This is a genomic window from Hwangdonia sp., assembly GCF_048381975.1.
In the GTDB taxonomy this organism is placed as follows: domain Bacteria; phylum Bacteroidota; class Bacteroidia; order Flavobacteriales; family Flavobacteriaceae; genus Hwangdonia; species Hwangdonia seohaensis.
This window is the reverse complement of sequence record NZ_JBLWYT010000004.1, coordinates 57,672-115,342: the sequence shown is the minus strand read 5'-3', so window position 1 is coordinate 115,342 and position 57,671 is coordinate 57,672. Positions and strand designations below refer to the sequence as shown.

At 36.3% G+C, this 57,671-nt stretch carries 46 protein-coding genes (2 of these 46 cut by a window edge); 32 read left to right on the top strand and 14 right to left on the bottom strand.

Annotation, left to right across the window (positions count from 1 at the left end; all coding sequences use genetic code 11):
• A protein-coding gene (locus ACN5J7_RS08640; protein ID WP_418603603.1) for a PAS domain-containing sensor histidine kinase crosses the window boundary here: on the bottom strand, positions 1-1,149 show its 5' portion. 354 nt of this gene lie to the left of the window's left edge; the window shows 1,149 of its 1,503 coding nt (coding positions 1-1,149); it begins with the start codon at positions 1,147-1,149; its stop codon lies off the left edge, out of view.
• A 716-nt stretch (positions 1,150-1,865) separates the two neighbouring features.
• On the opposite strand from ACN5J7_RS08640, the gene ACN5J7_RS08635 reads away from it, so the two are divergent.
• Positions 1,866-4,415, top strand: a complete 2,550-nt coding sequence (locus tag ACN5J7_RS08635) for a DUF4955 domain-containing protein (RefSeq protein WP_418603602.1) — start codon at positions 1,866-1,868, stop codon at positions 4,413-4,415.
• 139 nt (positions 4,416-4,554) lie between these two features.
• Here ACN5J7_RS08635 and ACN5J7_RS08630 read toward each other — a convergent pair whose 3' ends face one another.
• From ACN5J7_RS08630 to kduI, 3 genes are read right to left on the bottom strand one after another with little or no spacing between them, the layout of a single operon-like run.
• A complete protein-coding gene (locus tag ACN5J7_RS08630) occupies positions 4,555-5,733 on the bottom strand; it encodes a DUF4861 family protein (protein WP_418603601.1) in 1,179 nt (392 codons plus the stop codon).
• Between the two features lie 13 nt (positions 5,734-5,746).
• The gene (locus ACN5J7_RS08625; RefSeq protein ID WP_418603600.1) at positions 5,747-6,535 is read right to left on the bottom strand and encodes a gluconate 5-dehydrogenase; all 789 of its coding nucleotides are present in this window, start codon (positions 6,533-6,535) and stop codon (positions 5,747-5,749) included.
• Positions 6,536-6,555: 20 nt separating this feature from the next.
• Positions 6,556-7,398 carry a 5-dehydro-4-deoxy-D-glucuronate isomerase gene (gene kduI, locus ACN5J7_RS08620; RefSeq protein WP_418603599.1) on the bottom strand — a complete coding sequence of 281 codons (843 nt, stop codon included), beginning with the start codon at positions 7,396-7,398 and terminating at the stop codon, positions 6,556-6,558.
• Between the two features lie 115 nt (positions 7,399-7,513).
• Between kduI and ACN5J7_RS08615 the strand changes: the two genes are divergently transcribed.
• From ACN5J7_RS08615 to ACN5J7_RS08470, 30 genes are all read left to right on the top strand, one after another.
• A complete protein-coding gene (locus ACN5J7_RS08615) occupies positions 7,514-8,533 on the top strand; it encodes a LacI family DNA-binding transcriptional regulator (RefSeq protein WP_418603598.1) in 1,020 nt (339 codons plus the stop codon).
• 86 nt (positions 8,534-8,619) lie between these two features.
• Positions 8,620-12,645 (top strand): hybrid sensor histidine kinase/response regulator transcription factor, encoded by a 4,026-nt coding sequence (locus ACN5J7_RS08610; protein WP_418603597.1) that lies wholly within the window; start codon positions 8,620-8,622, stop codon positions 12,643-12,645.
• Positions 12,646-12,843: 198 nt separating this feature from the next.
• Entirely contained in the window at positions 12,844-16,023 is a 3,180-nt protein-coding gene (locus tag ACN5J7_RS08605; protein ID WP_418603596.1) for a SusC/RagA family TonB-linked outer membrane protein, read from the top strand.
• Between the two features lie 11 nt (positions 16,024-16,034).
• Positions 16,035-17,693 carry a RagB/SusD family nutrient uptake outer membrane protein gene (locus ACN5J7_RS08600; RefSeq protein ID WP_418603595.1) on the top strand — a complete coding sequence of 553 codons (1,659 nt, stop codon included), beginning with the start codon at positions 16,035-16,037 and terminating at the stop codon, positions 17,691-17,693.
• 66 nt (positions 17,694-17,759) lie between these two features.
• On the top strand, positions 17,760-18,680 hold the full coding sequence (locus tag ACN5J7_RS08595) for a DUF5017 domain-containing protein (RefSeq protein ID WP_418603594.1): 921 nt from the start codon (positions 17,760-17,762) through the stop codon (positions 18,678-18,680).
• Between the two features lie 209 nt (positions 18,681-18,889).
• Positions 18,890-20,362, top strand: coding sequence for a T9SS type A sorting domain-containing protein (locus tag ACN5J7_RS08590; RefSeq protein ID WP_418603593.1), 1,473 nt, complete (start codon positions 18,890-18,892; stop codon positions 20,360-20,362).
• Between the two features lie 252 nt (positions 20,363-20,614).
• Positions 20,615-21,835 (top strand): glucuronyl hydrolase, encoded by a 1,221-nt coding sequence (locus ACN5J7_RS08585; protein ID WP_418603592.1) that lies wholly within the window; start codon positions 20,615-20,617, stop codon positions 21,833-21,835.
• A 10-nt stretch (positions 21,836-21,845) separates the two neighbouring features.
• A complete protein-coding gene (locus tag ACN5J7_RS08580; protein WP_418603591.1) occupies positions 21,846-23,342 on the top strand; it encodes a sulfatase in 1,497 nt (498 codons plus the stop codon).
• Positions 23,343-23,352: 10 nt separating this feature from the next.
• The gene (locus ACN5J7_RS08575) at positions 23,353-24,165 is read left to right on the top strand and encodes a hypothetical protein (protein ID WP_418603590.1); all 813 of its coding nucleotides are present in this window, start codon (positions 23,353-23,355) and stop codon (positions 24,163-24,165) included.
• A gap of 57 nt (positions 24,166-24,222) precedes the next feature.
• Entirely contained in the window at positions 24,223-27,294 is a 3,072-nt protein-coding gene (locus ACN5J7_RS08570) for a chondroitinase family polysaccharide lyase (protein ID WP_418603589.1), read from the top strand.
• 81 nt (positions 27,295-27,375) lie between these two features.
• Complete coding sequence (locus ACN5J7_RS08565; RefSeq protein WP_418603588.1) at positions 27,376-28,944, top strand: DUF4955 domain-containing protein; 1,569 nt, start codon at positions 27,376-27,378, stop codon at positions 28,942-28,944.
• A complete protein-coding gene (locus tag ACN5J7_RS08560; protein ID WP_418603587.1) occupies positions 28,902-30,365 on the top strand; it encodes a sulfatase in 1,464 nt (487 codons plus the stop codon). Before ACN5J7_RS08565 ends, ACN5J7_RS08560 begins: the two co-directional genes overlap by 43 nt.
• A gap of 9 nt (positions 30,366-30,374) precedes the next feature.
• Positions 30,375-31,973 carry a sulfatase family protein gene (locus ACN5J7_RS08555; protein WP_418603586.1) on the top strand — a complete coding sequence of 533 codons (1,599 nt, stop codon included), beginning with the start codon at positions 30,375-30,377 and terminating at the stop codon, positions 31,971-31,973.
• Positions 31,974-32,024: 51 nt separating this feature from the next.
• A complete protein-coding gene (locus ACN5J7_RS08550; protein ID WP_418603585.1) occupies positions 32,025-32,696 on the top strand; it encodes a DUF6250 domain-containing protein in 672 nt (223 codons plus the stop codon).
• 372 nt (positions 32,697-33,068) lie between these two features.
• Positions 33,069-34,115 (top strand): PfkB family carbohydrate kinase, encoded by a 1,047-nt coding sequence (locus tag ACN5J7_RS08545; RefSeq protein WP_418603584.1) that lies wholly within the window; start codon positions 33,069-33,071, stop codon positions 34,113-34,115.
• Between the two features lie 11 nt (positions 34,116-34,126).
• Positions 34,127-34,795 (top strand): bifunctional 4-hydroxy-2-oxoglutarate aldolase/2-dehydro-3-deoxy-phosphogluconate aldolase, encoded by a 669-nt coding sequence (locus ACN5J7_RS08540; protein WP_418603583.1) that lies wholly within the window; start codon positions 34,127-34,129, stop codon positions 34,793-34,795.
• 17 nt (positions 34,796-34,812) lie between these two features.
• Positions 34,813-35,793: a TRAP transporter substrate-binding protein gene (locus ACN5J7_RS08535; RefSeq protein WP_418603582.1), complete on the top strand. Its 981-nt coding sequence runs from the start codon at positions 34,813-34,815 to the stop codon at positions 35,791-35,793.
• A 2-nt stretch (positions 35,794-35,795) separates the two neighbouring features.
• On the top strand, positions 35,796-36,260 hold the full coding sequence (locus ACN5J7_RS08530; protein ID WP_418603581.1) for a TRAP transporter small permease: 465 nt from the start codon (positions 35,796-35,798) through the stop codon (positions 36,258-36,260).
• A complete protein-coding gene (locus tag ACN5J7_RS08525) occupies positions 36,260-37,558 on the top strand; it encodes a TRAP transporter large permease (RefSeq protein WP_418603580.1) in 1,299 nt (432 codons plus the stop codon). Before ACN5J7_RS08530 ends, ACN5J7_RS08525 begins: the two co-directional genes overlap by 1 nt.
• A 368-nt stretch (positions 37,559-37,926) precedes the next feature.
• Positions 37,927-38,313 carry a hypothetical protein gene (locus ACN5J7_RS08520; RefSeq protein ID WP_418603579.1) on the top strand — a complete coding sequence of 129 codons (387 nt, stop codon included), beginning with the start codon at positions 37,927-37,929 and terminating at the stop codon, positions 38,311-38,313.
• Between the two features lie 720 nt (positions 38,314-39,033).
• On the top strand, positions 39,034-39,870 hold the full coding sequence (locus tag ACN5J7_RS08515) for a DUF932 domain-containing protein (RefSeq protein WP_418603578.1): 837 nt from the start codon (positions 39,034-39,036) through the stop codon (positions 39,868-39,870).
• 260 nt (positions 39,871-40,130) lie between these two features.
• A complete protein-coding gene (locus ACN5J7_RS08510; RefSeq protein WP_418603577.1) occupies positions 40,131-41,927 on the top strand; it encodes a ParB/RepB/Spo0J family partition protein in 1,797 nt (598 codons plus the stop codon).
• Between the two features lie 718 nt (positions 41,928-42,645).
• A complete protein-coding gene (locus ACN5J7_RS08505; RefSeq protein ID WP_418603576.1) occupies positions 42,646-43,002 on the top strand; it encodes a single-stranded DNA-binding protein in 357 nt (118 codons plus the stop codon).
• A gap of 77 nt (positions 43,003-43,079) precedes the next feature.
• Complete coding sequence (locus ACN5J7_RS08500) at positions 43,080-43,460, top strand: DUF6876 family protein (protein WP_418603575.1); 381 nt, start codon at positions 43,080-43,082, stop codon at positions 43,458-43,460.
• 10 nt (positions 43,461-43,470) lie between these two features.
• On the top strand, positions 43,471-43,668 hold the full coding sequence (locus ACN5J7_RS08495) for a hypothetical protein (RefSeq protein ID WP_418603574.1): 198 nt from the start codon (positions 43,471-43,473) through the stop codon (positions 43,666-43,668).
• Between the two features lie 391 nt (positions 43,669-44,059).
• Complete coding sequence (locus ACN5J7_RS08490; RefSeq protein ID WP_418603573.1) at positions 44,060-44,452, top strand: BfmA/BtgA family mobilization protein; 393 nt, start codon at positions 44,060-44,062, stop codon at positions 44,450-44,452.
• Between the two features lie 4 nt (positions 44,453-44,456).
• Positions 44,457-45,485, top strand: a complete 1,029-nt coding sequence (gene mobB / locus ACN5J7_RS08485; protein ID WP_418603572.1) for a MobB family relaxase — start codon at positions 44,457-44,459, stop codon at positions 45,483-45,485.
• Positions 45,486-45,531: 46 nt separating this feature from the next.
• Positions 45,532-47,079 (top strand): type IV secretory system conjugative DNA transfer family protein, encoded by a 1,548-nt coding sequence (locus ACN5J7_RS08480; protein WP_418603783.1) that lies wholly within the window; start codon positions 45,532-45,534, stop codon positions 47,077-47,079.
• Positions 47,080-47,212: 133 nt separating this feature from the next.
• Positions 47,213-47,938, top strand: coding sequence for a DUF6088 family protein (locus ACN5J7_RS08475; RefSeq protein ID WP_418603571.1), 726 nt, complete (start codon positions 47,213-47,215; stop codon positions 47,936-47,938).
• Positions 47,938-48,918, top strand: a complete 981-nt coding sequence (locus ACN5J7_RS08470) for a nucleotidyl transferase AbiEii/AbiGii toxin family protein (RefSeq protein ID WP_418603570.1) — start codon at positions 47,938-47,940, stop codon at positions 48,916-48,918. The genes ACN5J7_RS08475 and ACN5J7_RS08470 overlap by 1 nt, the downstream gene beginning before the upstream one ends.
• A gap of 461 nt (positions 48,919-49,379) precedes the next feature.
• Here the strand turns inward: ACN5J7_RS08470 and ACN5J7_RS08465 are convergent, their stop codons facing one another.
• From ACN5J7_RS08465 to ACN5J7_RS08425, 9 genes are read right to left on the bottom strand one after another with little or no spacing between them, the layout of a single operon-like run.
• A complete protein-coding gene (locus ACN5J7_RS08465) occupies positions 49,380-49,742 on the bottom strand; it encodes a hypothetical protein (protein WP_418603569.1) in 363 nt (120 codons plus the stop codon).
• Between the two features lie 5 nt (positions 49,743-49,747).
• Entirely contained in the window at positions 49,748-50,581 is an 834-nt protein-coding gene (locus tag ACN5J7_RS08460) for a DUF4138 domain-containing protein (RefSeq protein ID WP_418603568.1), read from the bottom strand.
• Between the two features lie 12 nt (positions 50,582-50,593).
• The gene (gene traM, locus ACN5J7_RS08455) at positions 50,594-51,526 is read right to left on the bottom strand and encodes a conjugative transposon protein TraM (protein ID WP_418603567.1); all 933 of its coding nucleotides are present in this window, start codon (positions 51,524-51,526) and stop codon (positions 50,594-50,596) included.
• Positions 51,527-51,552: 26 nt separating this feature from the next.
• Positions 51,553-52,167 (bottom strand): conjugal transfer protein TraK, encoded by a 615-nt coding sequence (locus ACN5J7_RS08450; RefSeq protein WP_418603566.1) that lies wholly within the window; start codon positions 52,165-52,167, stop codon positions 51,553-51,555.
• 15 nt (positions 52,168-52,182) lie between these two features.
• The gene (locus tag ACN5J7_RS08445) at positions 52,183-53,025 is read right to left on the bottom strand and encodes a hypothetical protein (protein ID WP_418603565.1); all 843 of its coding nucleotides are present in this window, start codon (positions 53,023-53,025) and stop codon (positions 52,183-52,185) included.
• Positions 53,026-53,027: 2 nt separating this feature from the next.
• Positions 53,028-53,609 carry a conjugal transfer protein gene (locus tag ACN5J7_RS08440; RefSeq protein ID WP_418603564.1) on the bottom strand — a complete coding sequence of 194 codons (582 nt, stop codon included), beginning with the start codon at positions 53,607-53,609 and terminating at the stop codon, positions 53,028-53,030.
• Positions 53,610-53,620: 11 nt separating this feature from the next.
• Positions 53,621-56,032, bottom strand: a complete 2,412-nt coding sequence (locus ACN5J7_RS08435; RefSeq protein WP_418603563.1) for a TraG family conjugative transposon ATPase — start codon at positions 56,030-56,032, stop codon at positions 53,621-53,623.
• Complete coding sequence (locus ACN5J7_RS08430; RefSeq protein WP_418603562.1) at positions 56,025-56,303, bottom strand: hypothetical protein; 279 nt, start codon at positions 56,301-56,303, stop codon at positions 56,025-56,027. Before ACN5J7_RS08430 ends, ACN5J7_RS08435 begins: the two co-directional genes overlap by 8 nt.
• Positions 56,304-56,337: 34 nt before the next feature.
• Positions 56,338-56,625: a hypothetical protein gene (locus ACN5J7_RS08425; RefSeq protein ID WP_418603561.1), complete on the bottom strand. Its 288-nt coding sequence runs from the start codon at positions 56,623-56,625 to the stop codon at positions 56,338-56,340.
• A gap of 198 nt (positions 56,626-56,823) precedes the next feature.
• Between ACN5J7_RS08425 and ACN5J7_RS08420 the strand changes: the two genes are divergently transcribed.
• Positions 56,824-57,477, top strand: coding sequence for an N-acetylmuramoyl-L-alanine amidase family protein (locus tag ACN5J7_RS08420; RefSeq protein ID WP_418603560.1), 654 nt, complete (start codon positions 56,824-56,826; stop codon positions 57,475-57,477).
• A gap of 91 nt (positions 57,478-57,568) precedes the next feature.
• Here the strand turns inward: ACN5J7_RS08420 and ACN5J7_RS08415 are convergent, their stop codons facing one another.
• A protein-coding gene (locus ACN5J7_RS08415) for a hypothetical protein (protein WP_418603559.1) crosses the window boundary here: on the bottom strand, positions 57,569-57,671 show its end. 1,016 nt of this gene lie beyond the right edge of the window; only the last 103 of its 1,119 coding nucleotides appear in the window; its start codon lies off the right edge, out of view; its stop codon occupies positions 57,569-57,571.

The following is a 57,671-nucleotide window of genomic DNA, read 5'->3' as shown; positions in this document are numbered from 1 at the left end:
GTCTTTGTCTATATTCGTTTTTATGGTAGCCTGGTTCTTGCTTATCAAAGCGCCGACGCTCGTTATGGCTTTTTTAACCGTGGCGTTTAGATTTATAAGTTCGAGGTCTTTTGCCCCTACCTTGTCTACAACGGTGACCTTATTTAAATTTTCAATGGTTTCCCCTAAGTTTTCAATGGTATCCTTCATTAGAGAGAACTCTTTGATTGGAGAAACCCAGGGGGCATCCATTTCAATGATCTTGGCAAGCATTTCTAAATTGCTGTAGTGCGATCTCAGGTTATGTGATACGATATGGGCAAAATTTAACAGTCTGTTATTTTGATCTTCTGAAGATTTTAAAAGTTGTTTTAATTTTTCAGCCGCTTTTTTTTGTTTTGTAATATCATCGATCTGTGCAACGAAGTGCAATGGTTCGCCCAAACTGTTTCTCACAAGTGATAGGGACAGGCGCGCCCAAATTGTACGGCCTTTTTTATTTAAGTAACGTGTCTCGCTTTGGTGGTTTTCAATAGTGCCATCGATGATCTTTAACATGGCTTGGAAAAGCGAATCCCTGTCATCGGGATGCGTGATCTCCTGATGTGTCATCGTTTTTATTTCTCCAGGGACATAGCCGAGAATTTTGTTTAAACTGCAATTTATGTTGATCCAAGAACCATCTAGATCAGATAGGCCCATGCCCACTAAGGCAAATTCAAAGGTTTTTCTAAACTGTTGTTCACTGGAAGATACTTTTTTTGCTGTTTTTGTTTTTTCATCGATATCTTGAAATGCTCCATAAATTTTATGGACAGCCCCATTTTTAACAATGGGCATACCAATGGCCCTTACCCATTTTTCAGCACCCTTGGCAGTGACTATTTGTAGCTCTAGATCAAACTTTTCCGCATGTTTGATGCAATTATCAAAAACAGCTTTTATCTTGTACCTGCTAAAGCCTTCTTTATAGAAGGAAATAGCGGTTTCTACAGTAGGCTGAAAATCGGCAGGGACATCATGGATTTTTTTTGTGACATCGCTCCATGTGGTTTGCATGGTGTTTAAATCGACCTCCCAAGTTCCAATGGTTGCAGCGTGTTGGATAAAATCCAAAATGGACATCTCGTCTTGTGGGGGCACTAAGGAGATTGCCTTGTTGTTTAACATAGTTCGTAGGTTAAGTAAGTTCTAATATATGTTGTATATTCTTAATTTTTGAGTACTAATGCTCGCTAAACTACATTTAAATTCGGTGAAAAACAAAATATCGTAATTTTTTAATTGTTTGACGGCTAAAATAAATGGGTTTATCGGACGAATGACCAAACCGATTTAATAATGGGTTTTTTTTATGTTTTGATTTTTTATTGTTGAAATAGAACAACTCTCAAAAAGATGAGTTGTTTCCAGTTCAACAATGCATCATGTTTTTTTAATCAATTTCAAAAGAGCAAAAATGATTAAGCCAAAAAAGCAACAATAAAAAATTTGTGAATTTTGGTATCCATATATTTCGCATTTGACGTTTGAAGTCTGGGTTTTAAATAAAGTATAGTAAAAACAACGCTCAATTGATAATGCAAAATTAAATTTGTTGCAAGTCCAACATGCATTTGGGAATATTTCTGGTGATAGGATTCCAATACAAATGCTTCAAAAGTTATATTGGCATTCTTAAGTAACAACTACGATTTTATATCAGTCGAATTTTATGCAAAATGAAACGGATGCTGCATGAGAAAAAGTTATTGATTTTTAAGGTTCAAATAAAAAGTATATTTAGACCATTATTCAACAAAACTTAAAAAATTCCCCTTTTTTGGTCTGTAAGCCCCCATAGCCAATTTAAGTTCATTTGTAAATTTGAATTTAAAATAATTGTTATGTTTAATATTCTACGACTTCCTTTGCTTTGCTTATTTCTATCTCAAATTCAGCTAGAGGCCCAAAATCCAAGTCTATTGTACCAAAATTGGGTTGATGCTCAAATTAATAATACGGAGCCTTTATTACCAACCTTTAGCTATGCTGGGTACCACAATGGGGAAGTTGGATTGCCCGCATCCTTTACACAACCTGTTTTTGATGTTACTGATTATGGAGCTGTGGCCAATGATGGCATTTCCGATAAATCTGCTATCATGGCAACTATTGCTACGGCAGAGGCAAGCTCCAATGGGGGTATTGTATTTTTCCCTCCGGGAAAATTTATTGTTAACGATGGGAGTGTTGACGATTTAAGTGAAGTTATAAGAATTTCCAAAAGTAATATTGTTATTAAGGGAAGTGGCTCGGGTGTTGGTGGAACTGAATTGTACCAAGTAGACAACACCACTCATCCTGATATGGCCACTAAAGATTGGGTTTGCCCTTATTTGTTTCAGTTTTGGAATGGTGAAGATTCTGTAAATAATTTTATTACAAATGTAACTGGAAATGCTAATAGAGAAACATTCTCTATAGAAGTTGCCGATGCGTCATCAATTTCTGTAGGACAATGGGTGGAGTTGTATCTTAAAGATACGAGCCCTACTTTATTAGCCGAAGAGCTTTCGCCTTATACCACATCAGATCTTTATGAGCCATCAAAGTTAAAAATAGTAAACGATGGCGTGCAGGTAAGAGAGGTGCACAAAGTAGTAAGCAAAAACGGCAATATTATTACCTTTAAAGAACCTATACACAGAACAGTCGATGCGACTTACGATTGGAAAATCAATAATTTTAAGGCCATTGAGGAAGTGGGTATTCAAGATTTAAAATATACCGGAGGGTTTGTTTGGAATCATATACACCACCGAGCCCCACAAGAATTGTTCCCCGGCGAACCCGTAAGTGGCCCAAATGCATATTTAAGCTCTTCGGGCTGGAGCGGTATTCAATTTAACCATGTGGTAAATGGGTGGATTTCCAATGTTGAGTTTTCAGATATGTCGCAAGTAGCACAGTTTAAGTTTTCTGCAAACTGTACAGCTTTAAACAATCGATACACAGGAAACCCTGGCCATAATTTTATTGTAACAAACTCTGCAACGGGTTGTTTTATAGGTAAAAATATAGATTATACGTCAGGAATATGGCATGGTGCGGGAGTTAATGCATTATCAATTGGCAATGTACTATGGCGTAATGAAAGCCCACAAAATGGTAACTCGGGTATGGAAATACATGCCAGTCAACCAAGAACAACATTGTTCGATGTTTGCAAAGGCGGCTTCTTTTTTAACCAAGGCGGATCTACTGGAGCGTTACCCAATCATTTACGGCATATGGTATTATGGAACTTTGAAGGAGTGTCGTACCAAGCTTCGGATGTTAAGTCTTGGCGTCCTAATTCTGAAACCAAATATGCAAAATTTTTAATGCCGATTATTTCTGGGTTGCAAGGTTTTACCATGTCCACCAACCCCAATCAATATCAAGAAAATGAATCACAGGGAACACCGGTTGATGAAGAATCGTTATACGAACATCAATTGGAATACCGATTGGGAAGCTTACCAAGTTGGATTGACGAAGAAGCACCTAGTCCGTTTTATCCTATTTTTCATTACGAGGATTTTGGAGCCTTAAACCGAGGCTATTCGGTACAAGTTATAGAAAACCCCGACTCACAAGATGAAGCACAAATAGGAAAGCGAGTAAGCGATATTCCTGATGCAGCAGATTCCAATAATGAGTTTACAGACATACGACCTGCAAACAGAATTCCAGCAAATCAAGAAAGAGATCAACGGGCGCTTTCAATTGTTGGGACTTCTTCTAACACTAATTATGAATTGGAAGCTTGGGTAGTGATGCAAACTGTAGATGTTTCAACCAATAACCCATATATAAGTGTTAATGATACTTACAAGTATGTAAATTTTTGGACAGAGCAAAGATATGCCAATGGAGGTATTTCAGCTTTGGAGGCCTATGTTTCCACAGATTACACCAATAATGTTACTACAGCTAATTGGACTAATGTAACATCTAGCCTAAATCAAATTGCAACATCTAGCCAAAATCCGCAAACCTACATAGAGTCTTTGTTAGATATTTCGGGCTACAATAGTACGACGTTTACCTTGGCGTTTAAATATACCAGCAGCGGTTCTGCCTTTTCTCCAACAAATAGAAATGGTACGTTTTATATTTCGGATGTTAAATACTTTGTGTCAAATACAACTTTATCAAATGAATCTTTTGAAGTAGAAACCAAAATTAAGGTATTTCCAAATCCAGTTTCTAATACGCTTCATATTCGCGTTGCTAATAATGCTTTTAAAATTGAGTCTGTATCTTTATACAATGTAATGGGAAAAGTAGTTTTAAGCTGTAAAAACACCGATGCTGTTGATGTATCTCATATAGCAAAAGGTATATATTTTTTAAAACTGAGGGGGGCTAACAATGGCAATGTAATTACAAAAAAAATAGTAATACAATAGGTTAAAAATAATAGCTCTTCAAGTTGTGATTGACTACATAAAGTGACATATAATTTTAAAGGATAAATGACAAACAAAAAAAGGACCGATTTTTAAATCGCTCCTTTTTTAAATTTTTTTCAATGTAAATTTAAAAGGATTATTTGACCAAAGTAACTTCTAAAGGATTATTTATTTTATTTGAGAAATCGTTCAAATAGTTTTCCCAATCGGCTTTAGAGCTAAACTGTCCACTTTTTTGCCATGCAAAACCAGCATAATAGACCACTTTGTTGTCGATTACTTTTAAATGTGCGTATGCATTGCTGAGGTCTTTTGCTTCAACATTGTAAGTTTCAAAATCTACAAAATATTCCTTTGGAGCTACAATGGCGGTTCCTATTTCAGAATCGGCGTGAGGCTGCCAATAACTTACCCAGCCATTGGTTTTGTTGCCAGAAACTTTACCGTCTTTTTCGTGTAAAGTTAAGCCTGCAGAAATGTTGCTGCCTCCCTCGATTGAGGTATCGAATTTTGAGAAGTTCTGCCCTAAATCCAAGCTAATTACTTTTGATTCTTTAATGGTATTTCCCGCTGCATCCCAATTTTCGTATTCTAAATAAAAACTGGTGCGCAATGGACCCGTGGTTATGGTGCGCCATTTAGTATAGTTTTTTGAGTAGTAATATGTGCTATCCACCTTTACGGCAATACCGCCAACCCCACGGCTTACCCCAACATGGAAATTGTCCAAACCTTCTCCGGTATCTTCGTGATAAGTACCATCGGTTTCGGTTTCTTTTTTGTACCAACTATTGATAATGGGGTGTTCCACGCGTTTTAACCAAGCATCAACACCGCTGGACAGTGTACCACCGGGAACGTTATCTTCAACCATTTTTTGTGCCGTTGGTCCGTAAACACGAAAGGCGACTTTGTTGTTTTCCCAAGTGTAGTCGTCGGTACGTTCGGGTACAAAACGCGAGTAGCACAACTCGGGAGCTTTTGGTTTTTCTTCTTCGGATACGTTTACGATCTTATAGGTATTTGTCGTATTCCCCTTAATTTTTGGCTGAAATAATATCACATCCATAACGCCGTCACCATCGTTATCAACGGTTTGTGTTATCTCTAAGCTGTTGGTTTCGGTGTTGAGAATACCCGTTTTGCTAAGGTCTTCAGCCTTTAAAAAGGATTTGGACAATTCCACGGTTTCAAAAGTCCTTTCAAGGTTTAGCGTGTTTTTAACGCTAATGACTATGGCTTTCTCCTTGTTTTTACAAGAAGAAAGCAATGCCAAAGTTGAAAAAAACAAAATTGATTTAAAAAGTCGTTTCATCTGATTGTTTTTATTATTCGTTTGCTGGTTTGCCAATAGTGGCTAAAATACCGCCATCAACATAAACCACATGGCCATTAACAAAATCACTAGCCTTAGAGGCCAAAAATATAGCCGCACCTTGCAAATCTTCAGGATTGCCCCATCGGGCTGCTGGCGTTCTTTTTATAATAAACTCATTAAATGGATGGCCGTCTACCCGGATAGGAGCCGTTTGGCTCGTTGCAAAATAGCCTGGGCCAATACCGTTGGTTTGAATGTTGAACTTCGCCCATTCGGTAGCCATACTTTGGGTGAGCATTTTTAAGCCACCTTTAGCTGAAGCATAGGCACTAACGGTATCTCTGCCCAATTCACTCATCATGGAGCAAATGTTTATGATTTTTCCGCCACCACGCTCAATCATACCCTTGGCCACGTATTTTGAAACTATGAAGGGGCCTACAAGGTCCACTTTAATTACTTGTTCAAAATCTTCTGTCTCCATCTCAACAATAGGTGTTCTTTTTATAATGCCTGCATTGTTTACTAAAATATCAATAGGGCCAACTTCTGTTTCAATTTGTTTTATGGTTGATTCTACCGCTTTATCATCAGTTACATCAAAAACATAACCATGAGCGTTTAAACCACATGATTTATATTCTGCAACTGCGTCTTCTAAAGAGTCTTTTCTATGATTGTTAACAACAATTGTGGCTCCAGCATGGCCTAAACCCTTTGCCATCGCCATCCCTAGTCCGTGTACAGCGCCAGTGACCAAGGCTACTTTACCCGTTAAATCAAATAATTTGGTTGACATTTTTTTGTGCTTTTTAGAGGTTATCTTAATTCGTTTATTTTACAATGATCCATATCGCCATAATCCAAGTTTTCGCCTGCCATTCCCCAAATAAAGGTATAGCTGCTCGTGCCAGAGCCTGAGTGGATAGACCACGGTGGTGAAATGACAGCTTGGTTATTACCCATCCATATATGTCTGGTTTCCTGTGGTTGCCCCATGAAATGACAAACCGCTTGATCTTCCGGTACTTCAAAATAAAAATAAACCTCCATGCGCCTATCATGTACGTGTGCTGGCATAGTGTTCCATGAGCTTCCAGCCTTTAGAGTGGTCATACCCATCTGTAACTGGCAGACATCTACAACACTGTTAACAATGTATTTTCTTAGGGTTCTAGCATTTGCGGTTTCCGGCGAACCTAACTCGATGACCTCGACATCATTTGTTCCTATTTTTTTATTGGGAAAAGCCTTGTGTGCCGGTGTTGAGTTTAAATAAAATAAGGCTGGTTCACTTGCAGATTTACTGCTAAAAATCACATCTTTGTTGCCTTGACCAACATATAAGGCTTCTTTGTGTTCTAAGGTGTATTCGGTGCCATCAACCCTTACCGTTCCAGCCTGACCAACATTTATAATGCCTAGTTCTCTACGTTGTAAAAAATATTCAGATTTTAAGGGGTCAATAGTTTCCAATTGTAATGGGTTATCTGTTGGTACAGCACTTCCTGCAATAAACCTGTCGTAGTGGGTGTACACCAAGTTTATCTTATCTTGTTCCATTAGGTTTTCAATTAAAAACTCGTTTCTTAACCTTGAAGTGTCGTAAGATTTAACATCCTGGGGAGATGCTGCATATCTTGTTGAATGATGTGTTTTCATATTATAAATTATGATTAATAAATGACAAATATAGCTAATTTAATTCAAAATACAATCGATTGTATTTTATTTATTTGTTATATTTGTTCAAGTTAAATGGACGGATAGTTTATAAATGGAAATAAATAAAGTTACCATACATGATATTGCTAGAGCACTAAATATAGATAGTTCTACGGTTTCACGGGCTTTGAACAATAGTTCGAGAGTTACCGAAAAAACTAAAATCAAGATCATTGAGAAGGCTGAAGAGCTTGGGTACCAACGAAATGCATTGGCATCAAATTTGAGAAAAAGGGTTACTAATACTATTGGTGTTGTCGTCCCCAGAATTTCGCGTCACTTCTTTGCTTCTGTCATACAGGGGGTAGAAGAAACGGCTTATTTATCAGGGTACAATGTTTTAATCTGTCAATCTTTGGAACAATTGGAACGGGAAACTCAAATTGCTGAAACCTTGGTGGCTAATAGGGTGGATGGTGTGCTGATTTCTATATCTATGGAAACAACAAATTACAATCACATACACCGTTTAAATAATAGTGGTATCCCTTTGGTTTTTTTTGATAGGCATTGTAATATTCCGAATACTAATAATGTTCTTATTGACGATTTTAAAGGAGGGTTTGATGCGACGCAGCATTTAATTCAAAAAGGTTGTAAACATATCGTTCATTTTTCCGGACCGCAAGCCTTGGAAATATATAAAAATAGATTTAAAGGGTATAAGGCGGCTTTAAAATCGAATAAACTGCCTTTTAAAGAAGATTATGTTATAAGTTCAAGATTAATGGAGCTTGATGGGGTTAAAAATGCAAAAAAACTTTTAAATGAAAGGATGGATTTTGATGGTATCTTTTCAGCAAATGATGTTGCCGCTATCGGAGCCATGAAATATTTAAAAGAAAAAGGTGTAAACATACCAAAGGATGTGGCCATGGTAGGGTTTAGTAATGAACCTATATCTAATGTGATTAATCCTGCATTAACAACTATAGATCAACCGGGATTGGAAATGGGAAAGGTTGCAACAGAATTATTGCTAAAACATATAAAAAGTCAAAATAAACTTATTGAGCCGCAAACCATAATAATGGACTCCAAATTAATAGAACGTCAATCATCAAAAAAATGAATCTTAAAAGATATATAGCATTACTAATTTTTTGTCTGTGTTTTTGTTCCACTTATAGTCAGGAGCAAGAACGTGATTCTAAAGCTTTGAAATTCCGAAATTTTTCATTGCAGGAAGGGCTGTCTCAAAGCTCTGTACTAAGTATAATACAAGATAAAAAAGGCTTTTTATGGTTCGGAACCCGTGATGGGTTAAATACATATGATGGCAATGAATTTAAAGTGTTTAGGCATCATTCTCAAGATATTGGGAGTGTAAGTAATAGTTTTATTAAAGTATTGCATGAAGATGCTGCAGGCAACTTATGGGTTGGTACCATTGATGGTTTGAACAAGTACAATAAAGAGGCGAATACGTTTGAGCGCTACATAATTGAAACGGGGGAAATAGGGATTGATAATTTTGAAATCTGGAGTATCGCCGAAGATAAAGATGCCTTTTTGTGGATAGGAACTAATTTAGGTTTGAAAAAATTCGATACAAAAAAAGGCGTTTTTGTTAAGTTAAATAATTCGAATTTGGATATAGAGCTGTTTAATACGCCCGTCAGAGCCTTATTGGTGTCTAGCGAGCAAGAGTTATGGGTGAAAACTACGGAACATATTGGGGTTTATAATTTAATAACAAAGGATGTAAAGTATTATGAATATCCAAAAAAATCAGCAGTTGAACTCAATAAAAATAACGTTTCGGTGTTTTATCAAGATCGAGAAAAAAACATTTGGCTAGGTTTTAAAGACGGATTGTCGGTTTTAAATAAAACGACTGATTTATTTGAGTTCTTTAGTTTAACACTTCAAAAAGAGCGTGCCGTTGCCGATCATGTAAGGAGCTTATGTGAAGACTATTTAGGAAATATTTGGATTGGTACTTACAATGGACTGTATATTTTAGATGCTAATAAAAAAACAATATCACATGTGGTTCATGATGAGAAAAACCCAAATAGCCTAAGCCAAAATTCGATTTATAAAGTATATCAAGATATTAAAGGTGATATTTGGATAGGTACATATGCTGGAGGTATTAGTTACTATGATAGGAGTTTCGATGTGTTTCAGCATTTTTCATCGGGCGCCGATCAAACCAAACTTAATTACAAAGTTGTAAGTGCATTTGTTGAAGATGAAAATAACAACTTATGGATTGGTACCGAAGGAGGCGGTATTAATGTGTATAACAAAAAAACAGGAGAGTTTACCTATCACCAAAACAATCCCCAGATTCCCAGTAGCTTAAGTGCCAATAATGTTAAAGCCATGATCCAAGATCATGCGGGTAATTTCTGGATAGGTACCCACGATGAGGGGCTTAATTTTTTAAACCCAAATAAGTATCCATTTAAGTTTAAACATTTTAAAAATGAGCCACATAATACAGGCAGTTTAAGCAATAATAGAATCATTGCTTTATATGAAGATGAGCAAAACCATATATGGATTGGAACCTCTGGTGGTGGTTTGAATGTTTTAAACCCTAAGACCAATACCGTAACTAGAATAAAAGACGCTTTAGGTTTAGCAGGGAAATTAATTTATAAAATAACAAAATCTACTAATAAAAATGAGCTTATTATAGGAGGTAGCAACGGACTTGCTACAATTAATATAAGCTCCAAAAAAATGTCAAAAGTAGATTACTTGGGAGTAGACAACTCCCAGATTTCAGATGCCGTACTTTCCATATATAACGATACCGATAACAACCTCTGGATCGGTACCGAAGGAGACGGACTCTATCAGTATAATAAAAACACTAAGGAAACATTGAAGTTTGACACTACTAAAGGGTTGCCCAACGATGTTATATACGGTATCGTTGCTGACGATGCTAATCATATTTGGCTAAGCACAAATTATGGGTTAAGTAGAATTCATGTGAAAACCCACCAAATTAAAAACTTTAATGCGTCAGATGGATTGCAAAGTAACGAGTTTAACTATGGGGCCTATTTAAAAAATAAAAAAGGAGAACTGTTATTTGGTGGTGCGAACGGCTTTAACATTTTCGATCCCGATGCCATTACCGAGAACACTTTTGTGCCTCCTGTAACAATTACAGAGTTTAAGGTTAATAATAAACCGTATTTAAATATTTCTGATTCCATACAACATATTACCCTGAAGCACAATCAAAATGTTTTCAACTTTGATTTTGTAGCACTAAGTTTTTCCCAACCAAACAAAAATCAATATGCATATAAATTAGAGGGTTTTGATATCGAATGGAATTATATAGGCAATAAAAAATCTGCAACCTATACCAATTTGGATAGCGGTGATTACATATTTAAAGTAAAAGCTTCTAATAATGATGGGTTGTGGAATGAAAAAGGCGCAGCTATGTCTCTGACCATATTACCGGCGCCTTGGTTAACTTGGTGGGCCTATTTATTCTATGCACTGGTTTTAACAGCTGTGATTTTGGTGGTTAGAAAATACAGTTTAATCAGAATTAGAGAGCGTAATGAATTAAAACAAGAACGCCTTGAAAAAGAAAGGATTGAAGAAGTGAACAAGCTGAAATTAGAGTTGTTTACTAATATATCCCATGATTTTAGAACACCACTTACGCTCATTTTGGGGCCCTTAGAGCGTCTTTTAAAAAGAGATAACTTAGACGCATTTGTCAGGGATCAGCATGAAATAATGTACAGAAATGCCAGTACATTAATGGAGTTAATTACTCAGCTTTTAGATTTTAGAAAAAGTGAATCGGGAAAACTTCTACTCAAGGCGTCAAAAAGCAATATTGTGCCGTTTGTAAACGAAATTAAATTGGCATTTAATGAATTGGCTAGAGCTAAAGACATTGATTTCTCGCTAACATCGACAGAACAAGATATTGAGGTGTGGTTCGACCGAACTAAACTCAAGAAAATTATTTTTAATTTACTATCCAATGCCTTTAAATTTACTTCTAAGGGCGGTAAAATTACAATAGAAATTTCCATTTTCGAAAAATCTAAAAACATAAAATCCAAGAACTGGGTAAAGGTTAAAGTTACAGATAATGGTAGTGGTATATCTAAGGCAAACAAGAAATTTGTTTTTGATAGGTTTTATCAACTGGGAGAACGTTCAGGAACCGGTATAGGATTGTCGTTAACAAAAAATCTTGTTGAATTGCATAAAGGTAGTATTAAAGTTAAGAGTAGCGAAAATAACGGCACGGCTTTTACCGTAAAACTGCCCTTAGGTCACGCCCATTTGAATAAAGGACAGATGACGGAAATTATGAATGAAAACCTAGAAAACAAAACCTTCAATATTGAGAAAGCGGCATATGTGGACAAAAGTATAGTAGAACAACAAAAGCAAAAACCCATTGAAACTATGCCCTTGAATAAATCGCTTTCCACTATTTTAATTGTAGAAGATAACGTAGAGGTTCGCACGTTTATTCAATCTATTTTCTTAAATAATTATAATGTTTTAGACGCGGAAAATGGTGTAAAAGCTATAGAGATAGCGAAAGCCCATGATATAGATTTGATAATTAGCGATGTTATGATGCCCATTATGAACGGGATGGATCTATGTCATGAAATTAAGACCAATATAAAGACAAGCCATATTCCAGTTATATTGCTTACAGCAAAAACCTCTCAAGAAAACCAGAAATCAGGATTTCAACTAGGTGCCGATGCTTATATAACAAAGCCATTTGATGCACATATTTTGGAGATTCGGGTCGATAACTTATTAAAATCAAGAAAAAAGTTAATAGATAAGTTTAAAAAAGATATCATTTTGCAGCCTAAAGAACTTACCGTGACCTCTGCTGATGAAAAGTTTTTAAAAAAAGCCATTGGAATAGTTGAAACCAATATATCGAATCCTGAGTTTTCCATAACGAGTTTTATTGATGATATGGGGTCTAGTCGTTCTGTATTGTACAGAAAACTCAAAGCATTAACTGACCAATCCATTTCAGAATTTATAAAAACCATAAAACTTAAGCGTGCCGCACAATTAATAAGTAAGTCGGATATGAATATCTCTGAAATTGCTTACGATTTAGGATTTAACGATTTAAAACACTTTAGAAAATCGTTTAAAAAATTGTTCAATGTATTGCCTTCTCAATATCGGGAGAGTCATTCAGATTAATTTATGATTTCATTTTGGATTTTTATATGAATCCTATAGTTCTGTAGCTAAATACTAGGAAAAATGGCGCTTTTTATGCAAAATTGAACAGCTACCCGCTTCTAAAAGAGCTTGGTTTCCCCCTTAAATAATGGAATTTGATTCTAAATTTACTTCTGAAAAACTTAACCATATAATCACATCTAAAAAAACTAATTAATGAAAAATCATCTCAAGCTATTTTTAACAAAACCAAAAAGGAGTAGCCTGCTGCTTCTTATGATTTTATGTGGAGTGTTGTGTAGTTTCTCTACTTATGCACAGGTAAAAACCATTTCGGGAGCCATTACAGACGAAATCGGTTTGCCGCTTCCTGGAGTAAACGTATTGGAAACAGGAACATTAAATGGCGTAACAACAGACTTTGATGGGAAATATTCTATTCAAGTCAATACTGGGGGTTCGCTAACCTTTAGCTATGTTGGATATAAAACACAAGTGGTCGCTATCACTGAAAAAACCAAAATAGATTTATCGTTAAAACCAGATTTACAGCAATTGGATGATATTGTTGTTATTGGTTACGGTTCTGTTCAGAAAAAAGACCTCACAGGTTCTGTGGCTACCGTAAAAATGGATAAACTAACAGAAGCTCCTGTTGCCAATTTTGATGAGGCCTTGGCAGGACGTGTTGCTGGTGTTCAAGTAAGTGCAGGTGGCGGCGAACCCGGATCTGGAATGGATATTGTTATTAGGGGCGGTAATACCGTCAATGGCGATAATTCCCCGCTTTATGTCATGGATGGGTTTATTATAGAAAATTTCAATCCTGGTTTGGTAGACCCTTCCGATATTGAAACCATGACTGTTTTAAAAGATGCCTCAGCAACTGCCATTTATGGTGTTCGTGGAGCCAATGGGGTTATTATTATTACAACAAAGCGTGCTAAATCGGGAAAAACGAAAATTAGCTATGAAACAAGATTGGATATAAAAAATGTATCAAAAACCTTAGACGTTTTAGAGCCTTATGAATTTTTGAAGCTCTCTTCAGAAATTAATGAATCTAGTACATCAACGCGATTCTTTTCCGTTTTCGATGAAGATCTTGGGCAAAGTGTGAAGGTTGGGGATCTTGAAGATTACAGAAATGAGAAAGGTAGAAATTGGCAAGATGAAGCTTTTAGAACAGCCTATTCTAAAACCCATAAACTTAATATATCTAGTGGGGATGAAAAAACCAGAATAAACGCTTCTATTAACGCTGTCGAGGATCAAGGGTCTTTATTAAAATCTGAATATAGTAGGTTAAATGGGAGAATGACGGTAAATCATAAAATTAATGATAAATTGGACGTAACTGCTGATGTACTGTATACTAATTACGTGCAAGAAGGGCTTGATACCAAAGGAAATTCATCGTATTCGTTCCTAAGGAGCTTGGTAACTTATAATAATGTCGCCAATAAATTTATAGACTACCCAGAAGGTGTTGATCCATTATCACAGGTTAATGATGATTACGATGGTTTTAACGTTGTAGTTTGGCATCCTATAGTATCGTTAAATAATGAGTACCGAAAACGCGAAAACGATCAATTTATAGGTAATTTAAGACTAAAATATAAATTGTCGCCGGCCTTTAGATTTGAGACTAGGGCAAGTTTTAGCCGTCAGTTTAGAAATACAGGCATCTTCAATAACAGTAAAACCGTTTACGGCCGATTATTAAGTAAAATCGACGGTATAAATGGTTCTTTAGATGAACAAAAATGGAAAAATTTCTCTTCGGTGAATACTTTGAATTTTAAAAAGAAATTTAACGATCATTCTATAGACGGACTAGTTGGGGTAACTTTAAATATTAGAAAAACCTCCAGAACACGTTTCAGATCTATTGACATTCCTCAGTATCTTGAAAATTTGGGTATCAATTCTTTAGATGGTGGGACATTAGATAGTTCTGATGATGTTAGTGGAACGGCAGAGTCTAGAATTTTTTCTGTATTAGGAAGAATCAACTATGGCTATAAAGGAAAGTATTTGTTTACGGCTTCATTAAGACGTGATGGTTCTTCAAATTTTCCTAAGCAAAATAGAATTGGGTATTTCCCCTCCGCAGCTGTATCATGGAACGCCGATAAGGAAGATTTTATTAAAAATTTAAACATATTCTCGCAATTAAAATTTAAAGCGGGGTATGGTAAAACTGGGAATGATAGAATTCCTGGTACCGCCAGATTTGAATTTTTAACCGATAGTGATGCATCATACTTTTTTGGCGGGCAAACCGTTCAAGGACAACGCCCAACTAGTTTTGGAGCCAACCCAAATTTGTTTTGGGAAACCACAGAGCAATATAACGCTGGTTTGGATATGGGATTCTTTGATGATAGACTGTCGTTATTGGTAGAGGTTTATCAAAAAGATACTAACGACCTTCTTATTAATGCCGATACAGCGTTGTCTCAAGGATTTGAATCCGTTTGGACCAACACGGGACAAGTTAGAAATAAAGGGTTAGAGTTTAGTTTAAATACTGTAAATGTTTCTACCAAAAACTTTAAATGGACCTCAGATTTTAATATTTCTTTCAATCAAAACACCATTGTGTCATTACCTAAAGGAAAACCAATTTTTGGCCAACCCAATTATTACAGATTGTTAAGCACTAATCAATTTCTTGTAGAAGAAGGACAACCTTTGGGTAATATGTTTGGTTACATTTCAGATGGGGTATATCAAATCACAGATTTTGAAAATTACGATTCTGATGCCTCTACACACACATTGCTTCCAGGGCAAGCGAGTTACAGAAGTCACCAACCTGGTGATGAAAAGTATAAAGATTTAAATGGCGATGGACAAATTACCGGGGCTGATAAAACCATTATAGGTAACGCTTTACCTAAACATTTTGGTGGATTCGGTAATACTTTTTCATATAAAAACTTTCAGCTAAGTGCTTTTTTACAATGGTCTTATGGAAACGATATATTAAATGCCAATCGACTCGTGTTAGAAAGCATGGACCGACCTAATCAAAATCAATTGGCTACAACACTTAACAGATGGACGCCAGAAAACCAAAATACCAATATGCATAGAGCTGACGGCCAAGGATTCCAAGATATTTCATCTCGCATCGTTGAGGATGGGTCGTACCTCAGACTAAAAACGGTAAATTTTTCTTATAATTTTTCAAAAGACGTGTTAGAGAAATTAAAACTAAACGGTTTAGAATTGTACCTATCGGGACAAAACCTTATTACTTGGACAGACTATTCTGGTTTCGATCCAGAGGTGTCTGTAGCAAATTCTCTAATAACGCCTGGTATTGATTATTCAGCTTATCCAAAGCACAGAACATTTAGTTTAGGTTTAAATGTTTCATTCTAAAAAAAAAAATCATGAAAATAAAATTTATAATAATTACAATTCTATCAACCTTATTGTTTCAGGGTTGTGATGAGCAATTAGAAATCGCACAAGAAGATAATATTACTTCTGAAACGCTATATGGTACACCAGCTGGCGCTTTAGCAGGTTTGGCAGGAGCCTACAGTCGAGTGGTTGCTGTCTATAGGGAGGCGGTAATTAACGCTCAGTACCCAACTAATTGGACAGACGAAGGATTTTATAATAGAAAAGGAGCCCGAGATATTAGAAAAAATAATTTTACTGCTTCAGAGCCCATGTTAAAAGATATTTGGGGCACCTATTATGAAGGGATTTCTGCAGCGAACACACTTATAGTAGGTCTTGAAAAATCACCATTGGAATCACAAGTAAAACAAGAGTTTACGGCTGAGGCTCATTTTTTAAGAGCGTTTCTTTATTTTGATCTGCAAAAAGCATTTGGGGGTACTCAAGGTGTTCCAATGCCTTTGGAAGAAACCAATAAACAACTGTTGCCACGAACACCAGGTATTGATGTGTTCAAACAGATTGTAGCAGATTTAGAATTTGCAGAGCAGTATTTACCTAATGCATCTGAAGCAGTAGCAGGGCGCGCAAGTAAGAGTGCAGCTAGAGGATTATTGGCTAGAGCCTACTTGTATATGGCAAGTGCGCCATTTAATGAGGCAGGTGCCTATGAGAAAGCCAGAGATTGGAGCAAGAAGGTGATTGATGATTCTTATCATCAATTAAACCCTAGTTATGCTGATGTATTTAATGAATTGGCCAGAGGGAATTATGAAACCAAAGAAACCCTATTTCAAGTTGGGTTTTCGTTCGCCGATTTAGACTCTAACCAATCTTCTAAGTTAGGTTCTGCTTTTGGTATTAAGTTTGACGACGAATCTTGTCCAAATGGGTCCGGTGATTTAAAAGGTAAAGGATTTGGGTTAACCTATGCTACCATTTCCTTGGTTTTAAAGTACAGGAATGATCCGGATGATGAAAGAGGTTTATGGAATACTTTGCCATATTTTGGTAAAAGAAATGATAACTGTGAATTGGGGCTGATCAACAGTCAATTTCAGTACCCTGCATCAAAATACCGTAGATATTTAGAGCCTAATACAACCAATACGAGCTATGGGTCGCATCATTGGCCTGTATTGCGTTTGTCGGAGATGTATTTGATATACGCTGAGGCTGTAAATAAAATATCACCGGGCTCTAATGAGGCTTTAAATGCTGTCAACCATGTAAGGGGTAGAGCAAATGCTACGCCTATAACTGTAATTTCTGATGGTGCTATTCAAGAAGAACGTCTGTTGGAGTTATGCTTTGAAGGTCATAGAAAATACGATTTAGTAAGGTGGGGCTTATTAGATCAAAAGGTTAATGAAACTAAAACCACCATGGAAACTTTAGCTGCAGATCCAAATTTTATGAATGAAGACTGGACCACATTTGGCACCTTTGAATTAGATGCCAATGATATTCCAGTATTTGGTGATATGCCCGTTAACAGTAGTCCAAGAAGAAATACAATGAATGCTTCATTCGACTTTTATGATGGTTACAATGATTTTGACCCCGGTAAACACTATATACTGCCGATTCCAGAGCAGGAATTGGGTGTAAATACTAACCTCAAACAAACCACAGGTTGGTAATTAACCAAAAAAATATAATAATTAAAAGAAAAAATTAAAATGAAAAAATCAGTTTATGTATTAACCATGTTATTCTTCGTAATCTTCGGGATTCAAAGTTGTGAAGACCTAGAGACCGTGGATGTTCCAAATTTTGAAGTTGTTTTCAACGATAACGCTAAAGTAGGAGAACCTGTAGAATTTAAGGTGAATAATGCACCTAACTTCTTATATTTCTATGCTGGTGATTTTGAACATCAGTATAAATATCGCGACAGAACCAATGCAGAAGGTACCGTAACCATGTCTTTTTTGAACTCTCAAAAATGGGGTTTAGGTGATAATAGTGAAGGACTTTTAACTGTATGGTATTCTAGGGACTACGATGGAAGTGGTACTCCAGAAGCTGTGAATACAGCAACATGGACAGAAATATCAGATAGATTTAACATCTCCACCTTATATGATTTTACCCTGCAGGAATCTGGGGTTGTTGACATTACAGATTTAGCAGATGGAAATCCAATTTACTTCGGTTTTAAATACTTTTGTGATAACACAGCTACAAGACCGTCAGAGTGGTATTTGGACGATCTAAATATTCAAATGGATGTAGCCGATGCACCTGCGCCACTTACGGTAGCCACAGAAAAGGTTCCTGGATTCAAGCCTGTTGATGTACAAGGGGTAGTGTCAGGTTGGAACGCTAACAAGTGGTATTGGGATAGCGGTAAAGGAAGCGATGGTTTGTGGCGCATGCGAGGCCAGGTTAAAGTTGGTGGACAATGGATAACCAATGAGGATTGGTTAATTACCAACGCTATTAATTTAACAAAGGTAAATCCAGATAAAGGAGAGGCGTTAAAAACATATTCAGAAAAACTCGAAACCTTTGAGTACACTTACTCAAAAGCCGGTACCTATACCGTAACATTTATTGGGAATAACGAAACCATACGTGGACAAGAAGAGAAAATTCAAGAATATACAATTACAGTAACGGATTAAATAATCCGTTTGTTTTAGTGTCCCCAATGTTCTGTATTATAATTATACAGACTTTGGGGCTTTTTTTTTCTTATCAATTTGTGTGTTGGTTAATTAACCCCCTCTATATGAACGCACATCCCCTTTTTAAAACAGAGCATTCTGTTTAATTTTATGATATTCAAATTTTTATTAAACAATATCCATAACTTTTAAAACATTTAATTATTATGAAGAAAATTACTTTTAAAATAGCCTTGTTTCTAACCTTTATGTTGGCTGTGGTGTCAATCAACGCCCAGACTATTTTCTATGAAGATTTTAGATACGAGAATGAAGGAAGGGGCTTTACAGTTCAGAAAGTTGCCTTAGGTGGACAAGCAGCCAATCAAGTTGGTAAAAGAGTAAGCGATGTAGTAGATGCCTTGGATTCTAGCCCGGTATTCGATGAAAGTTCGAGGCCCACAAATAGAATTCCGGCAGGAACAGCAAGAGATCAAAGGACTATTGCGTTTACCAACACCAGTGGGTCTCCGGCAGATACCAATTACGAAATAGAAGCATGGGCGTTAATGACCAATCAGGATTTGTCTTCAGCGAATGCTCCTAAAGTATCATTTTGGTCACAACAAAGATATGTTTTTGGTGGTGGCGCAACCCTAACGGTTTGGGTTTCTGAAAACTATACGCATGGTAATGCACCAAATACCGCGACATGGACAAATGAAACCGGAAACATTATTGGTAGTATCGCTACTTCTGATGTATCTCCTCAGACCTATGTCAAAGGTGAGGTTGATTTGTCTGCTTATACAGGATCATCCGTAACTATAGCTTTTAAAATGGTAACAGATAATTCGGCATTTAGTTCAGGGGTTAGTCAACACGGAACTTTTTATATTTCAGATGTAAAATTCGAAGCTACACCACAAGATGTCGCAGATGGTGCTTTTTCTGCATTAAATACAAGTTTTTCTGGGCAAACAGATGTTTTTAACACACCAAGTGCCGCAATAGCAGATGGCAATTTTACAAACACAACTAAATGGGCAGATGTTCTAACATCAAATACTTCGGTTCCAAGATTAGCGGAAGCTTTAATTCCTATAGGAGAAGGTTATAAATTTGAGGTTTCTAGCGCCTATAACCCTGTTGCAATTTCTGAAGTAAGGTATGTTTTGGCTAATGGAACTTCTAATAAAGGCGCTCCAGATGAATCTGAGTGGGTCGTACAAGGTAGTAATGACGATAGCAATTGGGATAATTTAAGTACTCCACTAGGAATGTTCAGTGGCAATAGTGGTGCAGGTGCCGAGTACCCAATCACTTTAACAACTTCGCAGGCCTATAGATATTACCGTTTTGTATTGTCCAAAGCTTGGACACCTAATTCAGCTTTTACAGCCTTGCAACAATTGGATTTTACAGTTGATAGCTCTGTTGTATTATCAATTAAGGATGAAGTGTTAAATCGAGCGTTTTCAATCTATCCAAACCCAGCAAAAGAAACATTAAACATTAGCCGATTGGATGCTAACATTAATATTAGAAACACAACACTTTTGGATATGACAGGTAAAGTGATTTACAATACAGGTTTTTCTGAATCTATAGATGTAAGCAAATTTTCTCCAGGATTATATCTTTTAAAGTTAGAAACTCAAGAAGGTGGAGTATTAACTAAAAAAATTATCTTAAAATAATTAAAGACTAATAATAGATTAAAAATAAAGGCCTCAACTGCTTCGAAATATAGTGGTTGGGGCTTTTATTATGGCTTATATGTGTTAAAATGAACAGGTATAACCGCTTTAATGAACAATTATACCCTCAGCTTTTTTTATTAAAATACTAATCTTTGTTTCGGTGCTGCATTTAAATTTAGTTAAATAAAAAATGTTAGATCAGCCTTGTAATAATATAATTTAAAATTGAATAAAACCATGCGATTTAAAATGCTTTTCCTAACATGCTTCGTTTGTTTCGTGGCTTGTAAAAACTCAAATAAAACAGATGAAGCTTTTGCAGTTTCTAAACCTGAAATCCAAATAGATTTACAAAAACAAATTAATGACTGTGAAAAGCAGTTAGAAATTGCTGTGCCTAAGTTAACGGACTTGACAAAGCACCCACGCCTTATAGAAACTGACGAAACAGAATGGAAACAAGTAGGAAATCATAAATTAATTTGGACCTCTGGTTTTTACCCAGGCGTGTTGTGGTATACCTATGATGTTACAGGGAATAAGCGTTGGAAAGACGAAGCGATAAAACGCACCGAGGTTTTTGAGGATTTTAAAAACATTACAGAACACCACGACATCGGTTTCATGATGTTTCCGGCTTATGGCCTAGGCTATGAAATTGGCGGTAAAAAAGAATATAAAGATATATTGCTTACCTCGGCGGCTTCGCTTGCCTCAAGGTTCAACCCTAATGTGGGTACCATAAAATCGTGGTCCAACAAAATGCACCCAAGGTGGCAACAACATATTACAATTATAGATAATATGCTGAATTTAGAGTTATTGTTTTGGGCGGCCAAACACGGTGGCGACAAAAAGTTCTACGACATTGCCGTAAAGCATGCCGAAACCACCATGAAAAACCATTTCAGGGACGATTTAACCTCGTGGCACGTTTTAGAATACGATTCTGTTACAGGTAAAGTGCTAAACAGACATACCAAGCAAGGTTATGCAGATAATAGTCGTTGGTCCCGTGGTCAAGCTTGGGGTGTGTATGGTTACACAATGGTTTATAAGGAAACAAAAGATAAAAAGTTTTTAGATTTTGCACAAAAGATAACAGATGCGTATTTAGATTTATTGCCAGAAGATATGGTGCCAGCTTGGGATTTTGATGTGCAAGACGATCCCAAAGAAGAAAAAGATGCCTCAGCAGCGGCTATCGTAGCATCAGCATTATTGGATTTAAGCACTTTGGTTGAAGATGAAGCAGACCAAATGCGCTATTATAATGCTGCCATTAAAATGTTAAAATCTTTAGGTTCAGAAAATTATTCAGGAGTCGGTAAAGCAGATTCATTTTTGCTGCATTCTACTGGGGCAAAATCATTAGGGCACGAAATTGATGTGGCTCTTATTTATGCCGATTATTATTATATTGAAGCATTATCTAGATTAAAAAAATTAAAGACAAACAATAAATTATAGTATCCTAGAAATGAATTATTTAAAGGTTTTTTTATTCTTTTGTATCGCCGCATTTATGGTTGCTTGTAAGTCAAAGTCGAATCCAGAAGCGGCTAAACCTGAGAGGCCAAATATTTTGTTTATTTTTCCTGATCAGTTTAGAAATGCAGCTGTTGGCATCAACAATCAGGACCCTGTTCATACGCCTCATTTAGACCAGTTGGGAAAAGAAGGTATGGTTATATCCAATGCCATTAGTAATTATCCATTATGTAGCCCATATCGTGGGATGTTGATGACAGGTAAATTACCCTATAATAATTCGGTGTTGAGCAATAGTAATTCACGACGTTATAAATACAACAACTCATGGCAAAAGGATGACGTAAGTATTTCAGACGTTTTAGTGAAAAACGGTTACGATGCTGGTTATGTGGGTAAGCTTCATTTACGCTCCCCAAAACCAATTCCGGGAAAGGATACCGTAATTTGGGACGCTTATCAACCTAAAGAACTAAGGCACGGATTTAATTTTTGGTATGCTTACGGAACCTTTGATCAGCATAATACGCCGCACTATTGGATAAATGATGCCAAGGAGGATGAACTGACTTATGTTAATGAATGGTCCCCAAAGCATGAGGCTGATGTTATTATTAATTACATTAAAAACCCATCATTACAAACTAGAGATGCAAACAAACCTTTTGCTTTATTTTGGTCTGTTAATCCTCCACATCCTCCTTATCAATATGTTCCTGAAAAGTATTTGAAGCATTATAAAGACAAATCTTTAGATCAATTACTAGTAAGAGGAAATGTAGATTTGAATACAGATGCTGAGGATTTGGCATTTCATTCAGGAGCAACAAGGAAGCGCACCCATTTGGCTAAAGAGCATGTTCGTAACCATTTTGCCATGGTTACTGGTGTGGATGAGCAAATAGGTCGGGTTTTAAAAACCCTAAAAGACGAAGGGTTAGAAGATAATACCATTGTTATCATTACCTCAGATCATGGTGAAATGATGGGGAGCCACGGTTTAATGTCTAAAAACGTTTGGTTTGAAGAAGCCATAAATGTACCTTTCATTATAAAGTGGCCAAAGAAAATTAGAAGTAACCAAAAAAGTGATTTGATTGTAAGTGCAACCGATATTATGCCAACCATTTTAAACCTGGTTGAAGCTACTGATGGTATGCCTATGGATTTAGATGGCCAGGATTTATCCTCAATTATTTTAAATAACGAAGGGGATAAGCCGACTTCGGCATTGTATTATTTTATTTTAGAAGGACAGCCAGAATCGGGGCACCGTGGTATACGTACTCACAAATATACTTATGTAATAACAATCGACGAGAAAAACATAGAACGTAAGTTTTTGTATGATAACACAAACGATCCATATCAACTTAACAACTTAATAGGTAGTGATGAAGATACAGAAAAGAGGCTTCACGAAGAACTGCTTAAAAACTTAAATGAAAAGCAGGATCCTTGGTTGAAAAAGTATCAAAAGTTATAATGGGTGTTTTATGTCCAAATTAAGCATGTTCAATCATTCAAGTCTCTTAAAACAAGGTTTCAAACTACTTAAATTTGGTTTTAGTTTCAGTCTTATCATGTTTGTTTTAAGTTGTGAAAAACAAGGTAAATCAACGGCTTTTAAAAGTGACTTTGTTAACAAAAGTACTGCAACACTAATAGGTTCAGAATATGCTGTAAACTCGAAGCATGATTGGCACATAACTGATAATAGAATTGAATGCTTGGTCAGTACCGAAGACAGAAAGATGTATTTGCTTACACGTCAACTTTCAGATCAAAAGGGGGATTTAGAAATGCAGGTAAGTTTAGGTTTTTTTAATAATAAAATAACAAGTTCCAATCTCAATTGGGCAGGATTTAATATCGGATTTCAAGGTGCCTTAAAGCAGCTTGATGGTAAGGCCAATGACAATAAGGGTATAAATTTAGGTGTTTGTACAAATGGCTCGTTGTTTATTGGTAATCCTAGCCCTAATAAAAAAAATGACCTAGTTGTTGACCAACTCCCAAAAGGTTTAAACTTAGTTTTAACAATCAGACCAAATGGAGAGACCTATACCTTGTTGGCTGCAATTTATAATAAGGAAACTGGCGCATTACTGTCTAAAGTATCAAAAAAGCAGGTTATGCCTAATGAATTGACCGGAAGACTGGCTCTTGTTAGTAACTTTGAAAATCTGGGTAACCCCAAATTATACAGGAAGAAAAGCGTATGGTTTAGTGACTGGAACATGAGAGGGTCTAAAATAATTGTAAACTCTGATGAGTTAGAACATAAAAATGAGATTAAAAGAAATTAAAGTAGGTGTTAGGACTTTTATTTTTATGAGTTACACCGTTTAACAAATGCATAGATTATGACTTTCAACCCCTTTAAAGCACAAAACAATATATTAATAGGTATTTTATTATTGATGATAAGTAACTTAGTCGTGGCTCAAAGCAGTGAGTTACCGGCTGTGGAGTCTTTTGAAGAGGCTTCGGTTTTAACCAAATTCAATAAAACAAATAGTTCATTAGCACTTAGTGATTCACATTATCGATATGGCCGGAATTCGTTAAAATGGGAATGGCAAGGTGAAGCTTCCTTTGGAACTTCAAATTTCAGAGAACTTTCCCATGCAGAAAGTCCTCTGCGATACGGAGCACATTTTCCGGCGAGTCCCACACTGCACATGTCCATTTATAATGAAACTGCCCAGAATGAAACCATTACTATTTCATATGAAACCCAGGGCGAAACTCAGGTGTATTTTAGCGTTCCATTAAATTTTACAGGTTGGCGACGAATTTGGGTGCCTTTTTATGAAATGAATGGAAATCCGCCCAAAAAAGGAAGTGATGTAGATTACGATTACTTTAAGATTTCAACAACGGCGGCAAGTGGTACCTTATTTTTTGATGATATTATCTTCTCTCAATACCAAGATGATAGACACCAATACCCCGACTTAATTGTACCTTTTATAAAGGCAAATGATAATCCGGGTAAAGATCATTGGTTACCATTGATTTCGAACTTTAAGCAAATTCAAAGCTTGGAGCCAAGACCTGTTTCTATGGCCATTCGAATGGATTTAAAAAAGTTCGAGCAAATGATTGATGCAGATATGGTTATTGATAAGAAATATAAGGTTTACATCAGCGCATTAACAGAAATGTTTGATAAGCTACAAATAACAGATAACGGTACTACGGTTTTGGGACCTCCTTTAAATTTTAATGATGGACAGGAGTACTTTAATAAAAAGAAACAGGGTTCACGGACATTTAATGATATAAAGGATCTTGGAACGGTAATGAAAAAATTAGCAAACTTCCACGATAGGGCCAATGACTCAGAGCGTCAGGAAATTGAGCGTATGTTTTTACTTGGTACAAAATATTACTTAGATCAAGGTTGGCAAGCAGGTTCTAATGGCGGTACAAGACATCATATAGGTTATAACGTTAGGGAAATTACAGAGGGCTTTTTTAAAATGAGACACTTTTTGTATGAAAACAATCTATTAAAACAAGTGGCTTCTAGTTTACATTGGTTGTATAATTTAGGCATGGTTTTGGACAATGAAGAAAATTTTCATGTTAATATAGACTACTTAAATACTCAGGCCTATTACCACCTCATGCTCATTTTTATGTTTGAAGAACAGGAAATGCAAGCTGAAATGCTAAGAGCCTATTCCAACTATTTATCTATAACCTTAGCACAACAAGACGAAGAATGGGGTTTTAAAATTGACGGAACAGCATGGCATCACAACGGGCATTATCCGGCTTATGGCTATGGTGCTTTTCAAAATGTACCCAAAATTATTTACACGTTATCAAAAACACGTTTTCGAGTAGGTACCGAAGGACACAAAAATTTTAAAAATGCATTTTTGGCAACGCGTAAGTATAGTCAAAAATACGATTGGGGCTTTGGGAATGCAGGGCGTCATCCACTTGAAGCCAACAATATAAAGAAGTTTAGACAACAGTATTTGCACATGGCATTGGCTGGAAATCCAGAAGGAACTGCCGAAATCGATAAAGAGGTCGCCGCTGCATATTTAAGGCTTTGGGGCGATGAAGATTTGCTGAATACCTCACTTTTTACCAGTTTACATGACATAAAAAAAGAAAATTTAACAGGCTATTACACCTTTCCTTATGCAGCAACCGCAGTGCAAAGGCAAAACAATTGGGCGGCCATTATTAAAGGTTACAGCAAATATGTTTGGGCGTCGGAAATTTATATAGATGAAAACCGCTACGGCCGCTATCCGGCCAATGGCACCGTACAATTGTTAAGCGAAAAGGGCGAAAAAGGCAGTGGGTTCAGACAAGAAGGTTGGGATTGGAATCGTTACCCCGGGGCGACCATCATCTATTTGCCATTAAAAGAACTGGAAGCCAAAATGCCACTGATCATGTTCCGGTCCAACGAAACATTTGCCGGTGCCACAAAATTGGGCGACAATGGTGTTTTTGGCATGATACTTAACGAAGGAAAAGGTTCTAACGCCGACGGCCCTGAAACAAAAGTGGGTTACCCCGGTAAATTGTATGCTAAAAAATCAGTCTTTTCTTTCGGAAAAAAATTGATTTGTATCGGTACCAATATTTCAAGTATCGATGATAAAAACCCGACGCAAACCAATATTTTTCAATCTTTTTTAGAAGATAAAAAAGCACCTATTTATAGCTCTTCTGAAAAAATAACGAAATTTCCTTACACGGCAACGATTGCTTCCGAAGCTACTTCGAAAAACTGGATAACCGATCCTTACGGAAATGGTTATTATATGTTATCTGGAAACCCCATTCAGTTTAAAAAAGAAAACCAACAATCCTATCATAATAAATACTCTATAAATACAGGCAAAAACAATAAAAAGGCGAAAGGTGCCAAAGAGACCGAAGGCGATTATGCCTCGGCGTGGATTAATCATGGGATGGCGCCAAAAGATGCAAGCTACCAATATGTTATTTATCCGTTTTTAAGTGAACCCGAATTGAAAAACTTTGGTAAAACTGTTTCAAAAGATAATTCATATAAGATACTTAGAGCCGATGAAAAAGCACATATTGTTTTAGATAAAACCACAAAAACAACAGGTTACGTTATATTTGAAGCCGATACAAACTTAGAAAACGGTGCTTTGAAAACCATGTCTAAACCAGCTTTGGTCATGGCGCGTGAAGATAATGCCAACCGAATAACGTTAAGTGTTGTAGAACCTGATTTGAACTTTAAACAGATTAAGCAAAATAAGTTTGAAAACTACAGTAGGACAGTAAGTCTTACCTTAACGTTAAACGGAAAATGGGATACTGCTATTACTGGCACGGTAAAAGCCGTGGACCATACTGGCGACGTAACCACTATTACTTTAGAGTGTGTACACGGTTTACCAAACGAGTTTAGCTTGTTAAAATTATAGAAAGTACCTTAAAAACCCATAAAAATAATTGTTTTGAAACGTTTGCTTTTAATTGTTTTAGTCCTTTTATATCTGTATTGTATGAGCGCCTGTGCTCAACCCAAGGCACTAATATGGAAAAAGTATACTAGTGAAATTACAGACCCGGGCATTCCAAAACTTTTCGATTATTCGTATGCGGGTTATCAATTGGGCGAAACCGGTATCCCGAAAAAACACAAACATTTAAAAGTGTTTAACGTGATGGATTTTGGAGCCATTCCCAATGATTCTATTTCTGATCAAGAGGCGATACAGTCGGCTATACATGCCGCAGAAAACAACAAAGGCGGTGTGGTGTTTTTTCCTGAAGGGGAGTTCAAGGTAAATGTAAACCCGACCAGAACCAATCCTATTGAAATAACGGCTTCAAACATCATTTTAAAAGGAAGCGGTATGGGCAAAAACGGAACGGTAATCCAGATGAAGGACCACATGCCGCGACGCTATCCCGACGAGCCCGAATGGAAAGTGAGCTATATGTTCAATTTTTTTCCGAAGAAGAAAGCAAGGGCGACAACAAACATTTCAAAACAGGCAAACGCGGGCGATGATGTGATTGAAGTTGAAAACGCCGAAATATTCAAAAATGCCAAATACATCCAGTTGCAAATGCCCTATAATGTAGAGGCCGCCAAAACTGCTTTGCAGAAGAAAACTCCACGTCCACATTGGGAAAAGGTTGCAGAAAAAGGCGTAACCTTTATTGAAAACCACGCCATAAAACGTATTTCTGGAAACACTATTACCTTAAAAGATCCTTTAATAAATGAAATAAATGCGGCTTACAATTGGCAAGCAAAACCATTTTATTCGCTGGAAAACGTTGGTGTTGAAGATATTTTTTTTAAAGCGAATTTTAACGATAAATTCGTGCATCACAAAAACTATATTCACGATAATGCGTGGTCCATTATTGCTATGAACCGTGTTGCGAATTCGTGGGTACGCCGTTGCCGTTTTAGCAATGTTACCGGTGCCGTATCCATAAATAATGGTTATGCCTCATCCATTTTACAGCTTTTGGTCCACGGCAACAGCGGGCACAAATTAACCAACGTTACACAATCTACCCGGGTGCTTACGGGCTTGATACACGATGCTTCAAATTATGGGCAATTCCACGGGGCGGCTATGTCGCACAAAACATCGGGTTCGGTAATTTGGCGCGTAAAGACCCCGAAACAAGGTTGGGACTCACATGCCGATATTCCCATAAATAATTTGGTCGACTTATATGAAGGCTCTAAAATGACCAACCATGGCGGGTTTTATAAAAACGAGCCACATCATTTAAAAGGCTTAACGTTATGGAATTATAAAAGGGTGGGCGACACCATTTCAAATTATGATTTTTGGAGTCTTTCGGGAAAAGGTATGTATTGGGGATTTGCCGTTGTTAATCCAACGATTGTGGGGTTTCATGGCTCTAAATCGTCTTTTAATGAAAAAAATATTGGTTACTTAGAAAGTTTGGGCACTAAGGTTTTTCCCGAATCTCTTTACGAAGCGCAACTTAAGCACCGTTTGGGGAATACCCCAAAATGGGTTTGCAAAACTTTGAAGCAATGGCAAAAAACAGAAAAGAAATGGTTGCAAAATACACTGTAATTATGAAGAAATTTAAAATAACATTTTTGATCATCTTGAGTTCTTTTGCGGTTTCGTTTGGGCAGAATAAAAACCAGCCCAACATAGTTTTAATCATGACCGACCAACACCAAGCCGAGGCCTTAAGTGTGGCCGGAAACCCAAATTTAAGTACACCAAATTTAGATAAGTTGGTAAAAACCGGCATTCATTTTAAAAATGCTTATGTTACATTTCCGTTGTGTACACCGTCGCGTTCCAGTATGTTTACAGGTAAAATGCCACATAATTTAGGTGTAAATTCTAATGAAAAAGGTGATAAAGAGATGCAGCCCAAAGACAAAAAAACGGGGCTTGGGCACGTTCTAAAACAAGCGGGTTACCATTGTGTCTACGGCGGAAAATGGCATGCTCACGAAGCAGACATGGTCGAGGGCAACGGCTTTGAAAAAATAGCCGATTTTGGCGATATACCCTTGGCCGAAAAAAGCATCAACTATTTAAAATTGAGAACGGCAAAAACGCAACCTTTCTTTTTGGTGGCCTCTTTTGATAATCCACACAATATCTGCGAATGGGCCAGAAACCAGCCTTTGCCTTACGGAAATATTCCACCAGTACCATTAAGCGAAACGCCAGAATTACCGGTTAATTTTAAAAAATCTGAAACCTTTCCGGAAGCTTTGGAAATAGAGCAAAATGCTTCGGTAAAAATCTATCCGACAAAACAATACACCGAAGCCGATTGGCGCCAATACCGACACGCCTATTACCGATTGGTAGAAAAAGTAGATCATGAAATCGGTAAGATTATCGATGCCATTGACGATTTGGGTTTGCGAGACAACACTATTATCATCTTTACCAGTGACCACGGCGATGGCAATGCCTCACACGGTTGGAACCAAAAAACAGCACTTTTTCAAGAAAGTATCAAGGTGCCTTTTATTGTCAATTATAAAAACGCTAAAACTTCCGAAAGAAAACATAATCCAACTTTAATTTCCAACGGATTGGATTTGTATCCTACCATTTTAGATTTTGCGAATATTACAATTCCCGATGGGTTTTTAGGCAAAAGCATAAAGCCACTTCTAGAAAATACAAGCACCTTTAAACCGCATGATTATTTGGTGGTTGAAACTAAGTTTGAAGGAAAACAAGCCCACGGTACCCAAGGTCGTGCAGTAATTGGCAACCGTTATAAATACGTGCTTTACGATTGGGGGAAAAATAGGGAGCAATTCTTCGATTTAAAAGAAGACCCGTACGAAATGAATAACTTGATATACTCTAAACACCACATAAAAAACATTGATCAATTTAGGCAAACCCTAATCGATTGGTGCAAAGATACTAACGATACCAAATTTTTAAAAAAAGCCGTAATACCGAGTACTAGCAAAATGTATTCCAGTGAATTATTCGATAAACCTTATTAATAAATAAAAATGATGACTCTAAACAAACAAACCTTCTATGTATATATCCTGTTATTTTTTGCTGTTTTAGCTTGTAAAAAAAAGACTTCAGAAATAAAAGGTACTAGTGAAACATCAAATGAAAACCGACAAAAACCGAACATCGTTTTTATTTATACCGACGATTTGGGCTATGGCGATGTTAGCGCGTACGGCGCTACAGAAATTAATACACCTGCTATTGATGCATTGGCCGAAGATGGTATTTTATTTGAAAACGCCTATGCCACGGCAGCTACGTGTACGCCCTCGCGCTATTCCGTTCTAACAGGAAATTACGCATGGCGAAAAAAAGGTACAGGTGTTGCCAAAGGAGATCAGGGTTTATTAATCGATACCGCTAGAACAACATGGCCAAAATTATTAAAAAGTGCCGGATACAAAACGGGTATTGTGGGGAAATGGCATTTAGGCTTAGGGGGTAATGATGGTCCTGATTGGAATGGAATAATTAGTCCTGGTCCATTAGAAATTGGATTTGATTATTCATACTTAATTCCAGCAACTGGCGATCGCGTGCCATGTGTTTTTGTAGAGAATCACCATATTGTTAATTTAGATGCTAACGATCCTGTTCAGGTAAACTATAAAGAAAAAATAGGCGATTGGCCCACGGGAAAAGAGAATCCAGAATTGTTAACCATGAAACCTTCACAAGGACATAACAATACCATCATTAATGGTATTAGTAGAATAGGGTATATGACTGGCGGAAAAGCAGCACTTTGGGACGACGAAACCATACCTATGCAACTAGTCGATAAATCCAATAAATTTATCGACAACGCCAAGGAGCAGCCTTTTTTCTTACTACTCTCTACACATGACATTCATGTGCCTCGAGTAGCCAATAAACGCTTTCAAGGAAAGAGTGGTATGGGGCCAAGAGGTGATGTGATTTTGCAGTTGGATTGGACTGTAAATGAAATTGTAAAAACGCTTAAAAATCAAAATTTACTTGAAAACACTATAATAGTATTTTCTAGTGACAACGGACCAGTTGTTGATGATGGCTACAAAGATCAAGCTAGAGAATTACTTGGTAACCATCAACCAACGGGCGGTTTACGGGGTGGTAAGTATAGTGCTTATGAGGGGGGGAGCAAAATCCCATTAATAATCCGATGGCCAAAGGGTAAAAACAAAGGAATGGTTTCTAACGCTTTGGTGAGTCAGGTTGATTTTTTAAGTTCTTTTGCTGCTTTGGTGGGTGTTAAAACTATACCAGATGATGTTATTGACAGCCAAAATCAGATAGAGGTATTTCAAGGTAAAAGTACCACAGGAAAAACGTCATTAATTCAAGAAAGTTTTATGGGGCCATTATCATATGTAGAAGGTGACTGGAAATTTATTGAACCTTTAGATGGACCTAAACTGGTGCCATGGGGACCTATTATTGAAACGGGTTTTCAACGATCACCGCAATTGTTCAATATTAAAAAGGATCCCCGTGAAAATTATAATTTGGCTTCAAAATTTCCCGATAAGGTAAAAGAAATGGAAGAAAAATTGAGTCATTTAAAAGAAGATGGTTTCTCTAATCAGCACGAAGTGAATTTGAATTAACAGTGGTTTTAAAACATCATTGTTTTCCAAATAAATTAATATAATCGTTTTATGAAATACATAATTATTGGCTTTTTTATGCTATTGAATTTGGGATGTAAGAGCTCTAATATGTGGTACCAAAATTTTTTGGGTAATTCAGATAATTGGGTCGTAGAACAGCAACCAAACGGGCAAGTCATATTTAAAAACCAAAGTATTGAAATTATTGATGCTAAAGGCTGTACCATTTGGTTCAAGGAAAAGCTGAAGGCACCTATAAGAATTTCATACGATGTGACCATTGTGGATCAAGGAGGTAAGTACGATAGGGTTTCAGATATGAATTGTTTGTGGATGGCAAACGACCCGAAGCATCCTGACGATTTTTTTGAAGGTTCCAAATCACGAGCTGGACATTTTCCTAATTACCATCATTTTACAGCTTATTATGTCGGATATGGTGGTCATCATAATACAAAAACCAGATTCAGACGCTATGATGGTAATGTGGATAGGCCGCTATTACCGGAGCATGATTTATCTGATAAAAAATTCATGATAACAGCCAATAAAAAACTGCATATTGAAATTACAGTAAAAGATAGCGTTACAAGTTATACACGTAATGGGGAAGTGATTTATAAGTTTTTTGATTTGCAACCATATACCCAGGGTTACTTTGGCTTTAGAACGGTTAACAATCACATGAAAATCGAAAATTTTAAAGTTCAAAAATATTGAGTGTAATTGAAGCCTTTGTCGGATTAATGATTAAGCTTAATTGAACAGACGAAGAGTTTGTTATCAGCTAAAAATAACCTTTCCCTATACTCTTCGGGTTACAATTGTGAGGTATAAGGCACGATTAAAACGTTTAATATTTGCTTCTTGTAACCATATTGACTTGGATGTGCAAAATAGCAAGTCGTTTGTTTTGTCATAAAACGGTGGCTTTATGCTGTAATAAAAGATTTAATTTTTTTCGTTTGGTATCAACTTAACCAATGAATATCTATTTAACCCCCTAAGTTGGGTAATTTCCCCCCTATACTTTTTTATGTTAATTCCGAGCTTTACATTAAAAATTAAACAGATTATTTAATAAAATAACAAATGAGCAAAGTAGTAACATTCGGAGAAATTATGTTGAGATTGGCCCCACAGGGTTTTTTAAGATTTTCACAGGCCAACAGTTTTGATGTGGTTTACGGAGGAGGCGAGTCAAACGTAGCGGTATCTTTGGCAAATTACGGGGTATCGGTAGATTTTGTAACCCGTTTGCCAAAAAACGACATCGGCGAATGTGCCATGATGGAAATGCGCAAACGAGGCGTTGGCGTAGACAAGATTGTTTGGGGTGGCGACCGTTTGGGGATTTATTTTTTGGAAACCGGCGCTGTTTCAAGGGGCAGCAAAGTGGTTTACGATAGGGCGCATTCCGCCATTGCAGAAATAAAATCAGGAATGATCGATTGGGATGCCGTTTTTGAAGGCGTGGAGTGGTTTCACTGGACAGGGATCACGCCGGCCATTTCACAAGGCGCAGCCGATGTTTGTTTGGAAGCCGTTAAGGCCGCAAGCGCAAAAGGCATTACCATCTCAACAGACCTAAACTATCGTGCTAAGCTTTGGACGTTTTGCGATGATGCGCACCGGGAAAAAATAATGACCGAACTAACATCGTATTGCGATGTTGTTCTGGGAAACGAAGAAGATGCCGAAAAACACTTTAATATCCACCCGGAGGGATTGGATGTCCATAAGCACGGGCACGATGTAAAGGCCGAGGCGTTCTTGTCCGTTTGCAAGCAAATGATGGAAAAATTCCCAAGGGCAAAAAAAGTAATCACAACCTTAAGAGGGTCCATTTCCGCATCCCATAATACGTGGGCCGGTGTTTTATACGATGGCAAAAAAATGTACCAAACGCGCCAGTACCAAATAACCGATATTGTTGATCGCGTGGGTGGCGGCGATTCCTTTATGGGCGGATTGATCTATGGACTGTTGAAATATCCGGAAGACGATCAAAATGCGCTGGATTTTGCAGTGGCCGCATCATGTTTAAAGCATACCATAAAAGGCGATGCCAACTTGGTAACGGTTGCCGAAGTAGAAAAATTAATGGGCGGCGATGCCTCGGGGCGTGTTGCACGATAAATTATAATGATATGGCACAATTTTCAAGATTAGAAGTAGCTCAGGCCATGAAAGAAACAGGCATGATCCCTTTGTTTTTTCATGACAATTTAGAATTGAGCAAAGACATATTAAAGGCTTGTTACGATGGCGGCGCAAGACTAATGGAATTCACGGCACGTGGCGATTTTGCCCACGAGGTTTTTGGGGAATTGACCAAGTATGCCATTAAAGAATTACCGGGAATGATTATGGGCGTTGGCTCGGTAACCGATGCCTCAGCTGCCTCTTTGTATATGGCATTGGGCGCAAATTTTATAGTAACCCCAGTGCTGAGAGAAGATATTGCAATTGCTTGTAACAGGCGAAAAGTACTGTGGTCTCCCGGGTGTGGCTCTTTAATGGAAATAGCTAGAGCCGAAGAACTGGGTTGTGAGATCGTAAAACTGTTCCCGGGCGATTTATACGGCCCAAAGTTTGTAAAGGGCATCAAAGGCCCGCAACCATGGACCAGCATTATGCCAACGGGAGGCGTTTCCCCTACCGAGGAAAACCTGAAAGGATGGTTCGATGCCGGTGTAACCTGTGTGGGCATGGGCTCCCAATTGATTTCCAAGGATATTATAACCAACAAGGATTATAAAAAACTAGAGCAGGATGTAAAAAATGCTTTGGGTATTATTAAAGCACTTAAAAAATAAATTCAAAAAACTAATTAATGAATAAAGCAACTTCAGCCTTACTAGTCTTGTTCATAGCCCTCGCTTTGTATTCATGTGAAACGTTTCAAAAAGCAAAAACCATCAAATTGGCTCACGGCTTGGATATCAGTCATCCTGTACATAGAGCTATGATGTATATGGCTGATGAGCTAGAGAAAAACTCAAAAGGTCAATTAAAACTAGAATTATACCCCAACCAGCAATTAGGATCTGAACGTCAGTGCCTAGAGTTGTTGCAAATAGGTAGCTTAGGTATGACCAAGGTTTCTGCTGCTGTAATGGAAAATTTTTCTCCAAATATGCAAGTATTTGGTTTGCCATTTTTATTTAGGAATCGTGAGCATAGGTTTAATGTTTTAGATGGTGCTATTGGAAAAGAATTATTGGACGGCGGTCAAAAATATTGGTTAAAGGGTTTAGGCTATTACGATGCTGGTAGTCGAAGTTTTTACACAAAGGAAAAGCCAGTTGAATTGCCATCAGATCTTGAGGGTTTAAAAATAAGGGTTATGGAAAGCGTAACTGCCATGAATATGGTGAGTAGCCTTGAAGGTTCCCCTACGCCAATATCCTCAGGAGAGTTATATACGGCATTGCAGCAAGGCGTTGTTGATGGTGCTGAAAATAATCCACCAACATTTTATTTGTCAAGACACTATGAGGTTTGTAAATTCTTTTCTCTAGACGAACACACTTCAATACCGGACGTATTAGTAATCAGTACGCATTTATGGAAGAGCTTGTCTACTGAAGAACAATCATGGTTGCAAACAGCGGCAGATGTTTCGGTGAAATACCAAAGAAAATTATGGGCTAAAGCAGAACAGGAAGCCTTAGACGCTGTGGTTAAAGCAGGTGTTAAAGTCGTAAGACCGGATAAATCATTATTTAAAGAAAAGGTGATATCTATTTATGAAGATTATAGAGATAATGAGCCCATTTATAATCTTATCGATAGAATTCAAGAAACTCAATAACTATGGAACTAAGAAAAAAAGTTGATTATGTTTTAGGTAGAGTTCTGGCTATCATCATGGGAGTTATGGTTGTTAATGTGCTTTGGCAGGTTTTTACCAGGTTTGTAGTTGGTACACCAAGTTCATTTACAGATGAGCTGGCACGTTACCTTATGATTTGGGTAGGTGTTTTGGGAGCTGCCTATATTTCTGGAAGACGAATGCACGTGGCTATAGATTTATTGCCGGCAAGGTTAAATAAAGACGGACAAGCCAAGCTAAAGAAGTTTATCAACTGGATTATTATTGTTTTTTGCTTTTTCGCATTAGTAGTTGGAGGACTACGCTTGGTATATATAACATTTTCTTTAGGACAGTACTCTCCAGCCTTACAAATTCCGCTTGGCGTGGTCTATTCAATTATTCCAATAAGTGGCATCCTCATTATTTTTTACAAACTTACAGATATATTAAACAAAGAATTATAATGGAATATTTACCAATGCTCATTTTAGTATTTAGTTTTATTGGTTTGCTTTTAATAGGGGTTCCGGTAGCGTGGAGTATTGCTATTTCATCATTGCTAACCATGATGGTTAGTATCCCTATGCTTCCAGCACTTACTACCGTTTCTCAACGTATGGCAACAGGTCTAGACAGTTTTGCATTACTAGCAATTCCATTTTTTGTCCTCTCAGGACAACTTATGAATAAAGGTGGTATAGCGCTACGTTTGATCGATTTTGCCAAGACATTGGTAGGGTCGCTTCCTGGTGGGTTGGCCTTAATAAATGTTATTGCCGCAATGCTAATGGGAGCTATTGCAGGTTCTGCAATGGCATCAGCATCAGCGATGGGGAGCATATTAGGCCCTGAAATGGAAAAGGAGGGTTACTCAAAAGAATTTGGAGCAGCGGTAAATATTACATCATCGACCACAGGCTTAATTATTCCGCCTAGCAATGTTCTTATTGTATATTCGTTAGCAAGTGGCGGTGTATCTATTGCAGCTCTCTTTATAGCAGGTTATATTCCGGGTATTTTAACAGGTCTACTTCTTATGTTGGTCGCTTCATTTTGGGCTAAAAAGAAAGGCTATAATGTAGGCAAAAGGAGTACATTTATGGAAGTTGGTAAAACTTTTGTAAGGGCATTTCCTAGTTTAATGCTTCTTGTAGTAGTAATTGGAGGTATTGTGGCGGGTATTTTTACTGCCACGGAAGCTTCAGCAATAGCCGTGCTTTACACTCTTATTTTAGGCTTTGTTTATAAAGAAATAAAATCAAAAGATATTCCACAAATTTTATTAGAGTCTTGTGGTACCACAGCCATAGTGATGCTGTTAATTGGTGCGTCCATGAGTATGTCTTGGGTGATGTCTTTTGAAAATATTCCTCAAAGCATTAGCTCTGTGTTATTAACCATAAGTGACAATCCAGTAATAATTCTTTTAATCATTAACCTTTTGTTATTGTTTGTTGGCATTTTTATGGATATGACACCTGCTGTATTGATTTTTACGCCTATATTTCTGCCTATCATTACTGATTTGGGAATGGATCCTGTTCAATTCGGTATTATTATGGTTTTAAATCTATCGATTGGATTATGTACTCCCCCAGTGGGTTCGGTGCTCTTTGTGGGTGTTGGCGTGGCTAACACAACTATCGAAAAAGTGGTAAAGCCTTTGCTTCCTTTGTTTTTAGCGATGATCGTTTCCTTGTTTCTTGTAACTTATTTTTCAGAATTAAGCCTGTGGTTACCAAGGGTATTTGGATTGATATAAAGTCTTGTTTTTATAAATTTAAAAGACAAGCTTGAAAATATGGAATGCCCAATTAATGTAAAAAAAAGAGATTTATACGTTTGTTAATAAAACAGTATGGTAGTACAGCTAGCATTATTATAATGATAAACTCATTATTCAGGACGAGTCACTATTAAAGTTGGTTGAAAATATCAAGTTAGGAACCAAAACACGTACTATCCGAAATTATATTAAAAGTCGCAGAGATAACGAACTCGAATATGCTGAACATGAAAAGAGAAGAAAGTATTTAAGACATTTCTGAATTCTATAAATAATAGATTTAAATTAAGTAATTGTAAAAGACAAATATTTTGTTTTATGTAGAACACGAATAGGGGTTAGGTATGTTTGATGAATTAAAATTTTTTTATTTACGCTTTAATTATTCTGATGAAAAAGGTTTCATTTTAAATGTGCCAAGCTTAACAAAAGGAGAACATTTGTCTATTGGCTTTGATAATAAAAAAAGACAATTCAATGTTCATTTTACCGATGATACAATTAATGAGGCTGGTGCTAAAAGAAGAAATTATATTTTTACGCTTTCTGCGTTTCGCTTCTTTCTTTTCTTAAAACGTTTTGAGTTATTATACAGTCAAAGTATGATTAATCTTCTATTAACTTCAAAAATCAATCTTGGTAAATTAAAGAAACATAAACTAATTATAAATACATTTATTACTTCTGATGAAGCTGAAGATAATCTTATTCAAAAAAAAAAAGAATGGTAAATACTTGAAGTTTAGAAAAGACTTTGATTTAGATAATATTTTAGAAAGTTTCGAATATCTTGATGAATTAGATGTCTTAGACAATAATTTTTATTATGTTTTTAAATTAAATAACAATAATTTATCAAAGCAAGGCATCATCTTTAAATTTGGGAATTTGAATAGTCTATATTTTATCCCCATAAAAAAATATAATCACTTTATAAAGCAGATGGGAATTGCTATGTACAATCTTTTAACACATACCCATCAGAAGAAACTTTACCTTTCAGACAACTAATGTACGAGCGTCTTAAACATCCCTATTTAAATGATGAAGTTGGTAAGGAATAGTAAAATCAGCCATTTCTTCACACTCAGCACATTTCTCTAAATTCCGTTGCTCTGCATTCCGAGTAAAGAGCTTCACTAACATAGGTCTTGGACACAATTCCAAAGTTTTAGATGTCCACTTCGCTTGATCCTGCCTAATCCCGAAACTTCGGGAGCAGGAACGCAATATTCCCAATAGAAAAATTTGAAATAGCGTCCGCTTAAAAAAAAGAGAGTTATTCATACAATATGTGAAGCAAGTTAAACTCGTAAAATACACCCATCAAAAGACTACGGCATAAAGCCATTGCAACATCCAACGCTTGTTTATTCCGTTTCCTTTTGAGCTGTGATTTCAGCTTCCGTTTGGTTCTAGCTTAAATATTGTTTAATCTAAAATCAGATATTATGTATTTAAGTAATTTACAACAAGATGAGATTTTTGTTTCTTCAGAAATGAAATCCTTAAAGAGCCTCACGCAGATGGAATCTCGTAGAGGACTTGAAAATGCCATTATCTCAAATGGTAAAATCGTGAATGTGGTATCAAACAGTTATGGCCATATTCCCAATCAATTATTCTTCAAAAAAGCAGAACAGATGCTTTTGGATGCTGGACTAAATTATCACAAACGAAGCGTTAATAGAAACGATAGGTCTTTTATTATAGATTTTATCATTGAAGATAGCAACCAGTTTAAATTGAAAAACAAGGAGGATTTAATACTACCCATGCTACGATTTAAAAACTCGTATGATGGTAGTGAAAAGACTTCCGGACATTTTGGTTTTTACAGAAAAGTATGCTCAAATGGATTGCATGTTTCACAGGCAGAAATTGAGTTTTCCATTAAGCACAGCAAAAATAATACAGAATTGATTATGCCAAGGATGAATGGCTTATTCGATAAGTTCCTGAACAATGAATTTTATACCATTGTCAAGAAATTTGAAAAGTTGAAAGACTTTAAAATCATCGACACCAAAGAATTTGTAAAAGCCATTTTGGATAAAACAAAACTGTTCAGATATGAATGTAGTGATAAAAACGAAGAGCCTTCAAAGAAATCCCGTGAAGTTCTTGAAACCTTGAACTACGAAGCACTACTGCTAAATGACGAGCCTAATTTATGGTTAGGGTACAATGCCTTCAATGCGATGTTGCACAATACATTGAAGAAGACATTTTCACAACAAGAAAAGTGGGATAAAAAACTATTCAATGAAATATATGAAATGGCTTAACACCTGATAATCAAAGGTTGCTCTAGTACCTTAAAACTAGAGTTTTTTTTAGATTCATACTTTATTTCTGCTAAAAAAGGGGAGAGATATCTATATCAATATTGGTACAAAGATAAACCCGCAAAATATTATCATCAAAAGACTACGGCATAAAGCCAGGGCTTCGCCAACAACTCATTTATTCCGTTTCCTTTTGAGCAGAAATTTTGTCTTCCGTTTGGGTTCTGCAAAAATATTGTTTAATCTAAAATTTAAGTATTATGACAACAAAAGCGAGTACTGAAAGTAAAAACGGAAAGGCATCAGCCACCATTAAAAATGAAGTCAAGAAGAAATTGACGCAACGCGCCATTGGACTTCAAGTTCAAGAATTACCTATTGGAAGGATTATTCCTGACCCAATGCAACCAAGAAAAACCTTTAACGAGGAAGCGCTTAAGCAACTGTCTAAAAGCATCGAAGAACACGGTGTCCTACAACCTATTACCGTTCGAAAATCCGGAAAGGATTACAACATCGTCATGGGAGAGCGTAGATATCGCGCAAGTAAATTGGCGAAAAAGAAAACCATTCCGAGCATCGTTAGGGAATATGATAATAATGATGTTCTGGAAATTCAAATTATCGAAAATCTGCAACGGCAGGATGTTGAGCCTACCGAAGAAGCCGAATCGGTTGCGTTCCTAAACGAAAAATACTCGCCAACGGAGATTTCAAAACGGTTGGGAAGAACCGAAAATTTTGTAAGGCAACGTTTAAAATTGGCAGGTCTAATCGAAGGTTTTAAAGTCTTTGTCCGTAATGGCGACATGACGATTTCATTAGGCGTCGGTGTTGCGCTTTTCGAGCCAGAGGAACAGCAAATGATGCTGGAAACCATGGGCGAAGAATTTAATGCCTATCAAATCAATCAGATGATTAAAAACCAGACCTATGATTTGGGGAATGCACCTTTCGATGTGGTCGATGACAAATTGATTACTAAAGTTGGAGCATGTACAACATGTCCATTTAACGCAGCAAATCAAGGTAATTTGTTTGGCGATGGTAAAATGGTGTGTACAAAATCAACCTGTTATGAAACCAAGAAAAACAAGTCGTTTTTGAACCTGATTGAAAATTCGAAAAAAGAGAATGTGTTGTTGATTCCTGAAATTCGCAAATACTGGGCAGATGACGACAATAACCAACTCATTATATCGCAATTGGAAAAAAAAGGATTGAAGGTTTATCTTTTGGACGATGTTGAAATAATTGAAGAGCCGATTGAGCCTACAATGGAAGCAATTAAGAATGAATACCAACATTACGACTATTCTGAAGATGAGCTGAAAGCTGAGCTTGAAGGAGGGATTGAGAATTACAAGGAAGAATTGGAAGTGTATAATTCCGCAAAAGAAAATGGATTTGAAAATGGCATTATCTTTCATCCAAAAACCTATGTTCACAAAGCAATCTTTGTGAAGGTATTAGAAGATTCAAAAACCGAAAATTCCACATATTCCGAACCGTTGGCAAATAGAAAAATGGCAGAGTGTTCGCCTGAAGAGCAAATCGTTAAAATCAACGAAAGGGAAATCCGAAAAAAGCATATTGAAAACAACAAGCAGTTTGAAGAAGTTGTTCAGATGATTCGTCAAACCGATTATATAGAAAACAAGAAACCGCTTTCGGTAGATGAAATGGTAGCTTTCTCATTAACCTTATATGAAAACAATGTAGACTATGTGGGTCGTCAAAAACACTTTACAGAATTATTGGGAAACACTTCCAAGAAGACTGATGTGGAAACTGTCGAGAATTTCAAAAAGAATTTCAAAAAGGAAACCTTTTATAAGCTCATTCGATACATACTTACCAAGCAAGTACATTTTGGAGAAAGCAATCACGTTAATAACTTGACGAACATTTCATTCTACAATGCGATGCAAGGGTATTATAAAATTAAAATTGCCAATATTGAAAAGGAATATGCAGAAGAGAGAAACAAGCGTGAAACACGTTTGAAAGAGCGCATAGAGAAACTTGAAAATAAAATTGAGGAATTAAACGATTAGCTTTTGTTGTTGGAAGTAAGGGCCGGCATTCGTGCTGGCTCTTATTTTTTAGTGTCCATTTAGGAAAGCGGATATGAACTAATTACAACTATACAATTAATATCATTGCAAAGTCCCGTAAAAGTGAAGTCATTCAGCACATTCCTCTACATTCCACAAAAAGCTTCATTTCGAGAAAAGAGCTTCATTAACAAAGGTCTTGAACACAATCCCAAAGTTTTATATTTCCTCTTTGCTTGACCCTGCCGACATGGAAATACAAAACTTTGAAATAGCGTCCGCTAAATAGAAAAATAAACTGCATTTTGTTCCACTTCCCATGATTCTGTATTTCACAAAGCATTTTGGTTCACAACCCAAGCCACAACTGCCATACCTTTTTTTGACAGCAAAATAACAACATTCAGCTTTGAACGACAGCATAACCAGGCTCACTTCGACTGTGCTCAGCGCAGGCTACCCTCGCACCTTTTATATGTCTAAACAAAGCTGAATATTGGAGCGCACCAAGCAACAAAAAGAAGGTAACAGTGTCGGCTCTATGGGAAGTAAATCTAAAACAGATCTTATGAAATCTTACAAAATCAATAAAAAGGAAGCGCAGCAAAAGTTAAAAAAACAAAAAAAGGAAAACGCTCTGGATATAATAAGTAAATCAATAACAAAGCCTTTCTGAATGGTTCAGACAGGTAAATATTAATCTTTAAATCTTTTAATTATGAGTACTCTAAAAAACAAAGTACAGTTAATTGGCAACGTAGGAAACGAGCCAGAAACCACAAACCTTGGAAGCGGAAAGAAAGTTGCAAAATTTTCAATCGCAACCAATGAATCTTATAAAGATTCCAAGGGAGAAAAAGTGACAAACACCCAATGGCACAATATCGTGGCATGGGGTAAGATTGCCGAAATCGTTGAGAAATATGTAGGCAAAGGAAAAGAGGTAGCGTTAGAGGGAAAATTGACCTCACGCTCTTATGAAACCGCAGCCGGTGAAAAAAGATACGTTACCGAAGTGGTCGTAGATGAGATCTTGCTTTTGGGAATCAAGGGCGAGGATAACGCTACTAAATAATTGAAAATTAAAAGAGAGCGTTCCTGTCGAAAAGTTGCGCTCTCTTTTTCATTATTAACTTTTAAAAAGAAAAAACAATGAATGATAAAGTTAACAAAATAAAGGCCGATTTGCAACATTTTTGTGGTACGGAAATGTTCTTTAAAATTCCACTGATTGGGACTCGTTTTACCGATGGATTAAAATATCTGGCCAATGAAGCGGAATGCTTTTGGTTGATTACGGATGCATCCGTAATTGCTAAAAGCCTTTCAAATAGAAGCCGTTTTATTACCATTGATTTTAAGCGGCTTTCTGAAAAGGAACAGTTTGAAAAGCAATGCGAAGCCATCATCAAATATAGCGATGGGAATGGCAATATTTTTGAAACGCACAGATATAATGTAACCGACTTTCCCTTGGACGAATTGCGATTGTTTTTTGTAGACAATACGCTAATGCTTCCAAGTGAATATTAAAATATCCGTTATGGTATATCTCAATTATACGAACCTCGATAACGAAACCCAACAGCGGTTGGTTTCGGTTTCCAAAAAAGATGTGGAACGCAAATTTGGAAATGAACTGAAACGATACGCCGAAGAACATCATGTGGAATATGATACACTTTTGGAAGAAGAAGCTCTGAGAAATCTGTATTCTTATGACTATGTTTTTAATATTTAAAATCGAATTATTAACCCAGGACCTTTAAGTTTTTGAAGGTCTTTTTTTATTCCCATATTTTATATTCTGCATCAAAAAGAGCGGTTTGGTGAAGATACTTTTAAACTTCAAATTTAACACTCTTAAAAAATCTAATTTCAATTGGTATTACAAAAAAAGCCATTACATTTTTGGATGTCATGGTAATCATTTTTGTCCCGACAGGTCGGGACGAAAAGGAATAGCAAGAGGGTAACACGCTGGCGCGATGTTTCGATTTTTGATTTTTTCAAAACCCTAGTAAAATCAACGCCTTTCGACGATTGATTGTTTTGGGTTTTGAGTTTTGAAAATGGTTTTTTCAGAAAAAATCCTCGCAGCCCAATAAAAACGACAAATTTTTTCAGAAAAAATGGATAAAGGATATGAAAAAGAGCGGTTTGAGAAGCTCGGTATCAAAACTTCAGTAGCAAACCGTTTTCGGGAGTTTAGTAAAAAAATGTCTAAATCACAATCGATGACATTGCTTTTGATGTTGGACTTTTTTGAGGAGAATGGCATTTCGCCAAATGAAACTTTGGGACCAAATATGCAAACATTGGAGAGCGAAATCAAGAAGCGAATAAACGCGGTAATCGCCATCATAAAGGATATCGAAAAGAACCACGACAAACCCACAACTGCCATGTTGCAATCCTTGTTTATGGGATTTGAGCCTAAACCCAAAAAGCTCATTTTAGCGAAAGAAATCAAAGACATAAAAATTCAGTCCGGGGAAAAGAAAGATTCAAACAATCAATTATAAAATTATGTACATCACAATCACGGCCCAAAAATTAGGCGGGGACTATTCACAAAGTTCTGCGGATTTTGTCGAGTATTTGGAGAAGGAAAATCAAGGTTTGGAACAAGAAGAAATAGGGCATTTTTTTAATCATTATGGCAATGAAATTAAAGCAAAGGAAGTGGTCAGGGAAATCGATGGCAACACGGCAAAGCTCAAAAAGAAAGAACCTAAGTTTTATTCAATTACTGTGAATCCCAGTAAATATGAATTGAAAAAATTGCAGAATAGTTCCGAAGATTTAAAAAGATATACCAGAGCGATAATGAACGATTATGCAGCGTCCTTCAATCGTGAAATTAATGGTAAACCGATAACCGTTGACGCTATAAAATACTTTGCGAAAATAGAACACCAACGCACATTTAAAGGCACCGATAAACAGGTAAGGGAAAACCAACCATATGCCTCAAAAATACTTCAACTGAAAACCGATATACGGAAAACTGAACAAGGGCGATTGGATGGAAATATCAAGAAAATGAAATCCGAAATAGCCAAACTCGAAGCCGAAGCACCACACCGACAAAACGGAAGGCGGATTGTCCAGGGCATGAAAAAAGCGGGGAATCAAAGTCACGTCCATATCATCGTGAGCCGAAAGGATGCATCGAATTCCGTGAGTTTATCGCCAGGATCCAAACACAAAGCTTCTGAAGTCCGGATGCACGGCAAAATTGTAAAGCGTGGGTTTGACAGAGATGCGTTTTTCACAAAAGCCGAAAGCACTTTCGATAAAACGTTTGGTTACAAACGCAACTACGCAGAATCGTATAGATCGAAGAAAGATTTCATTAAAAATCCAAACCTGTACTTCACAACATTGTTGGGATTGCCGGCAAGTGAGAAAGCCTTGGCTTTTAAAATACTCGCAAAGTCTGGAGTGCCCATGGCGAGCATTCCAACCAATCAAGTGCAACTGGCCCTCAAAACCATAAGGTATTTAAAACGTGGTGTGGATATAGCGATTAAATCAGGTTCAATAGGTATATAAGATGGAAATTCAAGGTGTCACATTTACGATTGGATTACTGTTTGGAATGAGCTTGGTGTTTTCGAGTCTATTCAAAATGACGAGATATGCCTTTTTTATAAACCTCTTTTTAACTGGAATTTGTCTAGGATTGCTTTTTAAATTGAGCCCTTATTTGATACCATGGTTTGTACAGTTACTTTATATCGGTTGTCCACTTTTGCTTATCAATACGGTCCTGTATGTCTTTCTTCACAAGGAAAATGAAATTTTGGGTTCCAATGATAAGCACCAGGTTCATTTTAAATTAAAGCGAGGAAATTTCAAAATAAACAACATCAAACGAGGCGCATCAATCATTGGTTCGGCAGGAAGCGGAAAAACAGAAAGCGTAGTTTTTAATTTTCTTCGACATTTCAGCAAGCACGGGTTTTCCGGTGTGATTCACGATTACAAGAATTTCGAAATCACGGAAATGGCATTTCCTTTATTTGAAAAAAACGGGATTGATTTCAAAGTGGTTTCTTTCGATACTATCCATGACCGCGTGAATCCTATTGCACCAAGATACATGGCCAATGAAGAAAGCGTAAATGAAGTCGCTCGTGTACTAATCGAAAACCTATTGGAGCAAAGGGAGTCCGGAAGTACAGGGACAACAAAGTTTTTCAATGATGCGGCTGAAGGGCTGATTGGTGGTTTGATTTGGATGCTGAGAACCTATTATCCACATTTGTGCACATTACCACATTTAATAGCGATTTACCAGTTTTTGGACACGGATAGTCTGATCGCTTTTTTGAGTTCCAACACAACATCGAGAGCGATGGCGGACGCCTTTATTAGCGGTAAGGATTCCGATAGGCAGACCGCTGGTGTAAAAAGCACTTTGGCCAATGCGCTCAAAAAAATAAGTACGCAACGTATTTTTATGGTATTATCCGCAGATGATGTTCCGCTAGATATAAATAGCCAGGACAAGCCTCTAGTAATTTCAGTAGTCAATAATCCGAAATATGAGACTGCCTATTCGCCGATCATTGCGACTATTATCCATACGATTACAAAACAAATGAGCGTGCGAAATTCGAATGCATCGTTTTTGTTGTTGGAAGAAGCACCAACGATAAGGTTATTGAATATGCACAGGATTCCCGCCACATTACGAAGTTATGATATAGCTACCATTTATGTGATGCAGGACAAAATACAGAATGACATAATGTATGGAGATAAGACGAGCAAGGCGATTTTAAGTAATCTGTCGTATCAATTCTTCGGAAAAGTAAACGATCCGGACACGGCGAAATATTATGAGCGTTTTTTTGAAATCGTAAAGAAAGAAACAACAAGTGTCAATCGAGGACATAATCTTAATTTTGATACACGAATTACAACGGGAGAACGCGAAGTCGCTAAAATCAGGGCTGATGTGTTCTTTAGGCTAAAAGAAGGCGAATTTATTGCGTTCGCAGATGGTAAGGACAGGAAGGTTCAATTTAAATTGCCCAAAATTGAAAAGCGATTACCAGCGAGACAACGGATCTATTCTGAAGCAGACTTACAAGCTAATTTTGATAGGGTTTATGAGGAGGTGAAATCAATTTTTAAATAATTAATTAATAGAACCCTTATCTAGATGAATAAAAACTAATTATGGAACGATTTTTGTTTTTAACTGTCAAGTAAATAATGGAAAAAACTTGACAAATGATGTTAAAAATGATTATCTTTGTGCTATTATAACTATGAATATAACAGCATCCATAAAAACCAAAGTTGCTCGTATAGGTACTGGAGAGGTGTTTACATACGATACGTTGTCTATTCCCCAAAATGAATTTTCTGCTGCAGCTAAAGCTTTAAGTAGATTGGTTGCCAATGGAGTTATCAAGAGATATAAAAATGGGATGTACTATAAGCCCAGGCAAACGGTTTTTGGAGAACTTAAACCAAAAGAAGATGTATTGCTTAAGAATTACCTCTTTGAAAACGATAAGCAAATTGCTTATGTAACCGGTGTTAGATTATATAACCAACTTGGATTGACCACACAAGTTCCTAATGTCGTGAGACTGGCAAGTAAGGATAAGGAAATAAAGACAAAAATAGGAAGCCTTATTATTAAACCTGCAAAGAGTTATGTTCGGGTTACAAAAAAAAATGTGCCATTGTTACAGCTCTTGGACGTCATGAAGGATTTTAAGAACATTCCAGATATGGATAAAAAGATAGGTGTTGATTTTCTAAAGGCAAAAATAATAAACCTATCGGATGAAGATAAGGGAAAGTTGGCCCATTTTGCAAAAGCATACCCGCCAAAGGTTAGGGCTTTGTTGGGAGCAATTCTTGAAGTTCTTTTGCTTAACAAATTGAGCGAGTCGCTAAAAGAAACCATAAATTATTTGAGTAGTTATGAATTTGGAATACCCGAAAAAATATTGCCTACTATCTCAAACTGGAACATCACCTAATGAAATTACACAACTATAAAGATGCTTTTGAGGGTGCCATTGTTGCCACGGCACAGCATTTTGGAATTGCCGAAATCTATGTAGAAAAAGATTACTGGGTAACCTTTGCACTCAAACAGATTTTTACTGATAAAACCTCAAAGAACATTGCTGTTTTCAAAGGTGGCACATCCCTATCCAAATGCTTCGGAATTATTGAACGTTTCTCGGAAGATATCGATATGGTTGTGATAAAAGACGATGGAGAAACAGACAGTTCCTTGAAACGAAAACTCAAAAAAGTGACCAGTACATTGGAAACTGTTATGACCGTCATTCCCGACCATCCTTTGGAGAACAAACGAGGAAAAATAAGGAAAGTGGTTTATGGTTATGACAAGGCAGGTGTGAAAGGGGCGTATGGCCAAGTGAGAGACCAGATCGTATTGGAAGTGTCAAGCCTTGGTAATTCACATCCATCAGAAAGTGTTAATGTGCACTCAATGGTTACGGAGTTTATTGCCACAACCAATAACCCAGATTTAATTAAAGAATTTCAACTTGAACCGTTTGCGGTAACGGTAATCAGTATTGAACGTACTTTTTGCGAAAAAATAATTAGCCTGGTTCGGTTTTCATATACCGAAAACCCGTTGGAGGATCTTGCCAATAAAGTCCGCCATACCTACGATTTACATCAATTATTACAGGAAAGGAGAATTTTAAAATTTTTGAAATCTGATGATTTTGAAACAATGCTTATACAAGTTGGAAAGGATGATGACAAAGCCATCCCAAATGATAAAGTATGGCTGTCTAAACATCCATCAGAATCGTTGTTTTTTAGCGAAACGAAAAGGGTTTGGGAAACATTAAGCAAAACTTATGCAAGTTCTTTTAAAGAGATGCTTACAGGAGAATTGCCTAATGAAAAGCTTATACTTAAATCGTTGCTGAGTATAGCATCAAAGATTAAAGAAATAAAATGGAACATTAATTAAGTCCGTCATATGTTAAGGCAACGCTTTATTTTATAGTTTATTTTGCGTAATTTTTCCTCACAACCTTAATGCTGAAAATTAATTTTTATACTTAAATACAAATAAGTAAAAGCGGGTTTTTTTGAAATCTTATTAGCATGATCTTTGTGACTTAAGATGATGACATATATTTAGGGGGTCTAATAGGTGTTCTAATAGGTGGTCAAGAAGGTGGTGTAACAGATAAAAAAATAAATAAGGACATAGATGTTTAGAAGAATTGACTCTTAGACAAAAAGAAATTCTTAAAATGATAGCAACTGATAATAGAATAAGTCCTTCTGGTATTGCAGAATTTTTACATATAACGAATTCGCTATCCAAAAACATCTTAATAATATAAAGGAAAATTATTTAGAGCGTATTGGTGGTACCAGAGGGTATTGGAAAATAAAGTTGAAATAAAAAACAATTAAAGCCATTCACAAAGGCGCGTTTTCCCCTGTACCTTTCTCCGCAACCAACCATTTACCATCAACTTTTTCAAGCTTAAAAGTCTCAGGCTTATCTTCAAAAGAAGTAGAAAACTTTACCCAAGCTGTATTTCCATTAACAGATTCTTTAATTAACTTAAAATTTGAAGCGTCATCTGTCCCAGGAGCAACTATAGCTTGAACAGACATAAACGATGCATAGCTTTCTGGGGTTGTATGCTTTTTTAATATAGAATTGTCATTTTTATAAAAGCTCTCCACAACAACTTTGGCGGTATCAGTATGTGATAATTGGGATTGTGTGCACCCCATGAATAACATAATCAATAAATACAGTATCATCTTTTTCATAATATTTAATTTGGGTTATTAATTGTTCTATTTGATATTTTCAGTTTTATATTACGTTCTCCATTTTTCTCATTGAGTTCCAGCAAAACCAAACGCTCGCTACTTATAGAGAACTTGGGAATGACATATACTAATTTGGTAATTTGACCTTTCTTAATTTTTAACGGCATGTTATATTCAAAAACAGGTTCTAAGTAGAGTGTTTGTAATGATTTTTTCTTGCCTTTTTTTCTGGTTTGGATAGTTAGATTTAAGAAATTTACATCATAATCTAAAGACGATTTGTTTTCAACAGTTATCACAAAGTATAATTCTTCTTTGTCAAAAACGATATTTTCAACCCTTAGAATAATTCCATCAGTACGTTTTCTAAGCTTCCCAATGTGCTGTCTTCTTTTTACCAAATATGAACAAAAACGTTCATAATAATTGGATTTAAAATTGAATTGTTCAATTGAATTATCTTTATCATCAACAGTTCTGGTAATTGGTCTTTCATTACCAATAGCTGTCGAATCTTGAATAAAGTAATTCAACTTGCTCAGTACTTTCTGATACCTTACAATATACGAAAAAATCGAACCATTGTTGTTGATTATCAGTAAATTACTTTCATTTCCCGGTGTGGCTTGCAATAAACCAAAGTACTGTTCTTTTTCTCTGTTATAGGTAAATACAAAATTATCAGCCCCTGTAATACCTTGCCGGATTGGGTTAGGGAAGAAGAGTGCCACATTTTTATGGTCGTTGGCATAAATGGTGTCTAAAATAATTTGTGGTTGTGCTTCAACGAAAGCGGAAACCAAGATAAAGCTGACTACTATTATCGGATTTTTCATAAGAGTTATTTTTTATTGATTTAATGAGGCTTTTAAAATGAGTTTGTAATTATTAACTACCGAAACTTTAACATTACGGTTACTGCGTTGAAAGATTCTCTTAACGCCATTTACCTGTGGCACGCCGGCGATATTTATATCATCCACAACATCTTCAACAACTTCTCTTTTAACATCAGCTCGAAAACTGTTTTCAACATAGATGCCTTCACTTCCATCTTGTAAATCGAAAGCCTTGAGTTTTACAGCTTGATGTTGAATATTTTCAATCTCTATTAGGGCGCGATTAGGTTGAAAGCTTATAAAGCCATAAACCGGTGTATTTTTGGGAACGACCCGATTATTGATTAGCGCATCTTTAATTAATAGCATTCTTAAACGATAGTTTGCTCTTACGGTTTGATTTCCATCGACTGAAACATGAATTACCGAATCTGTTTTTAAAAGATTATAGCGCGAATCGGTTTGTGGATTAGAAGCAAAAAACAGTTTGTGTTCCAGTCCAATCTCTTTGATTTCAATATGTTGCCCAATTTCAGGAGCCATGCTGTCTCTGTTTTTTGTTTTGTCAAAAACAACCTTTGGTTCAGAATTCCGATATTGATTTTCCGTATAATCTATTTTACCATATCGATATATGCTATCGACTATGCGGTGCTTTTCTTTCTCAATTAAATCTGGGTCGTAAAAGCCCAGGGAATCAATAAGTTTTTCATCGTAGATACTTGGTGCGTTGGTTTCGCGTACCTCTTTAAGGTCGTTAATAGCATCAAGTTTTGTGGAATAATCCTCTTGTTCTTGTTCAAGTTCTGGTACAAGCGTTTGCTTTAAGTTCTTGTTTTCTTCAGAATCATCTTCCATTATTAAAACGGAATAGGAGATAAGGAAAATAAGAACAACTGCTATAACAGAACCAAATACGATTTTATTCTTTTCTAATTTCATAATACTTGGTGTTTGAGTGTAAATTATCATTGTCCATTATGGACTTTTTTTAATGTGTTTTCAAAATAATTTGTGATTAGCAGTCCATGAGTGTTTTTAGGGTAATTGCGATCAACCACAATAATATTTCCGGTTGAAACCAGCTCATAAGAATCGACCACCGTTCCCCGATTAATTTCAAATATGGTTTTGGTTTGGAATTGATAAGGTTCGACTTGTAAATCCAATTGCGATTCGATGCTCAGAACTTTTTGAACCAATGAGTATTGTAATAATCGATTGTAAACACCATCGGCTTTTTTCTGGCGGTAAAGATTATCTACCGAGCTATTTCCAAGCCATAAAGCTTTCTCAAGATTCTTTTCATAATTGCTAGCATCTATGTTATAGAAGTATGAGTGAAACAATTCCAGATGCGCCAGAGCTTCAACCTTAAAGTTTTCTTTTTGAACCACCCATTTTAAAGGAATGACAGTACCATCTGTATTGATGGCAAAAGAACTGTTGAGCGCTTTTTTATGAATATCGTAAACTACCCATCCAGAAAACGCGCTAGAGCCCAGTGCACAGACAACTACCGCAAGCACGATAAATCGGTTTATTTTTAAAACGGCATATATGTTTTTGTATGATGTTTTCATGTTGCGTGATTAGCGTTAAGAAGTAAAGAGTCTTAAGGTGAATGTTACTGCTCGTCTGTACAATTTGAATTTTAGAAATACAATAAAGACCACAGATCCTAATTGAACGACTGGTGAGAATAGACGACTTCCAACATCAGTTCCAAATAGATTAACCCAGAAATTGGTGTTTATTTCTGTATAGATGGCATTGATAAATACATTGACTAAAAAGAAGGCAGGAACAAGCATGTAAACAGCAGCATACAATTTAAAAAAAGTATAAGCCATGGAACGAAATTTTTCAAATACCGCAAGACTTAATACCAAAGGAAAAAAGGCCTGCATGATACCTAATAGAAAATAGCGTTCGGCCAAAAAAAGCGGGTAGATGAAAAGGTCCAATATCCAAAGGCCAAGACTTATAATAAACGCAACGATTTTCCACCCAAAAAGGGGAGTAACCAATGCATCGTATAACAATGCCATGGCTTTTTTTGTGGCTTCAATGACCCCCACATCTTCCTCAATTGGAATATCCTGCATTTGAAGCGGTAGGAGTGCGGGAGCTGTATTTCTGTATTGAGACTCTATGGCTACAAGAACACCATCAAAGAAACCTAAAATTTGAGTTGAGAAAATAACCAAGAGAACAATCGCAAAATTCTTTGCAAGTTCTGCTGGACTCAGCCCCCAGGTATAACCTTCTTTATTGGCAATGCCTTCGTTGTACTTTTTAAGGATGTTGACCAAGAAAAAGAGCACAGCGAGTGTTTTCATTCCAGCAATAGTGTATTGTGAAAAATCACTATTTTTTATTATTTGAAAAACAGCATCGATGTACTCTAATCCTATCCCTAAAAAGAAAATTGTAGCCATTATTAGTAGTTTGTTTCTCTGTTATTGATTTTGTCCTGCATTTTTCTAAAAGAAATAATATCACGATAGCGTTCGGTTTTTTTTGTTATTTCCGCTACCATTTCATTCGATTCAATTTCTTTCTGCTTTAGGATCCCAGCTCGTTCGGCATCCGTCATTTTCAGGAAATTATTTGATAATATTTGTTCGATAAAATTCATGCTCTCTAGGGAGCTTTCTATAATGCCGTTGAACGAATCTGAAATTCGATTTACCTCTTCAGGTTTGATATAAGGCGAGTTTAGAATCTCACGTAAATCGTCCCGAACCACATTGAAAAGGGTTTGATTGTTCTTTGCCATTTCTTTAATGGCCTTTAGTTGTTTTATAACATTATTTACTTTTTCAATGTTGTCTTTTTGTGTTTTGAGAAACTGAACCGTTTTTAATAATTGAGAGGTCTGTTTCGCAGATTCTACAAGTGATTTTGCAAGACTTATAAAATTGGTATTGTCATAAACGGGCATTCCTTGAGCCTTAACAATGCCAGGCATTAAAAAGGTCAAGGCTATTGCCAATACTAATGTTTTGATTTTTGTTTTCATAGTTTCTGTTTTTAAGATGAATATTCATTTTTTACGTATTCGTTAATCGCTTTTTCCATATTTTGGTTCTTTGCATAAAGCTTCATAATGGCTTCATTTTCTCTACCGTCTGTGAGGTAAGCAGCGTAAACTTCTTTTGGTACTTCTAACCGGAAAATGTTGCTTTCTTTTCCGATTTTGATAAACATTTCGGTATATTTTCTTGGTCCGGTAAGGTTATTTTTAATGGACTTTAATTGATTAAGATCATGGCTTGAAAGGTTCAATCGTTTTTGTAATTCGTCGTACCCTTTCTCGTTATTCAGACTGTAAATAACTTGTGTGTTTTCAAGAATACTTGCTGAAGTGGAATTGTTTGGCAATTGATTAATGGATTGGAGAATAATACCAATAGCACCATTTTGTTTTCTAATGGCTTGGTAGTAGAACTCTACACTTTCCAGTACGTTTTCAAACTTCAGTTGTTTGGCAAACTCATCAAATAATATGATGCCTTTTTCAGCTCTGTTTTTCCAAATGGTTCGCTGGATGGCAGACTTAATCAGCTTCAACATTACGGACAAAATTTCCTTATTGTCCTTTACTTCGTCAAGTTCAAAAACGATCAAGCGTTTGTCTTCAATCTTAAAGGTTTGGTCTTCGCTAACTTCAAATAAGAAGCTGTAAAGCCCATCGCCGACATATTCGGATATGATGTGAAGAAAGTTTGTGATATTGAAATAATCCCCATGAATCTTCAATTGCTCTAAAAGATTATCTCTTCTGGTTTCAATAAACATGTAAAAACTGTTGAGGGAGTGGTCTTTTGAAACTTCAGTATAGTAATAGCGAAGTATTTTTTTTATGGATACGGATTCTGCCTTAGTCACTTTTAAATCTGAAGCAAACAGTTCGAATAAAAACACCGATAAATCTTCAAGGCGTTCAGGAGTTATGTCATTTAAATTATTAATGTAAAATGGATTAATGCCAAGGTTTTTACCACTTTCATATCGTAGAACGGTATATTGTTCAGGGTATAATTTTGCGAACTTGGTGTAAGAACCTCCCAAATCAATAATAACCAGTCGAACACCACTTTCAAAATATTGACGCAATATGTTATTGGCCAAAAACGATTTACCTTCTCCGGTTGGCGCAAATATGGCAAAGTTTCTTGCCTTGATCCGTTTTTTATCCTCATCCCAAACATCTTTTAAAACAGGAATGTTATGTTCTCTATCATTAAAGATTATGCCTGTTTTATCTGTTTTGTAATTGCTGTTATTTATAAGAAGACACAGGGCGTGTTTTAAATCGGTTACATATAAATCTTCGTTTGAGAAGTTGGATGAAAAGCAGCAGTAACTATTTAAAATGTAATTTTTACGTTCTTCGCCTCTAGGGTAATAAGGAATGATGTCGATTTCCTTGAGTTCGGTTTTTATTTTAGATGCTATTGTGCCTAGCTCTCGGGTTTCCCGAGCCCAGTAAATGATATTTAAATGACCTCTGATAACACGGGCCTTATCATCAGAGTTGATTTGATTTAGGATGTGTTGTATTTTTTTTAGAACCACTTTATTCTGTGAACCAAAGTTGGAACTTTTGTTTAGCACTTCAACTTTCTTGTCCAGCAGTTTGCGCCATTTCTGTTTGTCATCCAAATAGATGATTTGATTTACAATATGGTTTTCATTTAGGGTAAGACCGATGCCATCAATAAATCCTTGATGAAACACAAAGTCGTCAGACGTAAAACGCTCATTGGTTTTACTCGTTTGTACACTCTCTCCAAAGCATAGTTCATTATTTACGGCCAAAGCATCAAAATAATGTTCGCCAATATTGGTGTTTTCTTTTTCAAGAACCATATCTGTGTCAAGACCGCTATTAAATCCATTGAAATAGTTATTGGTTAACTCGTGTATAGCTTTTTCGTGCATGGGAAGGAATTCCATTTTACGACTGTTATTAATAAAAGAAACGGAATCACTGACCGTCTCAACGAAGGTATTGGTATGGGTGTCAATGTCTTGCACCACCTTTTTGGATACTTTTTTAAAGGGATTTACATATTTGCTATTATTAAGCGCATTGTTTTTTGTCAATATGAAGAACAAATAACATTGATGTTCCATATACTCACGACCCTTAAAATGTTTGTTTGTTGCTCGCTCTAAGAATGTGTCATTTGGTAATTCGTCCGATGTGTAAGTCTTTTTGAGATAGATATCTTGTTTATGCACAACACAACCGGTAGGCAATGATTTAATGGCTTGAAACCATGCACCGTGCATATCCTCAAAATCTTTTTCTGAAAGGGAATAGATTTCTGGAAGCGAACCTTTAAAACATAAAACTACATTACCATTATTGGCAAAAACAACATGTTCTTGAATGTCTATAATCGGGTAATAGGATTGTAAATTTATCTTATTCATAGTCTAATGCAGTTGATTTTTTATTACTGATAATCTTTGGGAAAACTTTTGAGAATTCAAATAATCGAGGGTTGTGTGCAAATCTTGTCAATGCGATATAAAGCGCTGCATTGAAAGCTAGCACACCTATAATTATCACAAAACTAAAAGAGAAGATGATGACTAAAAGTGACGCTATAACAGCAATCATCATGAGAGCAAACATAGAAACAGGCAGCCCGAAAATCATCGCCCGTTTCCTAATGTTTTTATATACTTCGTATTTCTTCATACAGCTATTCTAATAGAGCCCTTGATGAGGGTCGTTATACCACGATGCTTATGAGGTATGTAAAGATGCCTACCACTGCACCGGCTATTAGAACAAAAACAAGAACACGGGTAATCCCTTTTTTTAGGTCTGCGTTTTCACCAAAGAAATGACCAGCATTGAACAGGAATCCAATAAGGAAAATGACACCTAAAATGATGGGGAAAATGGTTCTAATGGTGTCTGAAACATCGTTTACAGAGTCTTCAATACCTCCAATTTGAGCAAAGCTTGAAGTTGACGATAGAAAGAGTGCTAGTAATACAAAAATTGATTTTTTCATAACTAATAGATTTTAAATTATTTAGTATCTGAGTAGTACGTCATACTTTGCCGTCTGCTAAGATTTTTGTGAAATCTATTATGAAATGAAGATGAATAAAGAAATTCAATAAACTTTAACGTCAATTCGTGTTAAACTTTTGAAGATTATTAAGGAAGTGATTGATTTCTTGAATATTGTGTAATCTAAATGATTCTTATGAAGGCATTACATCGATTTACATGGGTAATATGTTGTCTGGTTTTTCTAAATCCTTGTTATACACAAAACGGTAAAGACAAAACCAGGAACCCAATTATATTGATTGATCCTGGGCATGGAGGAAATGATGCTGGAGCAATATCCATAAATGGTATAAAAGAAAAAGATATTGTGCTGAGTATCGCTTCTAAAATAGTTGAGCTTAATCATAAGCTTTATAAAACGCCTTTGAAAATTTTCCTTACTAGATATTCAGACACCTTAGTGTCTCTTGCTGATAGAGTTCGATTAGCCAAGAAACTAAAAGCTGATGTTTTTATTTCGATACATTGCAATCAAGCTATAAACAGAACAGCATCAGGAACAGAGGTTTTCATTCATCCTAAAATTGAAGTGCAAGCTAAAGAATCTGCCTATTTAGGATTCACAATACATAGAGGTTTAGCAGATTTACTAGGTTTTAAAAAACGAGGAATAAAATATGGCAATTTTCAGGTGTTACGAGATAATGACGATAGTGGGGCAACTGTTCTTTTGGAACTTGGGTTTTTATCTCAAACCGATGAGTCGATATATTTATCCAAAGAGACGATACAAAACGCTGTTGCCTTGATTATACTTCAATCAGTTATTAAATTTTTGGAGCTATGAGTAGGTTGTATTTAGAGTTTGTAAAGAATATTAGGGAAATTATGATAACCATATATCGCCATGTAGTAAAGAAAAAACAGTAGAAGATATTTTAAAGATCAATATTACCCCAAACCAAAGGATGTTCGCTAGCTGCCAAATTTTTATTGGTAACCGACTTGTAAATTGACCATTGGGGGCGTTTATCTGGCCAC

What these genes read in the sequence shown, in the direction of transcription:
- ACN5J7_RS08570 (WP_418603589.1), top strand. Translation starts at nt 24,223, where the DNA reads ATGACTTTCAACCCCTTTAAAGCACAAAACAATATATTAATAGGTATT.
- ACN5J7_RS08435 (WP_418603563.1), bottom strand. Translation starts at nt 56,032, where the DNA reads ATGAATAAGATAAATTTACAATCCTATTACCCGATTATAGACATTCAA.
- kduI (WP_418603599.1), bottom strand. Translation starts at nt 7,398, where the DNA reads ATGAAAACACATCATTCAACAAGATATGCAGCATCTCCCCAGGATGTT.
- ACN5J7_RS08505 (WP_418603576.1), top strand. Translation starts at nt 42,646, where the DNA reads ATGAGTACTCTAAAAAACAAAGTACAGTTAATTGGCAACGTAGGAAAC.
- ACN5J7_RS08440 (WP_418603564.1), bottom strand. Translation starts at nt 53,609, where the DNA reads ATGAAAACAAAAATCAAAACATTAGTATTGGCAATAGCCTTGACCTTT.
- ACN5J7_RS08525 (WP_418603580.1), top strand. Translation starts at nt 36,260, where the DNA reads ATGGAATATTTACCAATGCTCATTTTAGTATTTAGTTTTATTGGTTTG.
- ACN5J7_RS08560 (WP_418603587.1), top strand. Translation starts at nt 28,902, where the DNA reads ATGGCAAAAAACAGAAAAGAAATGGTTGCAAAATACACTGTAATTATG.
- ACN5J7_RS08430 (WP_418603562.1), bottom strand. Translation starts at nt 56,303, where the DNA reads ATGAAGAAATACGAAGTATATAAAAACATTAGGAAACGGGCGATGATT.
- ACN5J7_RS08420 (WP_418603560.1), top strand. Translation starts at nt 56,824, where the DNA reads ATGAAGGCATTACATCGATTTACATGGGTAATATGTTGTCTGGTTTTT.
- ACN5J7_RS08625 (WP_418603600.1), bottom strand. Translation starts at nt 6,535, where the DNA reads ATGTCAACCAAATTATTTGATTTAACGGGTAAAGTAGCCTTGGTCACT.
- ACN5J7_RS08450 (WP_418603566.1), bottom strand. Translation starts at nt 52,167, where the DNA reads ATGAAAACATCATACAAAAACATATATGCCGTTTTAAAAATAAACCGA.
- ACN5J7_RS08530 (WP_418603581.1), top strand. Translation starts at nt 35,796, where the DNA reads ATGGAACTAAGAAAAAAAGTTGATTATGTTTTAGGTAGAGTTCTGGCT.
- ACN5J7_RS08425 (WP_418603561.1), bottom strand. Translation starts at nt 56,625, where the DNA reads ATGAAAAAATCAATTTTTGTATTACTAGCACTCTTTCTATCGTCAACT.
- ACN5J7_RS08495 (WP_418603574.1), top strand. Translation starts at nt 43,471, where the DNA reads ATGGTATATCTCAATTATACGAACCTCGATAACGAAACCCAACAGCGG.
- ACN5J7_RS08615 (WP_418603598.1), top strand. Translation starts at nt 7,514, where the DNA reads ATGGAAATAAATAAAGTTACCATACATGATATTGCTAGAGCACTAAAT.
- ACN5J7_RS08520 (WP_418603579.1), top strand. Translation starts at nt 37,927, where the DNA reads ATGTTTGATGAATTAAAATTTTTTTATTTACGCTTTAATTATTCTGAT.
- ACN5J7_RS08565 (WP_418603588.1), top strand. Translation starts at nt 27,376, where the DNA reads ATGAGCGCCTGTGCTCAACCCAAGGCACTAATATGGAAAAAGTATACT.
- ACN5J7_RS08580 (WP_418603591.1), top strand. Translation starts at nt 21,846, where the DNA reads ATGAATTATTTAAAGGTTTTTTTATTCTTTTGTATCGCCGCATTTATG.
- ACN5J7_RS08500 (WP_418603575.1), top strand. Translation starts at nt 43,080, where the DNA reads ATGAATGATAAAGTTAACAAAATAAAGGCCGATTTGCAACATTTTTGT.
- ACN5J7_RS08545 (WP_418603584.1), top strand. Translation starts at nt 33,069, where the DNA reads ATGAGCAAAGTAGTAACATTCGGAGAAATTATGTTGAGATTGGCCCCA.
- ACN5J7_RS08550 (WP_418603585.1), top strand. Translation starts at nt 32,025, where the DNA reads ATGAAATACATAATTATTGGCTTTTTTATGCTATTGAATTTGGGATGT.
- ACN5J7_RS08490 (WP_418603573.1), top strand. Translation starts at nt 44,060, where the DNA reads ATGGATAAAGGATATGAAAAAGAGCGGTTTGAGAAGCTCGGTATCAAA.
- ACN5J7_RS08465 (WP_418603569.1), bottom strand. Translation starts at nt 49,742, where the DNA reads ATGAAAAAGATGATACTGTATTTATTGATTATGTTATTCATGGGGTGC.
- ACN5J7_RS08575 (WP_418603590.1), top strand. Translation starts at nt 23,353, where the DNA reads ATGTCCAAATTAAGCATGTTCAATCATTCAAGTCTCTTAAAACAAGGT.
- ACN5J7_RS08600 (WP_418603595.1), top strand. Translation starts at nt 16,035, where the DNA reads ATGAAAATAAAATTTATAATAATTACAATTCTATCAACCTTATTGTTT.
- ACN5J7_RS08555 (WP_418603586.1), top strand. Translation starts at nt 30,375, where the DNA reads ATGATGACTCTAAACAAACAAACCTTCTATGTATATATCCTGTTATTT.
- ACN5J7_RS08515 (WP_418603578.1), top strand. Translation starts at nt 39,034, where the DNA reads ATGTATTTAAGTAATTTACAACAAGATGAGATTTTTGTTTCTTCAGAA.
- ACN5J7_RS08635 (WP_418603602.1), top strand. Translation starts at nt 1,866, where the DNA reads ATGTTTAATATTCTACGACTTCCTTTGCTTTGCTTATTTCTATCTCAA.
- ACN5J7_RS08590 (WP_418603593.1), top strand. Translation starts at nt 18,890, where the DNA reads ATGAAGAAAATTACTTTTAAAATAGCCTTGTTTCTAACCTTTATGTTG.
- ACN5J7_RS08630 (WP_418603601.1), bottom strand. Translation starts at nt 5,733, where the DNA reads ATGAAACGACTTTTTAAATCAATTTTGTTTTTTTCAACTTTGGCATTG.
- ACN5J7_RS08540 (WP_418603583.1), top strand. Translation starts at nt 34,127, where the DNA reads ATGGCACAATTTTCAAGATTAGAAGTAGCTCAGGCCATGAAAGAAACA.
- traM (WP_418603567.1), bottom strand. Translation starts at nt 51,526, where the DNA reads ATGAAATTAGAAAAGAATAAAATCGTATTTGGTTCTGTTATAGCAGTT.
- ACN5J7_RS08475 (WP_418603571.1), top strand. Translation starts at nt 47,213, where the DNA reads ATGAATATAACAGCATCCATAAAAACCAAAGTTGCTCGTATAGGTACT.
- ACN5J7_RS08445 (WP_418603565.1), bottom strand. Translation starts at nt 53,025, where the DNA reads ATGGCTACAATTTTCTTTTTAGGGATAGGATTAGAGTACATCGATGCT.
- ACN5J7_RS08480 (WP_418603783.1), top strand. Translation starts at nt 45,532, where the DNA reads ATGAGCTTGGTGTTTTCGAGTCTATTCAAAATGACGAGATATGCCTTT.
- ACN5J7_RS08595 (WP_418603594.1), top strand. Translation starts at nt 17,760, where the DNA reads ATGTTATTCTTCGTAATCTTCGGGATTCAAAGTTGTGAAGACCTAGAG.
- ACN5J7_RS08535 (WP_418603582.1), top strand. Translation starts at nt 34,813, where the DNA reads ATGAATAAAGCAACTTCAGCCTTACTAGTCTTGTTCATAGCCCTCGCT.
- ACN5J7_RS08460 (WP_418603568.1), bottom strand. Translation starts at nt 50,581, where the DNA reads ATGAAAAATCCGATAATAGTAGTCAGCTTTATCTTGGTTTCCGCTTTC.
- mobB (WP_418603572.1), top strand. Translation starts at nt 44,457, where the DNA reads ATGTACATCACAATCACGGCCCAAAAATTAGGCGGGGACTATTCACAA.
- ACN5J7_RS08585 (WP_418603592.1), top strand. Translation starts at nt 20,615, where the DNA reads ATGCTTTTCCTAACATGCTTCGTTTGTTTCGTGGCTTGTAAAAACTCA.
- ACN5J7_RS08605 (WP_418603596.1), top strand. Translation starts at nt 12,844, where the DNA reads ATGAAAAATCATCTCAAGCTATTTTTAACAAAACCAAAAAGGAGTAGC.
- ACN5J7_RS08470 (WP_418603570.1), top strand. Translation starts at nt 47,938, where the DNA reads ATGAAATTACACAACTATAAAGATGCTTTTGAGGGTGCCATTGTTGCC.
- ACN5J7_RS08510 (WP_418603577.1), top strand. Translation starts at nt 40,131, where the DNA reads ATGACAACAAAAGCGAGTACTGAAAGTAAAAACGGAAAGGCATCAGCC.